Source organism: Acidomonas methanolica, from assembly GCF_004346035.1.
GTDB lineage: Bacteria > Pseudomonadota > Alphaproteobacteria > Acetobacterales > Acetobacteraceae > Acidomonas > Acidomonas methanolica.
The window spans coordinates 1-42818 of sequence record NZ_SLZN01000023.1 but is presented as its reverse complement, the minus strand read 5'-3'; the positions used below and the strand labels follow the sequence as shown (position 1 = coordinate 42818).

The window sequence follows — 42818 nt, the reverse complement described above, 5'->3', positions numbered from 1 at the left end:
TCACCTCCCAAACGACGTCAATAACAACGTCGTTAACGACAGGAGATTACCAATCATCCAATCCAATCATAAGGCGGCCCTGAGCGGCCGGTTACGCCACACCTGCTTTCCAGGCGGAATGAAATGGAATCGGTCTGACCTTCGTGAGGGGGAAGAGCGGCGGCGCTTCGCCGGTCAGGAAGCGCGCCATCTCCCGCCCCGTCACGGTCGCCATCGCCACGCCGCGCCCGTTATAGCCCAGCGTCGCATACAACCCTGGCTGGGGCGCGTGCCAGTGCGGATAATGATCGGCGGTCATCGCGATCTGGCCGTTCCATCCATGCGTCCAGCGGATCGGCTCCCATTCCGCGGCAAGATCCGGCCAGAGTTTCAGGGCATGCGCGACCAGCGCGGGAAACGCCTCGCTCCCCGCCGCGTCGGCGGATCGCGAGCGCCCGCCCATCAGCAGCCGCCCGTCCGCGTCCACCCGGTAATAGGTGGTGATCCGCCCCAGGTCATAGACCACCTCCCGCCCCGCGAGCAGCCGCGCGCGCAAGGCGTCCGGCAACGGCGCGCTCGCCACGATGGCGCTGTAGACCGGGACGACCGAACGGCGGAGATCGTTCCAGAGGCGGCCGGAATACCCGTTGGTGGCGAGGAGCACCGCCGGGGCCGTCACGCTCCCCCGATCCGTCTCGACGCGCCAGCTTCCGCCCCGGCGGCGCACCGCCCGCGCCCGCGAGCGCCCGAAGAGCCGCGCCCCTTGCGCCGCCGCCGCCCGCGCCAGCCCGCGCGTATAGGCCAGCGGATCGATCTGCCCGCCCCGCGCGTCGAACAGCCCGCCGCAATAGGATGAGGCGCCGGTGCGCGCCGTCATGTCGTCCGGGTCGAGCCACGTCACCGGCCAGCCCCGCGCCCGGCTCTGCGCGTAAAGCGCGCGCAGGGCGGGAAGCTGCCCTTTCGCCGTCGCCGCCCGGATCGTCCCGCCCCGTGCGGCGTCGCAGACGATCCCGTGCCGTGCGATCAGGTCGAACACGGCGTCCGGCGCGCTCCACGCCGTCTCGACGAGGCGCGGCCCGTATTCCGGGCCGAAATCCTCCAGCACCGTGTCCGGATCGGTTTTCAGCCCCGGATTGACCTGTCCGCCATTGCGCCCCGACGCCCCCCAACCCGGCTCTTCCGCGTCCAGCACGATGACGGCGCGGCCCGCTTCCGCCAGATGCAGCGCCGTGGACAGGCCGGTGAGTCCGCCGCCGATCACCACGACATCCGCCGTCACGTTCCGCGTCAGCAGGGGGAGGGGTTCCTCCGGTCCACGCGCCGCATAAAGGCTCGGCGGCAGGCTCACGGCGCGGCCGAACAGCGCGGGCACCGTCCATTCGGCGGCAGGATGGAGCCTCGCAGGACAGCACCGAAAATCACACCCGGATACGACCTCGCCGGGCTCCGGGGCTTTTGATCACGGTAGCGGATGCGCCGCATCGAGCGCCTTTCGCTCCGCCGCGATCTCGCTCGACTTCTTCGGGGTCGCGCGCTCCGCCTTGATCTCGGCGGCGGTGATGACCGGCGCGGGCTTCGTCGTGCCGAGACCCGAGAGATAGGTCAGGATCGCCGCCAGATCGTCATCGCTCGTCGCCCCGAAGGACGGCATGAAGCCCATATAGACGCTGCCCTGCACGGAAATCTTGCCGGAAAATCCGTTCAGCACGACATCGGCGAGATAGGTCTTGCCGGCCGCGCTCTCCGCGATTTTGTCGATACGTCCCTTGAGCGGCGGGAACTGTCCGGCAGAGCCGATCCCTTCCGCCTGATGGCACACGCTGCAATTCGCGGCGAAAAGCGCGGCGCCGTCCGATGCTGCCAGCGCGGGGCTGGATGCGGCCAGAAGGGTGAAAAGGGCGAGACTCTTCAGCGTCATGAAATATTCCATGGGTTGGGGTGGGCCATATGACGGCGGAGGCGCGGGAAGGATTTCACGTCAACGCGTTCCCTTCGGTGCGCGCAGGGCGAGGAGCCGCCCGGCAGCCAGCACGACGACGATCGCCCCGGCGCTCAAGGCCAGTTCCGACCGTGTATCGGCGCGGGACAGCATGGCCAGCAGCACGCCGCAGAGCAGGGCGAGAGTCAGCCAGGGCTGCCACGGCGCGCGATGGCAGAGCCGCATCCGCGCCAGCACGATCAGGACGTAATCGAACAGGATGAACGCGCCGATCACGCTGACGAGGAAGGCGAAGACCACGCCCGGCGAAACCACGGCGGTCGCGGCGATCAGCGCCGTCGCGCCGCTGCACGCCAGCACCGCCCGGCGCGGCAGGCGATGCTTCGCCGTGACCGGGAGGAAGAACCGGGGCGCGTCGCCATGGACCGCCATGTCGTGCAGGACGCGGGATGCGGTGTAGAGGCCGGAATTCAGCGTCGAGAGGACGGCGCAGATGATCACCGCTGTCATGAAGACGGAGGCGAACGGAATGTGCAGCCGGTTCAGCACCAGCAGGAAAGGCGCCTGGCCCGGCACCATGTCCCGCCAGGACAGGAGGCTGAGCACCACCAGAACGGCGAGAAGGTAGAAGCCGCCCACGCGCAGCGCCACGGAGCGCGCGACACGCGCGATATTGCCGTCCGGGTCGCTCGATTCCAGGGCGGCGACGGTCGCCACCTCCGTCCCCGCCATCGAGAACACGACCGTCGGCACCGCGCCGAGCAGCGCCAGCGCGCCATGCGGAAAGAACCCGTCCGCCAGCAGGGGATGATGCGTGATGGTGATTCCCATCAAGAGCGCGTAGCTCCCGATGGCGATGAACAGCACGATGGCGACGATCTTGAGCAGGGAGAGCCAGTACTCCACCTCGCCATAGCCGCGTACCGAAAGCAGGTTGATCCCCGTCATCCCGGCGAGCACCAACGCCTCCAGCGCCGGATAGGGCAGGGGGATATAGGGAGCGAGCAGGCTCGCGCCGGCCATGTCCTCGATGGCCATGGTGGTCGCCCAGATCACCCAGTAGGTCCATCCCGCGATGAAGCCGGGCTGACGGCCGAGCGTATGGCGGATCTGGCTGATGAAGGAGCCGTGGCCGGGCGAACTCAGGGCGATGTCGCGCAGCATGTAGTTGATGAGCACGACCATCAGCCCCGCGAGCAGATAGGTCACGATCACGCCCGGCCCCGCCAGCGCGATGGCGCCGCCCGAGCCGATGAAGAAGCCCGCCCCGATGACGCCGCCCAGCGAAATCATCGCCACGTGGCGCGCGTGCAGCGTGCGCGCCAGATCCGATGCCCGGGTCGGCGCTGGGGCCGGCATGCCGGTGCTCATGCTCCATGACTCCCGTTTCGGGGACTCCCGCCCTGGGCGGAAAATGGCGATTTCGCCAAGCTGGAACTCCGTCAAATCGTTTCGGAAGTGAGAATATCCGAAACGGTCGCGCTCCGGAAGACCATGACCGCTTCCTTCGTTCGAGGTGTCTTCCGTCATCCCGCCACGGGACGGCGATTCGGATTCGACATGCCGTGCAAGAGATTTTTTGTCCCGTCGGGCTGCGGGCGCGACGCGTCGATTATTACAACAAAATATGTCTAACCTATATGGTTTCTTAATCTTTGAGCGCGCGCCCGTGGCTGATCTGTAAATACATAACAATAAAATGAGATGATCATAACGAAATTATACATGACGAAGCCGCCGACGTCTCGAGACGTATTCTTGGTAAAAACAAAGTATACAAAAACTCATGTAAGAAATACGCCACAGAGATAACGTATATAATTGGAAATTCTTCCTGATATTTAAGATGTGGATAAGTTTAATGGTGGATGTATAAAGTCAAACACGGCGACGTGTTTGAGTAAACGTATCCGTGATGTGACGTGGGGGGGAGTATCCGTTATTCAGACTTGGCACCATCTATTAGACCCGAGAAGGGAGAACCCAAATGGTTTGCGCGAATGGCGAGACCCGCACAACAAAGCGGCGCTCGTTGATGAACAGGGCCTGTATTTTGCTGGCAGGCGTGGCGATGGTTTCCGTTGGGGTTGCGCGCGCCAACGAAAAACTCGTCGAATTGTCCAAGGATAACGGCAACTGGGTTATGAACGGGCGGACTTACGAAGCCCAGAATTATAGCCCGCTCACCCAGATCAGCACCAGCAACGTGAAGAACCTGCGCGTCGCATGGTCATTCTCAGACGGCGTGCTGAACGGTCATGAAGGTGCGCCGCTGGTCGTCAACGGCATGATGTATATTCAGAGCCCGTTCCCGAACCGGACCTTCGCTCTGAACCTCGATAATCCGGGCAGGATTGTCTGGGAAAACAACCCGAAGCAGTCTTCCGCCGCGCGGTCGGTCGCGTGTTGCGACGTGGTGAACCGTGGTCTGGCCTACTGGCCCGGCGACGACACGACCGCGCCGCTGCTCTTCAAGAACCTCCTCGACGGCCATCTGGTGGCGATGGACGCCAAGACGGGCAAGACCGTCTGGAAGATCGAGAACAACGACATCAGGGTCGGCTCGACCCTTACCGGCGCGCCCTATGTGGTCAAGGACGAAGTGCTGACGGGCTCTTCCGGCGCCGAGTTGGGTGTGCGCGGTTACATCACCGCCTATGACGTCCATACCGGTGCGCAGAAATGGCGTGCCTATGCCACCGGCTCGGACGAGAGCATGCTGATCGGCAAGAACTTCAACATCACCAATCCGCAGTACGGCACGTCTGATCTGGGGCTTGAGACCTGGCAGGACAATGGCTGGAAGATCGGCGGCGGCACCAACTGGGGCTGGTACGCCTATGACCCGCAGGAAAATCTGATCTACTACGGATCGGGCAACCCGTCTCCGTGGAACGCGACGATGCGTCCGGGCGACAACAAATGGACCATGACGATCTTCGGCCGTGACGCCGATACCGGCATGGCGAAGTTCGGCTACCAGAAGACGCCGCACGATGAATGGGATTATGCCGGCGTCGACGTCATGATGCTCTCCGAGCAGAGGGACAAGAACGGCAAGCTGCGCAAGCTGCTGACCCATCCCGACCGCAACGGCATCGTCTACACTCTCGACCGCACGAACGGCGATCTCGTTTCCGCGAACAAGATCGACGATACGGTCAACTGGGTGAGGCATGTCGACATGAAGACGGGTATTCCGGTCCGTGATCCGGAATACGCGACCTACATGGACCATAAGGCGCGTGGCGTCTGTCCGGCGGCCATGGGGTACCACAACCAGGGCTTCGACAGCTACGATCCGCAGAAGCAGCGCTTCATGCTGGGCGCGAACCATCTCTGCATGGACTGGGAACCGTTCATGCTGCCGTATCGCGCCGGGCAGTTCTTCGTCGGCGCCACGCTCTCGATCTATCCCGGCCCGAAGGGCAACCGTCAGACGGGCGAGGGCAGCGGCCAGATCAAGTCGTATGACGCGATCACCGGCAAGATGAGCTGGTCGAAGATGGAGCGTTTCGCGGTCTGGGGCGGCACGATGTCCACCGCCGGCAATCTGGTCTTCTACGGAACGCTGGACGGCTTCATCAAGGCGCGTGATTCCCGGACGGGCGAACTGCTCTGGAAGTTCAAGCTTCCCTCCGGCGTGGTCGGCAATCCGATCACCTTCGAGCACAAGGGCGTCCAGTACGTCGCCATCTATTACGGCGTGGGCGGCTGGCCGGGCGTGGGTCTGGTCTTCGACCTGACCGATCCGAGCGCGGGTCTGGGTGCTGTCGGCGCGTTCAAGGAGATGGCGCATTACACCCAGCAGGGTGGCGGCGTCATGGTGTTCTCGCTGAACGGCAAGGGCCCTTACGACGACGTCAATCTCGGCGAATACGAGAACTGAGCAGGAGGCGGGGAGCGGGACCGTCCCGCTCCCCTTGCAGGCGTGCCTGCCCTCCGGTCCCGGTTCGTCCGTCCACGTGCCGAAGTCTTTTCTTTGAAGGTCACAGGATCATGTTTTCTTTTCGTTCGACCCTTTCCACGCGCTTCATTCTTGCTGCGGCCTGCCTTGGTATGGCTGTCGCGCCGGGTGTCGGGCATGCGGTTGGAGATCCTGCGGCCAAGTCGGACGGGGACAAAGTATTGCGGATCTGCGCCTCGACGCAGAACGCGCCGTTTTCCCGGTCCGACGCGTCCGGCTTCGAGGATAAGATCATGACGGTCGTGGCGGACGCCATGGGTCTGAAGCCGGTTTTTGTCTGGAGCAACCGGCCGCAGATCTACGCGGTGCAGGAGCAACTGGACAAGAACCAGTGCGATGTGGTGATGGGTGTGGATTCCGGAGATACGCGCGTCCTGACCACGGTGCCGGTCTATCGCGCGGGCTATGTGTTCATCACCCGAGCCGATCACGACGCGATCACGGGATTTGACGACCCGAAGCTAAAGACGGCCGGGCATATCGCCATGAGCCTGCATTCTCCCGCCCAGCCCGTGATGGTGAAGGAGAAGATCTATTACAACAATGTGCCCTACCTCTACTCCCTGATCGGCTTCCACAGCCCGCGCAACCAGTATGCCGACGTGTCTCCGGACAAGATCGTCAGCGAAGTGGCCAGCGGGAATGCGGGAGTCGGCATCGCGTTCGAGCCCGAGGTCGCGCGGTACGTCCATGAGTCCAACGTGAAACTGCGCGTGACGCCGATCGAGGACAACCAGACCGGCTCCGACGGCCGCGCCATTCCCCAGCGCTTCGACGAGGCGATGGGCGTGCGCAAGGACGACGCGCCGCTGCGCGATGCGCTCAACAAGGCCATCGATGCGTCGCGTTCCAAGATCGACGCCATTCTGCATGAGGAAGGGTTCGTGTCCTATCCGTTGAATTCCTGAAACAAGAAGAACAAGGAGACTTAGCCTTGCGTAAGAGTTTTGCCTTCGCCGGTGTGCTGGCCGGCTCGCTTTTCCTGATGGCGGCGGATGTTCCGCCCACGACGCAGAGCTTCATCAACACCGTCACCGGGGACAAGCTTGATCTCGACACCTCCTTGCCTGACGGGCGCCAGACTCCCGCCGTGAAGGAATTTCTCCAGACAGGACGCGATCCCTACGAGGAAGTGCCGAGCTGCTTTCCCAACGGCAAGAGCCTCTTCCTGACGGCCTGCTCCGGCTGTCACGGCGGCGAGATGGAAGGCAAGGTCGGACCGAGTTTGAGTGACGACTACTGGACCTATCCTGTCAATACGACCGACGTGGGTCTGTTCTCCACGATCTTCGGCGGCGCGAACGGCATGATGGGGCCACATAACCAGGATCTGACACTGGATCAGATCCTGCGCGTGATGGCCTGGATTCGCCATCATTTCAGTGGACCGGCCAGTCATGCCACCTGGCTGACGGCCGAGCAGCAGAAACAGTTCAAGCCCTTCACGGCGGCCGACGAGGCGGCGATCAAGCAATCGACCGATCCGGCCGCGTGCAAGCTCCCCGCGACGGCGTCGCATTAATCACCCGCGACAGCGTCGCATTAATCAGGAGATGGACCATGACGATCCGTATGATCTTTTCAGCCACCGCGACGGCCACCCTGGCGCTGGCATTCGCCTCGCCGGCCTTCGCGGCCTATGACGGCACCCATTGCAAGAAGCCCGGCGTCTGCTGGGAGCCGCAACCCGGCTATCCCGAGCAGCTCGTGGGGTCAAAATACGACCCGCATTTCGACCCCGCCGAACTGGCCAAGCAGCAGGAGTCCGAGGACGCTATGGTCGCGCGCAACAAGGCGCGCACGGCCTACTTCATCAAGACGGGAACCTGGGTTGAAGACGTGAACCAGATTCCGAAATAACAATGACCGATCCCGCCGCCATTCCTGTGGTTGAGCCACAGGATCTCTTTCTCTGGCGCGAGCGCGCCCTGCGTCTGGAAACGGAGGTGGGGCGCGTGGTCATCGGGCAGGAACGGGTGATCCGCTTCCTGCTCATCGCGCTCCTGGCCCATGGTCACGTCCTGCTCGAAGGGGACGTGGGTGTCGGCAAGACCACATTGCTGCGGGCCATGGCGCGCGGGGTCGGAGGGCCCTATCAGCGGGTCGAGGGCACGGTGGACCTCATGCCCACCGACCTCATCTACCACGCCTCCATCGGCGATGACGGCCGTCCGCGGCTCGAACCCGGCGCCCTGCTGCGACACGGCGAGACTCTGGCGGTCTTCTTCTTCAACGAAATCAACCGCGCGCGTCCGCAGGTCCATGCGCTGCTCCTGCGCCTGATGGCGGAGCGGAGCCTCACGGCCTTCAACCGCGAGTTCAGCCTGCCGTATGTGGTGATCTTCGCCGATCGCAACAGCCTCGAACGGGACGAGACCTTCGATCTTCCCGCCGCCGCGCGAGATCGTTTCTTTTTCGAAGTGAACGTGTCCATGCCGACCGATCCGGACGCGCGGCGGCAGCTCATTTTCGACCGCCGCTTCCACGATACGGACACGCTGGTCGCGGAAATCGGCGAAGGACTGCTCGATTATCGCGCCCTGCCCGCGCTCGCCCGGCTGATTCAGGCCGAGGTCACGACCTCTCCGGCGCTGGAGGAGTACGTTCTCTCGCTCTGGACGGCCCTGCGCGATCCCGTGGCGGCCGGCATCGCCCTGCCGGACATTGACATGAGCCGCCTCGTCAAGGGCGGCGCGAGCCCGCGCGGCATGGCGTATCTCGTGCGCGCCGCTCATGTGCGGGCGTGGCTCGAAGGGCGGAAGACGGTCATGCCCGAGGATGTCCGCGCCGTGTTCATCGAGAGCGTGGCGCATCGCATCTTCGTCGATCCGATCTATCTGCTGCGGCGCGAGGCGATCGTGCGCGATCTCTGCACGGCCATTCTCGAAAAGGTGCGCGCGCCGTGAGCATGGCCTCGCGCATGGCGGAGGAGGATCTCCGTTACGCCGTGAGGTTCCGGGCGCGTTCGCCCCGGTCGGGGGTTCACGTCAATCGCGTGCTGGACGGAGAGGGCGCCTTCCGCGACTATGCGAGCTTCTGGCAGGCGCCTGACGGGCGCGGCATCGACATCAAGCGTTCGATCCTCGATCCGTCGGGGAATATTCTCGTCCGGCGCTTTTACCATGCCGCCAGCATCGGCGTGGCCGTGCTCGCGGATCTGTCCTGCTCGATGCGCCCGTCCGAGACGGATGACAAGTTGCAGGCCATGGCGCGTGTCGTCGCCGCGCTCGGGCGCACGGCGGAACGCTGCGGCGATTCCTTCACTTTCATCGGATGCGGGGAGGGGGTGCTGGACGACTGGCTGGTTCTGCGCACGCGCCGTGCGGGGCAGGCGGAGGAGCTGGCGGAACGCCTGCGCGCCTTCAGGCCGACCGCCCGCAGCGCGCGCGGACTCGTGGCCGGAGCGGAACTGATCGGCTCCGTGCCGCATCTCGTGCTGCTGATTTCCGACTTCCATTTGCCCGGCGAGGAGATCGAGGCCGTTCTCGGCGCGCTGGCGGTTCATGACATGGTGCCGGTGGTGCTCTGGAGTGCGTCCGAGGCGCAGGCGCCACAAGGAGGCGGAATGCTGCGGCTGCGCGATTCGGAAACGGGGCGCAGGCGGCTGGTTGTGCTGCGTCGAGCCCTGCGGGAGCGTTGGGAACGCGCCATCGCCGACCGCCGCGAGACGCTCAGGCACAATTTCGCGCGGCATGGGCGGCGTCCCTTCTTCATCTCTGGTGCGCCGGATTTCGCGGCGCTGGCGGACCATCTGGTGGCGCTATGAAACGCATCGTCGCCGTGCTGTCGCTTTGGGCCGTCGGCGCGACGGCGGCGCAGGCGCAGCTTCTCGACCTGAAGACCGTCCCGCCCGACCGGCTCTTCGGCTATTTCCTCGGCGATGTGCTGGTGAGCCGGGTGGAGATCGTCACCGCGCCTGGCTGGCGCGTCGTCCCCGCCTCGTTTCCCCGTCCCCACGAACTCGACTACTGGCTCGATCTGCGTGATGTGCGGGAAAAAACGGAAAAGACGCGGGCGGGCGGCGAACGTGTCACGATCATCCTGACCTATCAGAGTTTCTACGCGCCGCTCGAACCCAGGCGCATGACGATTCCCGCCTTTGCGCTCGAATTGACCGACGGGACGCGCCGCGTCGAAACCCATTCCGCCGCATGGCAGTTTCTCTCGTCACCCCTGCGCGAGATTTCCCAGGAAAAAGGAATGGATTTCAGCCGGATCCAGCCCGATCATCTCCCCGGCCGCCGGACGACGCTGCCGGAGAAAGCCGGTTTCGCCGGTTCCTTCCTTGCGGCCCTGTTCGCACTCGTCGTACTGATGCGCCGCGCCGCCCTTCCGCCGTTCGGGGGGCGGCCGGACCGTCCCTTCGCCACGGCCCTGCGGGGGCTGCGCCGCCTGCGCGACACGGCGGAAGGACGGATCGAAGGGATGCGCCTCGTCCATGGCGCGTTTGATGCGACGGCGGGATATGTGGTGATGACCGAGGATGTGCCGGGCGTCCTGCGGTCCCGGCCTGACCTGGCGCGCGAGGCGGCGGAGATCGACGCTTTCTTCGCCGCCTCGCGGGAGGCGTTCTTCGGGGGCGGCGCGGTGTCCTGGTCCGTCGGGCGGTTGCGCGCCCTGTGTCGCCGCCTGCGCGCGACGGGGCTGCCATCATGACGTCGCTCGGCTTCGATTATCCCTGGGTTCTGCTTTTGCTCGGGTTGTGCGTCATGCCGCTCCTGGGGCTGGGACCGCGCTGGTGGCCGAGCCCGAGCCTCATCGGCATCCCGCGCGACCGTGTGTCCGAAGGCGCGGAAATCGGCTTGCGTCTGCTCGCGGCGCTGTCCATGGCCCTGCTCGTTCTGGCGCTGGGCGGGCTGCACCGGCGCGACGGTATCGTGACGCGAACCGGCAAGGGCGCGCATGTCGTCCTGCTGATCGACCGCAGCGTGAGCATGGACCAGACCTTCGACGATCGCGAACCCACGGCGAAGCAGGAGAGCAAGACGGCGGCGGCGGTCCGGCTCATCCAGAAATTCTTCGCGGGACGTCCGCATGACCAGTTCGCCGTCGTCGCCTTTTCCACCTCGCCGATTCTGGCGCTTCCCCTGACGGAGCATCGGGCGGCGGTGGCCGCGGCTCTGGGGGCGATGAAGCGTCCGGCGCTCGGCAAGACCGATATCGGACGCGGTCTCGGCCTCGCCCTTGCGCAGTTCGGCACGGACACGACGCAGGCGCAGAACGTGGTGCTGTTCGTTTCCGACGGCGCGGGCGTCATCGACCGCGAGGTGAAAGACAAGATCCGGGCGGATGCGCTGCGGACCCATGTGCATCTCTATTACCTCTATCTTCGCACGAAGGGAGATCCCGGCCTGTTCGAGAAAATGGACACGGCCGACGCCAGCGCGCCCGCCTCGTTGAACCAGTATTTTTCGGAGCTTGGCGTTCCCTATCGCGCCTTCGAGGCGGAGGACCCGTCCGCCGTGGCGCGGGCGGTCGAGCAGATCGACCGGCTGGAAGTCCATCCGATCCGTTATCACGAACACGTGCCGCGCCGCGACTATGCGCCGCTGCTCTATGCGCTGGCGCTGGGATGCGGCGTGCTGGTGGCGCTCGCCCTGCTGGCGGAGCGCGGTCTTGCGGAGGGCAGGCCATGAGGGCGGCGTTGCGGGCGCGGCTGACGCGGGGCATGGCCGTCTTCTGGCCATGGGCGCTGCTGGGCGCGGCGCTGTGCGGTGCGGGTGTTGCGGGCTATGACTGGGTTCGACTCACACATGAGAACCATCTGGTGCGCGCGCTGGGGCGCTCCGACGACGTGGCGGTTTCGCCCGACGCCTCGGCGCGGCTCCTGCTGGCGCGGGCGCTGTTCCTGCTGCGCATGGGCAAGCCGGCCGGGGCGGAGGCGCTGGCGAGCCGGGTGGCGGCGCGCGGAACGCCGCGGGAGGCGGCGAGTCTGCACTACGATCTCGGCAATTTCTATCTTCGCGAAGCCTTCGCCCGTATCGGCGACGCGCGTTTCGAGGAAGCGACGCCGCTCGTCATACAGGCCAAGCGGCATTATCGCGCCGCCCTGGCGCTCGAACCGGATGACTGGGACGGCAAGTTCAATCTCGACGTCGCCATGCGCCTCGTGCGGGATTTCCCCATTTCGCCACAGGGTAAAGGCGATACGCTGCCGGCATCGAAAAAACTCTGGCCGGATCTGCCCGGACAGCCGGAGGGGCTGCCATGACGCGCGCCATGTCGCGTGTCATGGCATGTCCGGCGCTGCGTGATCCCGGGAGCTGGTTGCAGGTCGCCGCCTGTCTCTTTCTCGGCGCGGCGCTGCTCTTTCCCACCCTGCCGCACCGGCGCGCGACCTATTCCCTGCTGGCGGTGGTGGACATCACCGGCAGCATGAACGTGCGCGACTATACGCTGGACGGTCGTCCGGCCAGCCGTCTGGAGGAGGCCAAGGCGGCGCTGCTTCGCATGATGAGCGACCTGCCCTGCGGCTCGCGTCTCGGACTCGCGCTCTTCACGGAACGGCGCGATTTTCTGCTCCTGGAGCCGGTGGAGATCTGCGAAAACTTTTCCGCGCTCGAAGACGCGATCCGGCATATCGACTGGCGCATGGGCTGGGAAGGCGAAAGCCATATCAGCGAGGGGCTGGCGCGGGGCGTCACGCTGGCGCACAGCGTCGGCAGCGATCTGCTTTTTTTTTCCGACGGGCAGGAAGAGCCGCCCTTGCCCTGGACGGGCCAGCCCGCCAGCCTGAAGCGTGATCCGCGGGTGAGGGGGCTCATTCTGGGCATGGGCGGCACGCAGCCCGTACCGATTCCGAAATTCGACGATAACGGCCGGGAAATCGGGTTCTGGGCGGATTCCGACATGCCGACCGAAAATTACGCGGCGCCCCCGCCGCCCGGCGCTGCGCAGCGGGAGGGATATAATCCGCGGAACGCGCCTTTCGGCGCCAGCCGTCATACCGGCATGGAAAATCTCTCTTCCGTCCAGACGGCCTATCTCGAGCAACTCGCCGCCGGCGTCGGCCTGGACTACCGCGAGTTGGACTCGCCCGGCCAACTCGCGGGATGGGTCGAACGCGTCGCTCATGTGGTGCGGCTCGCGGCGCGTGCGAATATTGCGTGGATATTTGGAATGCTGGCGCTGATCTGCATGACGGCGCGTATGGCATGGGCGATCGGTTCGACAAGAAAATAGATATTTCCCATATCACAAAATTATTATTTGTGCTTGAGTGCAAGTGTGCAGTGCCGCTCACACAATATTGAGCGGCTTTCCCGCATTTGTTTATTGCCGGTTGTTTTCGGCCAAAGAGCGATCATTTGTCGCCATCCGGGCGTTTGGGCGTTTTTTATTTCAACCGCAGTGACTACTGTCGCCTGACGTCGAAACGGACGAGGCGTAAAGAAATGTCTTCAATCTCACTTGCTACGCCGACTGCGTCCTGTGTCGAGGATGCGATCGGTGTCATCTCCAACGAACTGACCGAGACCGTGCGGGCGCTCGATCCGCAGGAGGTGGCCAAGGCCGCCGGCGTCGTCCTCGGCGCGCGCCGGATCTATGTCGCGGGCGCCGGGCGCAGCGGTCTGTCCCTGCGTTTCACCGCCATGCGGCTGATGCATCTCGGACTGTCCGTATGCGTCGTCGGCGACACCACGACGCCGGCGATCGAAAGCGGGGATGTTCTCATCATCGCCTCGGGTTCGGGCACGACGCGCGGCATGGTCGCCATCGGCGAGACCGCGAAGAAAGTGGGCGCGCATCTCGTCGTGCTCACGACCGACGCATCCAGCCCGCTCGCGAAGCTGGCGGACGAGGCGATCATCGTGCGCGCCGCCGGCAAGCAGCAGGTCGAGCGGGCGGCGTCGAAACAATATGCAGGCTCCCTTTTCGAACAGGCCGTCCTGTTCGTGGGAGACGTGATGTTCCACGCGATCTGGCAGCAGAACCAGATCCCGACGGACGTGCTTTGGAGGCGTCATGCCAATCTGGAGTAGGTTTTTTTCCCGGAACGACCATCAAATCAAAGAGGCAAAAACAATGAAACTTCAAACTGCACTCGACCTTCTCTCGACCGCTGACGCCCTCAAGCTTCTCATCGGCGTCGCGCCGTATGTGGACATCATCGAGATCGGCACGCCGCTCATCAAGATCGACGGGCTTTCCGCGGTGCGCAACGTGAAGGCGGCTCATCCGGACAAGGAACTCTTCGCCGATCTCAAGACCATGGACGCGGGCGAACTGGAAGCGAAGCTGGCGTTCGAGGCCGGTGCGGATTCCGTCGGCATCCTCGGCGTCGCCAATGACGCGACGATCGCCGGCGCGGTGAAAGCCGCCCGCGCGTTCGGCCGTCAGGTCGTCGTGGATCTGATCGGCGTTCCGGCTCCGCACCGTCTGGCCCGCATCCGCGAAATGGCCGCTCTCGGCGTCAATCGCGTCGAGGTCCATGCGGGTCTCGATGAGCAGGCGATCCCCGGCTATAACGTCGTCGATCTGCTGAAGACCGTCGAGGGCGCCGAGCTGCCGCTCGCCGTCGCCGGCGGTGTCAACCTCAGCAGCATCGGCAATGTCAAAAATGCCGGCGCGTCGGTTGCGGTGGTGGGCTCCGGCATCTATGGTGCCCCGGACCCCGCAGCCGCGGCCCGCGCTCTCAAGGAGGCGATCGGCTAAGGCTGCCCCTCATGTCAGAGGCCTGATGCCACAAGCCGAACTGCCAAGACTGACCGATGGGGGGGCGATTTCGCCCCCTCATTGCGTTTTGATCCTCATCTATCCGGGCTTCAAGCCGCTTGAGGCGGTCGGCCCGCTGAGCGTGTTCTCCTACGCCAACACGCTGCTCGGCCGCATGGCCTATGATGTCAGAATGGTTTCCCTCGCCGCGGGCGAGACGGGCGGGGACATCCCGGCTGACGGGCCGATGAGCCTGCGGGCCGAAGCCTTTCCGCCCGACGCGCCGCTGGACGACGCCACCGTCATCGTGACCGGCGCGGCGCATATCGAGGCCGCACTGGATGAAAATCCAGATCTCGTCGCATGGCTCCGCGCACGCGGGCGCGACGCGGGGCGTCTGGCGGCCTTGTGTTCGGGCAGTTTCTTCCTGGCCGAGGCCGGGCTGCTGGACGGGCTGCGCGTGACGACGCACTGGCGCGTGGCGGACCGGCTCGCCCGGCGCTATGCCGCGCTGACGGTCGATCAGGATGCGATCTTCATCCATGAGGACCGCATCTGGACCTCCGCCGGCGTGACGGCGGCCATCGATATTTCTCTGGCCTTCATCGAGGCCGATTACGGGCGCGAACTGGCCGTCTCCATCGCCCGGGACATGGTGGTCTATCTCAAACGCCCCGGCGGTCAGGCGCAATTCAGCCACGCGCTCCAGCATCAGAGCGTGGAGCATGGCGTCATCGCGGAAATCCGGCGCTTCATTCTCGACCATCTCGATCAGGATTTCACTCTGGCCGGTCTGGCGGAGCGCGCCCGGATGAGCGAGCGGAATTTCTCCCGCCTCTTTCATCGCGAGACGGGACGGACGCCGTTCGTCTTCCTGAACGCCGCCCGGCTGGAGCGGGCGCGGACCCTGCTCGAAGAGACGCGCCATTCGGTGAAACAGATCGCGCTCTCCTGCGGCTACGGCACGGATCAGGAGTTGCGCCGCATGTTCCGCCAGCATTTCGGCATCAGCCCGGTCGCCTATCGCGCGCGCTTCGCCACGTCGCGCCGGGCGCTTCCCCAGACGGAATCCGGCGGAACGGGCAGGAAAGCCCCCTGAAACTGCAGGATCAGCTTCAGGATCTTCTGCGCGGCGGGAGACAGGTCGATCTCCGGGTCATGCACGAGATACCATTGGCGCACCATCGGCAGATCCGGCGCGTCCAGCGTGACGAGGCGCTTGCTGTGCAATTCCTCCGTCACCGTATGAAGTGAGAGAAAGGCGAGGCCGAGACCGGCCATGACCGCCTGTTTGATGGTCTCGTTCGATCCCATGATCGTCAGGTCGAACATGCGCCCTTCCGCATGGCTTTCGAGATAGCTCGTCATCAGGATGCGCGTGCCCGACCCCTCCTCGCGCGAGAGCATCGGGTGGTCCAGCAGTTCCTCGACCGTCACCTTGCGGCCCGCCAGAGGGTGGTCGGGCGGCGCGATGAGACCGTGCGGATGCGGGCCGATCGGCGTGGCCGCGACGCTCGGCTGGCGCGGCGGGCGGCCCATCACGGCGAAATCCACCGCGCGGCGCTCCATGTCGAGCAGGATGCTCGCGCGATTGCCTTCACGTAATACGATCTCGATATCCGGGCACAGTTCCTTGATGCGTCTCACGAGAAACGGCGCAAAATATTTCGCCGTCGAGACCATGCCGATGGTCACGCGCCCGGCATGTCCGGCCTTGATGGCAGCAATCTGCTGTACGCAACGCTCCAGCGTGATGTCCACCCGGCGGGCCGCTTCCAGGACGGTTTCCGCGTCGCGCGTCGGCTGTGACCCGCCTGTCGCGCTGTTGCGCTGAAGCAGGGTAAGCCCGAGCACGCCTTCGAGATTGCGGATTTGCGCATGAACGGCGGGCACGGTGAGGCCGAGCTGTTCCGCCGCTGCGGTCAGTGAGCCCGTCCGCGCGACGGCGGTCAGGGCGCGAAGCTGACGGAGAGTGATCGCATCCAGAGAGGCCATTTTAGAAAAAACCTAAAGCAAATTATCTATTTTAAAATTTCCATAAATCTTGCCGTGCTGCAAGCTCTCATTCCATCACCAACCCCGACCGGGAGACACCGATGAGCGAGAGCATGCTCGACGATGCCGACGAGATCGTCCCGCCCGAAATGCGGGATTGTGTCGAGCGTCTCGCGCGCGCGGTCGCCACCCTGTCCCGGCACATCGCCCGTGGCGGCGATGCCGAGGCGCTGGACGCCGAGACCGGCGGGCTCAATCCGACGGGCGAGTCGAGCAGGGCGCTCGATCTGGTCGCCGACGCAACGTTCCGCCATGCGCTGGACGGCGGATCGGTGCGTTATCTCGTGTCGGAAGAAGCCGAGGGCGCGGACGAGATCAACCCCGCCGGGAAGCTGGCAGTGGCCATGGACCCGCTGGACGGGTCGAGCAATATCGGCGTCAACGGGCCGATCGGCGCGATTTTTTCGATCTTCCCGGCGGAGGCCACGGCGGAAGCCAGCTTCCTGCGGCCCGGCCGCGAGATGACGGGTGCGGGGTACGCGCTGTTCGGCGCGCAATGCCTGCTGGTGCTGAGCTTCGGCAGGGGCGTGCGGAAATTCGCGCTCGATCCGGACAGCGGGCGCTTCCGCCCCGCCGCGCGGCCCCTGGTCATCGCGCAGGAAGCCTATGAATATGCGATCAACGCGGCGAATGACCGTCACTGGGACCGTTCCGTGCGGAGCTGGGTGAAGGACTGTCTCGCGGGCAGGGACGGGCCGCGCGGACGCGATTTCAACACCCGCTGGGTTGGGGCCATCGTTGCGGATACGCATCGGATTCTCACGCGCGGCGGAATTTATCTCTACCCCGCCGACACGCGCCAGTCCTGCCGGAACGGGCGGCTGCGCTACCTCTATGAATGCGCGCCCGTCGCCTTTCTGGTCGAGCAGGCCGGTGGCGTGGCGACGGACGGGAAGGAGCGCCTGCTGGATCGCACGCCCCGGACATTGCATGAGCGCGCGCCGCTGATTTTCGGCTCGGCGCGCACCGTCGAGCGGGTGCGGTCCTATTACCGTTTTCCCGATTCCGAGCATGTGGCCCTTTTCGGCACGCGCGGCCTGTTCAGGAGCGTGCCATGAGCGCCCGTCACCCGATCATTTCCGTGACCGGCTCTTCCGGATCGGGGACGACCACGGTCAAGGCCACCTTCGACCAGATCTTCCGCCGCAAGGGCATTAAAGCGGCGTCGATCGAGGGCGATGCGTTCCATCGCTATGACCGCGAGGCCATGAAGGCGGAACTTGCCCGGCGCACCGCCGCGGGTGATCATACGTTCTCGCATTTCTCTTTCGAGGCCAACGAACTCGGCCTGCTGGAGGAGGTCTTCCGCGATTACGGCGAGACGGGCCGGGGCCGCACGCGTCATTACGTGCATGACGAGAAGGACATGGCGCGTCATGGCGGCGTGCCGGGCCGGTTCTCGCCCTGGGAGCCGCTGCCCGAGGATTCGGACCTGCTGTTCTATGAAGGGCTGCATGGCGCGGTCTCGACGGAGGAGCACGCCATCGCGTGTCACGCCGATCTGAAGATCGGCGTGGTGCCGGTCATCAATCTCGAATGGATTCAGAAAATCCACCGGGACCGGTCGGCGCGCGGCTATTCGACCGAGGCGGTGACGGATGTGATCCTGCGGCGGATGCACGCCTATGTGCATTATATCTGTCCGCAATTCACCCAGACGGACATCAATTTCCAGCGCGTGCCGGTTGTGGACACATCCAACCCCTTTATCGCGCGCTGGATTCCGAAGGCCGATGAAAGCCTCGTGGTCATCCGGTTCCGGGAGCCGGCGGGGATCGATTTTCCCTATCTGCTGTCGATGATTCGCGAGTCCTGGATGAGCCGCGCGAACACGATCGTGGTTCCGGGCGGGAAGATGGAGATCGCCATGCAGATCATCCTCACACCCATGATCATGCGCCTGATCGACAAGAAGAAGCGCGCCTGAAGGAGAGTGGCAGAAATGAACGTGATCCTCAATCCGATGGTGACGGAAGAAGTCATGATGGCGAACGCCATCCGTGCCTTGACGATGGACGCCGTCCAGAAAGCCAATTCCGGCCATCCCGGCATGCCGATGGGCATGGCGGACGTGGCGGCGGTGTTGTTCAGCCGTTTCATCACGGTCGATCCCACCCAGCATGACTGGCCGGACCGGGACCGGCTGGTGCTTTCCGCCGGTCATGGCTCGATGCTGCTCTACGCGCTCAACCATCTGATCGGCTATCCCGACATGGACATGGCGGAGATCCGCCGCTTCCGCCAATGGGGGGCGCGGACCGCCGGGCATCCGGAATATGGCCACGCCCAGGGAATCGAAGTCACCACCGGCCCGCTCGGCCAGGGCATCGCCACGGCCGTCGGCATGGCGCTGGCCGAGCGGATGATGGCCGCGCGCTTTCCGGACCTCACCAATCACTACACTTACGTGATCGCGGGGGATGGCTGCCTGATGGAAGGTGTCGGCCAGGAGGCGATCGACCTCGCGGGGCATCTGCGCCTCGGCAAGCTGATCGTGCTCTGGGACGATAACGGCATCACGATCGACGGGGACACGAAGCTCTCCACCACCACGGACCAGATCGCCCGCTTTCGCGCCTCCGGCTGGAACACGGCGGTCTGCGACGGCCACAAGCCGGTGGAAATCTCCCGCGCGATCTTCGACGCCCGCGCCTCGAAGCGTCCGACGCTGATCGCCTGCCGCACGGTCATCGGCTTCGGCGCGCCCGCCAAGCAGGGCACGCATGAGGTTCACGGCGCGCTGCTGGGCGTGGAGGAGGTGCGGTCCGCGCGCGCGCATCTGGGCTGGGACAGCGCGCCGTTCGAGGTGCCGGACGCCGTCTATGCCGCGTTCGGCCGCCCGGCCCGGCGCGGGCGCGACGCGCGGGCGATGTGGGAGAAGCGTTTCGCCGCCTCGCCCAATCGCGAGGCGTTCGTCGCCATGATGAAAGCCGATTCCGCCCCCGTGCGCCGGCCGATGGCGGCGTTCAAGGCGAAGCTGATCGAGAAGAGCCCGAGCGTTGCGACCCGCAAGGCGAGCGAGATGGCGCTGGAAGTCGTCAACGGCGTGCTGCCCTTCACCATCGGCGGTTCGGCGGATCTGACCGGCTCGAACCTGACGCGCACCACCGGCATGGAGTCCATCGCGGCCAACAGCTTCGCGGGGCGCTACATTCATTACGGCATCCGCGAGCACGGCATGGCGGCGGCGATGAACGGCCTCGCGCTGCATGGCGGCTTCCGCCCCTATGGAGGCACCTTCCTCGCCTTCGCGGATTATTGCCGCCCGGCCATTCGCCTCGCCGCGCTCATGGGCATCCCGACGATCTTCGTCATGACGCATGATTCGATCGGCCTGGGCGAGGACGGGCCGACCCATCAGCCGGTGGAGACGCTGGCCAGCCTGCGCGCCATTCCGAATCTCGTCGTGCTGCGTCCCTGCGACGCGGTGGAGACGGCGGAGGCGTGGGAAATCGCGCTGGAAACGCGCGACCGTCCCGTGCTGATGGCGCTGTCCCGCCAGAGCCTGCCGACCTTGCGCAGCGAGGCGCGGACGAATCTGACGGCTTCGGGCGGCTATGTGCTGCGCGCGGCGGAGCGGCGCGACGTGACGCTGATCGCCACCGGATCGGAGGTCGAGATCGCCTGGGAGGCCGCCGACCGGCTGGCGAAAGCGGGGATCGACGCCGCCATCGTCTCGCTGCCGTCCTTCGAGCTTTTCGCAGCCCAGCCGAAAGCCTATCGCGACGAGGTTCTGGGCGAGGCGCCGCGCATCGGCGTGGAGGCGGCGATCCGCATGGGCTGGGGCGAGGTGCTGCGCCCGGATGACGCGTTCATCGGGATGACGGGGTTCGGCGCCTCGGCCCCGGCGCCCGAGCTTTATCGCCAGTTCGGCATTACGGCGGATGCGGTGGCCGAGACCGCGCATCGCCTCACCGGGAAATAGGACATGAACGAAATCACGGAAATCCGGGGCCGGGACCGCTACCGCGCGGGCGTCCTCAAATACGCCCAGATGGGCTATTGGGACAGCGACTATACGCCGTCGGACACCGATCTCCTGGCGCTGTTCCGCATTACGCCGCAGGACGGGGTGGACCCTGTCGAGGCCGCCGCCGCCGTCGCGGGGGAGAGTTCGACCGCGACGTGGACCGTGGTGTGGACGGACCGGCTGACCGCCGCCGACCAGTATCGCGCCAAGGCGTATCGCGTCGACCCGGTGCCGGGGCGTCCGGGCGAGTATTTCTGCTATGTCGCCTATGATCTGATCCTGTTCGAGGACGGTTCGATCGCCAATCTCACGGCGTCGATCATCGGCAATGTCTTTTCCTTCAAACCGCTGAAGGCGGCGCGGCTGGAGGACATGCGGCTGCCGGTCGCCTATGTGAAGACGTTCAAGGGGCCGCCGACGGGAATCGTCGCCGAGCGCGAGCGGCTGGACAAGTTCGGCCGTCCGCTCCTGGGCGCCACGACCAAGCCGAAGCTGGGTCTTTCGGGCAAGAATTACGGGCGTGTCGTCTATGAAGGGCTCAGGGGCGGGCTCGACTTCATGAAGGATGACGAGAACATCAACTCGCAGGCCTTCATGCACTGGCGCGACCGCTTCCTCTACTGCATGGAGGCCGTCAACCGCGCCAGCGCCGAGACGGGCGAGGTGAAGGGGCATTACCTCAACGTCACCGCCGGGACGATGGAGGAGATGTACCGCCGCGCGGAATTCGCCAGGCAGCTCGGCTCCGTCATCGTGATGGTCGATCTGATCGTCGGCTACACGGCGATCCAGTCCATGAGCGAATGGTGCCGGCGGAACGACATGATCCTGCACATGCATCGCGCGGGCCATGGCACCTATACGCGACAGAAGACGCATGGCGTGAGCTTCCGCGTCATCGCCAAATGGCTGCGTCTCGCCGGTGTGGATCACCTGCATGCCGGCACCGCCGTTGGCAAGCTGGAAGGCGATCCGCTGACCGTGCAGGGCTATTACAATGTCTGCCGCGGCTTGCGGAACGAGGTCGATCTCCCGCGCGGGCTCTTCTTCGAGCAGGACTGGGCCGATCTGCGCAAGGTCATGCCCGTGGCCTCCGGCGGCATTCATGCCGGGCAGATGCATACGCTGCTGGACCTTTTCGGCGACGACGTGGTGCTCCAGTTCGGCGGCGGGACCATCGGCCATCCGATGGGCATCCAGGCGGGGGCGACGGCCAACCGCGTGGCGCTGGAAGCCATGGTGCTGGCCCGCAACGAGGGGCGCGACATCAGGAACGAGGGGCCGGACATCCTCCGCGCCGCCGCGAAATGGTGCAAGCCGCTGGAAGCCGCGCTCGATGTCTGGGGCGATATCAGCTTCAACTACACGTCCACGGATACGTCGGACTTCGTGCCGACCGCTTCCGTGAGCTAGCGGATCACTGGGCATCGTTCTTTATCGGAAGTCCTTTTGCCGCCTCTTCTTCGGAAAAAGAAGAAATGCCCGCCAAGGACGCCCGCTACGGCGAGCCTGTTCAACACCATGGAGACGACCATGCGCATCACCCAGGGGTGCTTCTCCTTCCTGCCCGACCTGACCGACGAGCAGATCTCGGCCCAGCTCGATTATTGCCTGGGTCGCGACTGGGCGCTCGGCATCGAATATACCTACGACCCGCATCCCCGGAACACCTACTGGGAGATGTGGGGGCCGCCGATGTTCGATCTGCGCGACGCCAAGGGCGTGATGATCGAGCTTGCCGCGTGCCGCGCGGCGCATCCGGAAGCGTATATCCGCATCAACGCCTTCGAGTCCGCCCGTGGCTTCGAGACGGTCATGATGAGCTTCATCGTCAACCGGCCCGCGGCCGAACCGAGGATCGACATGACCCGCACGGAGGTCGATGGGCGCAGCCTCCGCTATACGCACACGGTGGCGGCCTGAGGTCATGAACGACGCGCCCCCCGCCGGCACGATCGACCTGCGCGCGGAATATGAGCGCTCCGGCATCCGGGAGATGTTGGACGAGCTCGATCGCGAGCTGGTCGGGCTCGTCCCGGTCAAGCGACGTGTGCGCGAGACGGCGGCGCTGCTGCTGGTCGACCGCGCGCGCCATGCGCTCGGCCTCGTCAACGAAACGCCGACGCTGCATATGTCCTTCACCGGCAATCCGGGCACGGGCAAGACCACGGTGGCGCGGAAGATGGCGGGGCTCCTGCATCGGCTCGGCTATGTCCGCAAGGGACATCTCGTCAGCGTGACGCGGGACGATCTCGTCGGCCAGTATATCGGCCATACCGCCCCCAGGACGAAGGAGGTGCTCAAGCGTGCCATGGGCGGCGTGCTGTTCATCGACGAGGCCTATTACCTCCATCGCCCGGACAACGAGCGCGATTACGGGCAGGAAGCCATTGAAATTCTCCTCCAGGTCATGGAAAACAACCGTGACGATCTGGTCGTCATCCTCGCGGGATACGCCGATCGCATGGAGCGTTTCTTCCAGTCCAATCCCGGTTTCCGCTCCCGCATCGCGCATCACATCGCATTTCCCGACTACACTGAAGAAGAGTTGAACCGCATCGCCGTCCTCGCGCTTCAGAAACTCGGCTATCGTCTCTCTCCCGCAGCGGAGGACGTCATGGAGCGATATATCGCCTTGCGGCGCAACCAGCCGCATTTCGCCAATGCGCGTTCGGTCCGCAACGCGCTGGACCGGGCGCGCCTGCGTCAGGCCGACCGGCTTTTCACCCGCTCTGCCGGGCCGGTGAACGCCGCCGCTCTTTCCACCATCGAGGCCGAGGACCTGGCCGCCAGTCGCGTGTTCGAGGGCGGGCTGGGGATCGGTCCCGCGTCGCCCGCCGTATCGAGACACTCCGAGGAGCTTTCGCCATGAATTTTGACCGTTCCCTGAAAATCGCTCCGTCGATCCTGTCCGCGGATTTCGCCGCCATGGGCGCGGAATGCGAGGCCATCGAGGCGCAGGGCGCCGACTGGGTGCATGTGGACGTGATGGACGGGCATTTCGTCCCGAACCTCACCTTCGGGCCGGCCATGTGCGCCGCACTGCGTCCGCATATCCATACCGTGATGGACGTCCATCTCATGATCGCGCCGGTCGATCCGTTCATCGAGGCTTTCGCGAAGGCGGGCGCGGACATCATCTCCGTCCATCCCGAGGCGGGGCCGCATACGCATCGCACGCTCCAGACCATTCGCGGGCTGGGCAAGAAGGCGGGGCTCGCCCTCAATCCGGGCACGCCGCTTGATGTGATCGAATATCTGCTCGACCTCACGGATCTCGTCTGCATCATGACGGTCAACCCGGGTTTTGGCGGTCAGAAATTCATTCACTCCCAGATCGAGAAGGTGCGCCGCCTGAAGCGGATGATCGGCGACCGGCCGATTCACATCGAGATCGACGGCGGCGTGACGCCGGAGACGGCTCCGCTGGTGGTCGATGCCGGGGCGAACGTGCTCGTCGCGGGATCGGCGGTCTTCGGGGGTGGCTCGGTCGGCCAGCCGGAGGTTTACGGGCGCAACATCCGCGCCATCCGCGAGGCCTGTATGGCCGCCGTCTGACGCGTCGCCGCCTTGCCGACGTCCCGGCCTTCCCGCTATGTCCGCGTGGGGAGGACGGTGCATGTCGAGCGAGAGTGAGGGCGAAATGTGGGCGGTGGGTGAAGAGATCCTTCACGACGGGCCGCCGACCCCGCGCTCCGGAAGCGATCCGGCCGCGCGGCTGGACGAATCATGCCTCGTCATCGACCCACAGGCGCAGGCGTTCTTCGCGCGGGAAGGGGCCGACACGGTCGGCAAATGCGTCGGGATCGCGACCATCCTGCAGGCGCACGGACATGTCCGGGAGGCGTCCGAATTCTATCGCCGGGCCTGTGACCTCCATGACAGGAGCCCGGGCCTGACCCCTGCCGCCCACTGGCTGCTTCAGGCCCGGCTGCTCTGTCTGCTGAAAGCGGGCATGACGCCGCCTGAGGCGGAGCTTTCCGAATTGCGGGCGCTCTGCATTCCCTATGCGGATTATATCGAGGGCGTGCGGGAGGCCTGGCAGGGAGGCGACGTCTTCAATGCGGTCAGGACGATCGGCAATGCGTATGAGGAATTCCACACCGGGGAAGAAATCGAGTCCATTCTGCTCGGTCTGGTCCATCGCGGCATGCCCGGCATCTTCAACGGCAAGCCTGGTGGCCGGAATGTTTCAATTCCCAGAAAACTGTTCTTCTACCGGGAGAAGCAGGACCTGTCCCCGCAGGTGGCCGAAAATCTCAGTCGGTACAAGGATATCAGGGATCTCGACGTTCAAATCTTCAACCGCGACGCCGCCGCGGAATGGCTCTACGCCTATTACGGCGTCGAGGCGCGGTCGCTCTTTCTCGAAGCCCGGCATCCGGGCGAGGCGGCGGATTTTCTGGGCGTGCATGTCATCAACCTGCTGGGCGGCTGGTGGCTGGACGCGGACATACCCCTCAGGACGGCGGCGTTCCGCACTCTCATGGACACGCCCGACAGGAATGGCGTCTATTTCCTGACGGATCATGATGTCATTCGCAATGATTTCTTCGGTTCGACGCCGAATAGCGAGATCCTTGTGGACTGTATCTTGTCTCTGTATCGCAACAGTTATCTGCATAAGGGTCTTCCCGTCGCCGGCAGGACGGGGCCGGGTATTTTCGGGCGTGCGATGAACCGTCTGATCAACAGGCGGCTTAACGGGATCGTCAGTCATGAAATGATCGCCGTGCTGGATCACTCACAGTTCCGGAACGTGATCGAGGCAGTCGATCCGCTGCATACTGTCTGATCGGCAGGCCTGAAGGGTGGGTGCTCTCCTGGTTCTTTTTTGAAAAAAAGAACCAAAAAACTTTTTCGACTTGGTGTGGGAGTTTCCGGGTGTCGGTTTGTTGCTAAGCGGTTTGGTCGCTGTCGATATGGGATTCTGCGCCTTGGTGCCGGGCCGGAGAGCATGATCGGATGATGCTGTAGGGCAGCATGTCCATCACCTTGCGGGCTTTCTGCAGCGGCGAGTGTGCTCGGTCTGACCAAGCCTGTCGTGCGTCATCGGATCGGGGCGCTGGAATGGACGGTCCATGTCCGGCGCGCATGGCGTTCGCCTCGGAGGCGTTATCCGGGGCTCGAACGCGAACTGGTCCTGAGCAATGTGAGCGCGGACCTTCTGGGGCAGGAGGCGGATATGGTGAAATCCGGCCTGAGGCCGGCGTCATCCGGTCCGGCATTAATTCCGGACCGGATGACCAGCGGCAACACCTTCAGAGTGGCCGCATGACATGCAGCAGGGGACGGGACTAAAACCCTGTGGACAGCGACACGAGGGCCGCGAAATTGCCGCCGACGAGATAGACCGGAGAACCGCCGGAAATCGTGCTGCCATAGATTCCCTTGCGGGTCTGCGCCGTCGCAGCGAAGCTGCCGGGCGCCGAGCGATAGAGATTATTGCCGACATTGACGAGATTGAGCTGGATTTTCGGCCCTTTCAGATAGCGGACATGCGGGAAGCGATAGCCGAGCGTGATGTCCGACACCACGTATCCCGGCATGCGCTGGTCATTCATGAAGGTGGAATATTGCGAGCCGATATAGCGCAGGCTGAAATTACCGAAGAATGCCTTGTTGTCGTCATAGGCCAGCGCCGCTGAGAAAGTGAAGTGCGGCGCGCCGACGGAATTTTTCCCCGCCGTGGGTAGATAGTCGATGACCGATTGGCCTGCCGCGTTTATGCCCGAGGCAGGAATATTGTTGTCCATCGTCGAATGCAGATATTGGGCGGAGATATAGGGGCTGAAATGATGCCAGGGCTTGAGGCCGAGTTCGCCCTGAACGCCGCGCGACGTCATGCCGCCGACATTGATGGGCTCGGAAATGAGCATGTTGGTGTTGGGGATGTAGCCGCTCGACGTCACCTGATGATTGGTCAGATTGATGTTGAAGAGCGACATCTGGAAATTGAACAGTTTGTCCGTGTGCCGGTAGCCGAGTTCCTCGGCGATGGTGTATTCCGATTTCAGGCTCCCCGGCTGCTCGACGGCGTGGGAGGAGTTCGGGTCGAAAATCTGGCTGTAGGCCTCCACCGATTCCGGCGCGCGGAAGGATGTCGTGCCGTTCATGTAAACCTGATCTTGCGGCGTGATCTGATAACTGACGGCGAATTGCGGCAGCGGCTCGAAATAATTGCCGGTCTTCTTGTAGGGATCGGAGCCGGGAACGTCATTCGTCCCCTGCCGATAAACCATGGCGGCGCGGAATCCGGCGCTCACGACCAGTTTGTCGTTAAGAAGCCTCAATGAATCCGCCAGGTAAAGGGCGTTGACCTGCTGCATGAAGTTGAGATTGTAACCGCTGAGAATTCCGACGCCGTTCACGACGATGGGATAGCGCCCGTAGGAATTGGCCGCCTTGCCGGAGGGATCGACGACGGAAAAGGTCGAAAGCTCCTCATGCGTCGTGTAGGAATACCAGTAGCCGAAGGACAGCGTATTTTTCCCTGCCGTCCAGTCAACGGAGGTATTCACCGCGCCGGTCTTCTGGTTCCAGGGATCGACGCTCGCTGTGGTCAGCATCTGCTTGCCGGAGGAGTTGGTATAGGCGTAGGGCTGGCCGAGATTGCCGTATTGATACGTGCCGTAATAGCCGCCGGATGCCGGAATGTTCTCCCCGCCGACTGACGGCCCGTTCTGGTGGACGAAATACGGCGTCACGTTCAGTGTCAGGTTATGCGCCAACGTGAAATGCATGGGCGCGATCACGTCGAGCGAATTGAGATTGCCGAAATTGAGCTTGTAGTAGGTCGAATTGCCAGGATAATAATTCGGCGTGTAATTGAAGCTGGTTCCGTATTCCTTCCACTGCGCCGCCGTCGGCTCGCGCCAGCTTGTCTGCTCCTGCCGGTTGAATCCAAAAATCGCGGTGATGGAGTTGCCCTGTCCCCATTCCTTCACGAATTTCGAATCGACATGGTAACGTGTCAGCCCGCCCGGCCCTCGCCAGTTGTTGTTCGAAAGATAGGAGAACGATGCGAAGCCGCGGATTCCCGTGTTGCCAATCTCGCCCGTGTCCAGCCGCAGGAATTCCTTCTGGGCGCTATGCGTGCCGCCCAGAAGGTTGAGATAGCCTCCGGCGTGATGGCTCGGGTTCAACTCCGTCGCCGAAATCTGGCCGCCGACGGCGTTGAAGAGAGGAGCGTTGAGATCGGGCGCGCCCTGGGACACCGTGACCGAGCCCAGATTCTCGGTATCAACGAGCATCGAGGTATACGGCTCGTAGTTAATGGGGTCGGCCAGCGGCGCGCCTTCGAAGAGATAACCGATCTGACTTTCGTTCATGCCGCGCATGGTGATGTGGTCGCCCGCCGTCGCAAGAGGGCTCTGGTTCGCGTAGACCACACCCGGCAGGTTGGCGATCATGGATGAGATATTGCCCGAGGGTGCCTGTTTGGCGATCCAGTCCCGTGTGACGCCGCTCTGCGAGCGCGGCGCCGTCTGAACTGGCATGAGTCCGCCGCCCGGCGTGGTGTTGGTCGTGCCGTCCGCGTGGCGGCCGGCGCCGGACACGGATATTTCCTCCGTTTGCGGAACGGACGGTCCGAGGATGGTGCCGGCGCGGCCGTTGACCGGCGATGCGGTTCTGGGAGTCGGGGCGGGGCTACGGGAGGGGCTGTGCCGGTGCGTGGTGCGGGACTTGCCGGCCGGGGTCTGGCTTTGTGCAAAACTTGTCCGGCAGAATCCGGCGTCGAGTGCCACCAGCGCAGCAAAACAAAGAAGGATTCTACGTTCCAACATGCCGAAATGCCTCCCGCCACAAGCCCACGCGTGCGGGCATGATACTGATTCAACTGGATTATTTTTTCAGGACTGCCGCCCATTTTTTTCTGGATATCCGGCAGCACCCTCTCCGACATCAGAGCCTAGAGAGGACGTTTCCATACCGCAATAGTTAAATTAAAAAACTAAGTATTTTTTGTGACTCACGCCGTGAATGGCCGACGATTCGCATGCACGGGGAGGATGGAAGGTGACAAAAGGGCCGATTTTCCGGGATTTTCGTTATTTTGGGTCGATGAATTAAGTGGAGGCGCTTATGGGGGTCATCATCCCGCTATTGCCTCCCGCCGAGTCGCCTGTCTTGAAAGGTTCCGCGCATGACATCGTCCTCCCCTTCTTCCCGTTTCGGCCGGTTGCTGATCCTGCCCGATCCCAACGCGGCGACGGCCGCCGCCGCGCGGTTGATCGCGCAGACGATTCGCAACGACGCCCGGGCCGTGCTCGGCCTCGCCACGGGCCGCACGATGGAGGGTGTCTATGCGCGGCTTGCCGCGATGCACCGGGACGAGGCCCTGTCCTTTTCCGGCGTGACGACCTTCAATCTGGACGAATATGTCGGCCTGTCCGCCTCTGATCCGAACAGCTACCACCATTACATGCGCACCCATCTGTTCGACCCCGTGGATGCCGATCCCGCCCGGGTGCACCTGCCGGACGGCGCGGCGGCCGATCCGGGCGCCGAATGCGCGGCCTATGAGCGCGCGATCCGCGCGGCGGGGGGAATCGCCCTGCAACTTCTGGGAATCGGCGATACGGGCCATATCGGCTTCAACGAGCCGCCCTCCGCCTTCGACACGCGCACGCGCGTCGTGGAGCTGGACGAGGCGACGCGGCGGCAGAACGCGCCGATGTTCGGCGGTGATCCGGAGGCGGTGCCGCGCGAGGCCATCACCATGGGCGTCGGAACGATCCTCGAATCGAAGCGGCTGCTGCTTCTGGCGACCGGCCCCGCCAAGGCGGCGATTCTGGCGGCGGCGCTCGAAGGTCCGGTGACGCCGGAGGTCAGCGCCTCGGCGATCCGCCTGCATCCGGACGTGACGGTCGTGCTCGATACGGACGCCGCCGCCGCGCTGTCGCCCGCTTTCACGGCGCGGGCGACAGTCGCGGACTGATCATCGCGCCGCCGTCACCAGCGCGCGCACGCCCGGCAGGAAGCCGATCAGCAACCCGCTCGGCGGGAGGGTCCCCGTCGTGGACATGCGGCGGGAACACGAATCATAGGCGGATTGTGCCGCGGCGATCTGGCGTTCCGCCTCGCTCTGCCATGCCGCGTCGTGGCCGCCGGGCTGAAGCGCGGCGAGGCCCGTGCGGGCCAGCGCCGAAAGGAGATGCGAGACGGGCAGCGCCTCCTTCAGCAGGGGCGTCGTCGCCACGGCGCGATAGGCGGCGTCATTGGCGGCCCATGGCGTCAGCAGGGCGCGCAGATCCGCCGCCACGCCGCGATCGCCCGCCGCATAGCGCGCGGCGAGACGGTTGAAGCGGATCGCCAGCAGGCTGTCGGGCGCGGCGATGGCCGCCGGGCCGGTCAGCATCGCGTCGCCGTTGCGCGTGACCAGCCGGTTCAGCGCATAGTTCATGACCGGGCGCGTCGCCGCCGTCAGCACGCGCAGGGGCGTCACGTTCCCCGGAGTCAGCCGGTCGATCATCTCCGAATCGTGCTGCGTGGCCAGCAGCCCCGTGGCTTCCAGCTCAGCCAGCACGTCCGGCAGGCGGCGCTCCATGTCGTCCACGTCCCGCACGGTCTCCGGCGACCAGAACCGTTCCGCGATGGCGGCGGAACGCGGCCAGAGCCGGGCATCCTCCATCTCGTCGGTCACCACCTCGCTCCAGAGCGGCGCTTCCCCGCCGAGCACGAGGGATTTCTGCGCGTCGGTCAGCGGAGACTGCGCCGGATCGAGGGTGAAGGCGTCGACCATCGCGCCCATTTTCACCCGGGCGGCGGCGCCTTCCGCGGGCGAGAAGCCGTCCGATTGCAGGTCGAACGGATCGACGGCGTAATGCGTGCGCGACGGGCGCAGCAGGTCGAGATAATATCCGGCGGAGACGACGACCGGATGCCCGCCCGCCGTGGCGAGCCCCGTCCATTTCGACGAGCGCCAGACCTCGACGACGACATCCTTGGGAATCGGTGCCTCGGACACCTCGTCCCAGCCCATCATGATCTTGCCCTGCCGCGCCAGAACCTGCTCGACCCGCGCGGTGAAGGCCGCCTGTATGGCCGGCGCGTCCGCGTAGCCATGCGCCTTCATATAGGCCGCGATGGCCGGATTGCCGGTCCATTGATCCGGGCTGACCTCGTCGCCGCCGGAATGGAAATAGCGGTCGGGGAAGAGACGCCCCATCTCCGCGTAGAGCCCCTCGGCGAAGCGCAGGACGTCGGGGCTGGTCGGGTCCAGGGCGGCGTTGTTGAGATTGAGATGCTTGGGGCAGGAGGTGGTGGAGCTGGATTTGGAAAAATCCGTCTGACAGGTCTTGAGCCAGGCCGGCGTCAGGGGCACGGGCTGCTGCGCGGCCAGCCCGGGATAGGCCTGGAGGATCGCCAGCGTATGACCCGGAATGTCGAATTCGGGGACGATGCGGATGCCACGGTCGGCGGCGTAGGCGATGATCTCGCGCACCTGCGCCTGAGTGTAATACTGATCGTGCCCGCCGATCTGCTGAAGTTTCGGATAGCGCAGGCTCTCGACGCGGAAGCCCGTGCCGTCGCTCAGATGCCAGTGCAGGACATTGAGCTTGACCAGTTCCATCGCGTCGAGCTGGCGTTTCATGGTCTCGACGGAAAGGAAATGCCGCGCCACGTCGATCATCAGGCCGCGCCAGAGGAAGCGCGGCGCGTCGTCGATCGACGCGTCCGTGAGAACTGGCCCTTCGGGCGTGCGCCGGACGAGTTGCAGGAGCGTGGCCAGCCCGCGCAACACGCCCGCTGGACCGTCCGCCCGCAGTTCCACGCCGCCCGGCGTGACCGCAAGCGTGTAGTGCTCCTTCTCATGCAGAGTCAGATAGTCCGGATCGACGCCGTAGCGGATATGCAGGGCCACCGGAGCGCCGCCGCCGCCCGGCCCCGCAAGGGTGGCGAGACGCTGGAGGAAACGCGCGGCCGCGCGTTTCAGCAGGGGCGTGGGCGCTCGCCCGTCCCAGAGGACAGTCATGCCGCCGATCGGCTGGGCGGCTCCGGTGTAGGCCACCGATTTCGGGATCGGCATGAGAGCGGGAGGCGTGAGAAGCGGAGCCGCTCGGGCGGATGCGCCCGTCAGCGCGGCCGCCGCCAGCAGGGCAACGCGGCCGGCGCGGAAGAGGCTGTATCGTCCAGTCGTCATGTCAATGTCCCGTGCTGTGGAGAGAGGTGTCGAAAGAGGACAGAGCGTCCCGCATCGCGTGGATCGTGCCGGGCGACGTCGACGCGCGCGTGGCGCCAAAACCGAAGGCGGCGACGCGCTCCGGCTCGGGCGCGGCCGGCGCGCGGCAGGAGGCATGCACCGCCCCGACGCCGGTGGCCCGGAGGAGCGGGACAACATTGCCGGGCGTGACGCCGGCCCCCGCCATGATTTCGATGCGTCCCGCCGCCCGCGTCACGAGCGCGCGCAGCAGCGGCGCGCCCTCCGGCGCGGCGGCCGCGCCGCCCGAGGTGAGAATCCGCTCGAACCCCAATGCGATGGCCGCCTCCAGCGCCTCGAAGGGATCGGGCGCGAGGTCGAACGCCCGGTGCAGCGTGCGTCCGAGCGGCCCGGCGGCGGCGGAAAGTCGCGCGAGCAGAGGCACGTCGAGCCGGTGGTCGGGCAGGGACGCGCCCAGCACCACCCCCGCGAGCCCGGCTGCGCGTATCGCGGCGATTTCCGCCAGCATCGCGCGCTCCTCCATCGTGTCGAACACGAAGGCGCCGGAGCGGGGCCGGATCATGGCATAGACCGGCACGGCGCTCCCGCGTGCGAGATGCACGAGCCCTGCCGATGGCGTCAGGCCGCCGAGGGCGAGGGCGGCGCAGAGTTCGATGCGCGTCACCCCCGCCTGCTGCGCCGTCCGCACGCCCTCCGCATCGTCCACGCAGATTTCAAGTTCGGTCATGCAGACGCCTCGCAGGGTGATGCGCCGCGAGCAGGGCGCGGGTGTAGTCGTGCGACGGCGCGGCGAAGAGCGCCGCCGTTTCGCCCGCCTCGACCACCGCGCCGTGGTGCAGCACCAGCGCGCGGTCGCAGAGAATCCGCACGACGGCGAGATCGTGGGTGATGAACAGGATCGCCAGTCCGAGATCGTCGCGCAGATCCATGAGCAGGTTGAGAACGAGCGCCTGAACCGAGACGTCCAGCGCCGCCGTCGCCTCGTCGGCGATCAGGAGGCGCGGCTCGGCGGCCAGGGCGCGCGCGATGCCGACACGCGCGCGCTGGCCGCCCGACAGCGCAGCGGGCAGACGCCCGTGCAGATCGGCGGAGAGTCCCACCCGCTCCAGAAGTTCCACGGCGCGGGCGCGCCGTCCGCCGCGCGGCGCGAGCCGATGGATGGCCAGCACCTCCTCGATCTGCGCGCCGACGCGCATCATCGGGTCGAGGCTCGAGAGGGGGTCCTGGAAGATCATCTGCACGCGGCCCGTCAGCGCGATCCGCCCCGCCGTCACCGGGGCGAGCCCGGCGACGGCCCGCGCGATGGTGCTCTTGCCGGAGCCCGATTCGCCGATCAGCCCGACGATCTCGCCCTCCCGGACGTCGAAGGACACGCCCCGCACGACGGGCCGCGCGCGCCGCGCCCAGAACGGCCCGGCGGGATAGGCGACGTGCAGATCCTCCACCGTGAGCAGCGTGGGCGTCGCGTCCGTCATGGAGCCGTCTCCAGGGCGAGGCAGGCCGCGCGCCGCCCGCCGGGCAGCGGACGCAGCGCGCCGCTCCCCGGCTGCATCGGCGCGGCGCAGGCGGGGCGGGCGATCGGGCAGCGCGGCTGGAACACGCAGCCCTCGGGACGGCGTCCCGGCGTCGGCACCGTGCCCGGCATGCCGTGCAGTCTCCGCCGTCCGCGTTCGTCCGGATGCAGCGCCGCGGGGTCGGGCAGGGAGGCGATGAGGCCTTGCGTATAGGGATGGGCCGGAGAGTCGAGCACGGCGGCGATCGGCCCGTCTTCCAGCAGGCGTCCGGCATAGAGCACGGCGGCGCGGTCGGCGACTGCCGCGGCCGCGCCGAAATCATGGGTGATGAAGAGCGTCGCCGTGCCGTGCGAGGCGGCCATGGCGCGGATGAGCGCGAGGATGCGGCCGCGTGTCGCCGCGTCAAGCGCCGTGGTCGGCTCGTCGGCGATCAGCAGCGCGGGAGAGGCGCAGAACGCCATGGCGATCATCACCCGCTGCCGCATTCCGCCGGACAATTCATGCGGAAAGGCGCGAAGGGCGCGCGGCGGATCGGCGATGCCGGTCTGCGCCAGCAGCGCCGCCGCTTCCTCCCGCCTGCGGGACGGGGTGCGGAGATCGGGGCGGTGCAGCGTCAGGGATTCGAGAATCTGCGCCCCGATCCGCATGAGCGGGTTGAGCGCGCTCATCGGCTCCTGGAAGATCATCGCGATCTCGCCGCCCCGCAGGCGGCGCATCTCGCGCTCCGGAAGCCGGGCGAGGTCGCGTTGGCCGCCGCGTCCGGTCAGCATGATCCGCCCGCCGCTGACCGTTCCGCCGCGCAGCAGGCCCATCACCGCCAGCGCCGTGACGCTCTTGCCCGAGCCCGATTCCCCGATCAGCGCCAGTGTCTCGCCGCGCGCGATGTGCAGTGAGACGCCGTCGAGCACCGTCGCCGCGCCGAAGCGGACGCTGAGATCATCGAGGACGAGAACCGGGGCGGATGTCATGAGGCCGCGCGCGGACGGCTCTGGCCGCGTGGACGCGGCGTCCAGTCGAAATCGGCGTCGAACGGGAAGCAGGGCCTCTGGGTCCGGTCGCGGCGGAGATGGGCGACGTCCTGATTCACGCTCCCCTCGGACAGCGCCATCAGGGGCGGATTCGCCAGCGGGGCGAGGTCCGGCGACAGATAGCCCGATTTGACGGCGAGGATGCGTAGCGCCGTCGGGTCGAGCCCGACCCGGTGGAAATCCGCCAATGTGTGATAGGGCCGCCGCCGCGCCGCGAGGACGATCGTGACGCCGCCGTGGCGGAGCACCGCCTCCCGCTCCGAGGGGTCGGCGTGGTCCACGAGGCGCAGCACCTCGCAGTCCAGCTCGACCCGCGCGCCGGACGGATCGAGACTCGCCCCGATGGCGAAGATCCGCCGCGCGCCCGCTCCGGCCTCGAACGCCGACGCGCAGGCCGGCGCGTCGGTGATCGCCACGACGGCCGCCTCCCGCGCGTCCCGCGCCACGAGGGCCGCCAGCATGTCGGCCCGGTCGCCGACGCCACCGCCGGTCGGGTTGTCGCCCGAATCGGCGAGGATGACGGGGCGGGTCTCGCAGGCCAGCGCGCGCGCCACGCACGCTTCCACGCTCCCGGTCTCCACCCCGAAGGCGAAATCATGCCGCGCCGCCCACCAGGAGCGCGCGATGGCGGCGGCGGTGTCCGTCAGCGCCGCCTCGTCCGTGCCCGTCACGACGGCGGAGGCCGTCGCCCTCGGCTCGTCGGCCCAGACATAGCCCACCATCAGCGCGGCATCCCACACGCCGGGCCGCGAATCGTAGTCGGGCAGTACTGCGTAGAGCGATCGCGCGGGCTCGTCCTCCGTGCTGGTGCGCTCGCCGGGGAGCAGCAGCGGGACCGGCGCCCAGACGATCCGCGGGCGGACTCCAGTCCGCAGCGCCTCGGTCAGCATCTCCACCGCCCGGCGCATCGTCCGCTCCACGTCGATATGCGGCGCGGTACGGTAGGCGGAGAAGATGTCGAGCGCATCGACGATCGGCTGGCTGACATTGCCGTGCAGGTCGTAGCTCGCCGCGATGAGGCAGTCCGGCCCCACCACCTCGCGGGCGGCGACGATCCAGTCCGCCTCCGCATCGTCGAGCCCCTCGACGGACATCGCGCCGTGCATGGCGAGATAGAGGCCGTCCAGCGGCAGGGCGGCGCGCAGCTTGGACAGGAATTCCGTCTTGAACGCCTCATAGGCCGCCCGCTCCACCCGTCCGCCCGGCACGGCGCGGGCATGGACGAGCGGCAGGAAGCTCGCGTCGAACGCGCCGAGGAAGGCGAAATAGGGCGCATCCAGCATGGCCGGGCCGCGCAGCACGCGGAAATCCTCCAGATGGATGGGCACCGGGTTGTAGGTGCTGCATTCCGTATGGATGCCGCCGAACGCGATACGCGGCGGATGGGCGGAAGACGGCTCCGTCATGTACAGTTACTCCCGAAAAGATAATGTTGCGCCGCGAGGCTGGCCGCGCCCGTCGCGAAGGTCTCGTGCTCGGAGCCGCGCAGGATGAGGGCGGTCTTCACCCCGGAGCGGCGCAGCACGTGATTGTCCATCTCCTGCCGCAGAACGATGCCGAACACGCTCTCCTTCAGCGCCGGATCGAGCATGAGGACGACCTGGCTCGGGTCGAACATCTGCACGAGCTGCGCCAGCGCGATGCCGAGCGCCGAACCGGCGCGATGCAGGATGGCCAGCGCCTCGGGGTTGCCGTCCGCGGCGAGTGTCGCGAGCGTCGCGATGTCGGCGGGCAGTCCCGCGCGCCGCGCCGCGCCGCGGATCGCCTGAAGGGACGAGACGGTTTCGAGGCAGCCGCGATTGCCGCAGCGGCAGGGCAGGGCGTTCTGGCTGTCGAACGCGATGGGCGAGTGGGACAGTTCGCCCGCCCCGCCATGATGGCCGCGATGGAGGCGGCCATTGACGATATGCGCGCTGCCGATGCCGTCCCCCACGAAGACGAGGCTGAAATCGGGGCAGTCGCCCGAGGGGCCGAACAACTGCTCGCCGAGGATCAGCGCGTTGGCGTCGTTCTCGATGAAGACGGGCAGGCCGGTCAGCGCGGACAGGCGGCCCGCCACGTCCACGTCCACCCAGCCCAGCGCCGCCGAGGCCAGGCAGATGCGACGGTCGCGCGAGACGAAGCCCGGCTGCGCCACGCCGATCCCGGCTGTTTCTCCGGCTTCGACCCCCGCCTCCTGCCGCACCGCCGCGACCGCCGCCGCCAGCGCCTCGAAGCAGCGCTCGGGATCGGCCTCGCGCGGAAGGACGCGGCGGGCGAGCACGCGTCCGTGCGGATCGGCGAGCACCACCGTTGCCGGGTCGGCATGCAGGGAGATGCCCACGAAGCTCGCCGCGTCGCTGCACAGGCCGAGCATGACGGAGGGCCGCCCTTGCCCGAAGACGAGTTCCAGTTCGCGCAGCACGCCGCGCCCGATGAGATCGCGCACGAAGGTCGAGACGCTGGCCTTGCTGAGATCGAGATGGCGCGCGAGATCCGTCCGGCTCATCGGGCCGAGACGGGTCAAAGCGCTGAGTATCCGATGATGACCCGCAGAAAACATGGGACTGATCCGTCGGAGGTGGAAAGGTGTCTTATTTCGATTGATAAACCAATTCCCTGTCAATAGAATTGTTTGTCTAACTAAGTTTGTCGCCAGATTTCCGCCTTTCCGGCACGGAAAATGGCCATCCGGGAGAAGCCGTGCCGCGTCCAATCCTTGCCTCCGTTGCGCTGCTCGTCCCTCTGGTCGCGGGATTTTTCCCGGTGCGCGGCGATCTCCTTCACGCGGCCGAGTCCCGCGTTACGGAACTCACCGTCATGCTGGCGGAGCCGCCGCGCAGCATGGACCCCGCAGACCAGAGCGCGACCGCGACCCGGAGCGTGCTCGCCCCGTTCTACGAGACTCTCGTGCGGCAGGACGAAACCGGCGCGCTTCATCCGGCGCTGGCGACGGCATGGACCTCCTCGGCGGACGGGTTGCGCTGGCGCTTCGCCATCCGTCCCGGACTCCGGTTTCATGACGGGACGAACTGCGACGCCGCAGCCGTCGCCGCGTCGTTGCGTCGTCTGATCGATCCGAAAGCCGCTCTTGCCGGGTCTGGAATATTCCGTGAAATTATCAGTTCAGTCGAACAGGAGGCCGGAGATGTCGTCGTCACCCTGCGCCACCCTTACGCGGAAATCCTGCCGCTCCTTTCCGTCACACAGGCCGCCATCGTCTCCCCGCGCGCGGCGGCGCGGGGCGATCTCGGACGTCATGCCGACGGCACCGGGCCGTTCGTCTTCGTGGCGTGGCGTCAGGGCAAGGATGTGCGGGCCGCGCGCAATCCGGCCTATTGGGGTCCCGCGCCCGCGCTGGACCGGCTGCGCTGGGTCTGGTCGCCGGAGCCGTCCGTCCTGAACATGGCGCTTCAGACGGGAGACGCCGACATCGTCGATCCGCTCGCGCCGGTCTTCGCCCGCCTCTACGCGCCCGGAGAGCGCGGCGCGACGGTCGCGCAGGTGCGGAGGGCGCCGGGCGCCGCGCTGTTCTGGGCCGCGCTGAATACGAAGCTCCCGCCGCTGGACGATTCGCGGGTGCGCCGCGCGCTCGGCCTCGCCATCGACCGCGACGCGCTGGTCGCCGGGTTGCTGCATGGATTCGGCCGTCCCGCCTGTCATGCGCTCACGCCCGATATCGCGGGCGCGCGATCCTGCGCGCCGGGCGAGGCGCGGGCGCATCTGGCGCAGGCCCGCGCCCTGCTGGCGGAAGCGGGGCACGGGAGCGGCTTCACGATCGCCGTCGCCGTGCAGGAGCCGGAAGAGCCGATCGCCGAAGCGTTGCAGGCCATGTGGCGGGGCATCGGCGTGACGCTGGAGATCCGCAGGCAGGAGGCGGGCGTCTGGGTGCAGTCGGCCTTCGCCCCGCCCGAGGCGAAGCGACGGGCGGGAACAGGGATGATCATCACCTCCTGGTCGGCCCCGTTCATTGCCGATCTCCAGCTTCGTCCGCTCTATGCCTCCGTCAGCGCCGCGCCGGCGGGGGCCAATCTCGGCTTCTTCTCGGACGATGCCGTCGATGCCGCGATCAACGCCGTCGCGGAGGAGCGCGATCCAGCGATCCGCCGCCAGACGCTGGACGATCTTCAGGCGCGGCTCGACGCGCAGGCGCCGATCCTGCCGCTCTATAACGCCGATACGGTCTATGGCGTGCGGCGCGGCGTCGAGGGCGTGACCGCCTTGCGGGACGGGGAAATCATCGTCGCGGGAGCCAGCCTGGCCGAAGCCGCCCTCCCGGCGGGGGGCGCGCCATGATGGGCTTCCTGCGGCGCGCGGCGGCGCTTCCCCTCATCATGCTCGGTGTTTCCGTCGCCGTTTTCGTGGCGATCCACGCGCTGCCGGGCGATCCGGCGCGCCTGCTGGCCGGTCAGCAGGCGCCCGAGGCGGTGGTCGCAGCCCTGCGGCACAGGCTCGGGCTCGACCTGCCGCTGCCCGCGCAGTATGGGCGCTTCCTGCTGCACGCGCTTCACGGCGATTTCGGCCTGTCGCTTCGCAACGGCGTGCCGGTTGCGACGCTCGTCCTCGGTCGGCTGCCCTATTCGCTCGCGCTGGGCGGCCTCGCCTATATGCTCGCCCTGCTCGTGGGCATTCCCGGCGGGATCGTCGCTGCGGCGCGGGCGGGGAGCTGGGCCGATCATCTGTTGACGGGGCTCACGCTGATCGGCGCGTCACTTGCCGGATTCTGGGTGGCGTTGCTCGGCATGGAGGTCTTCGCCGTGCGGCTGCACTGGCTGCCGCTGATGGGCGCGGGCGGCTGGCGGCATTATGTCATGCCCGCCTGCGTGCTGGCGCTGCTCCCCGCCGCGCTGATCCTGCGCATGACCCGCGCCGGGCTGGTGACGGTGCTCCGGCAGGATTACATCCGCACGGCGCGCGCGAAGGGCCTTTCGCCCCGGCGCGTCATGCTGCGCCATGCCTTGCCCAATGCGCTCGCGCCCATCATCGCCGTCTCCGCGCTCAATATCGGCAGCCTCATCAGCGGCGCGGTAGTGACGGAGACGGTGTTCGACTGGCCCGGCGTCGCGCGGCTGCTCGTCGATTCCGTGCGGTATCGGGACTATCCGGTGATTCAGGGGATCACCCTGCTCTCGGTGCTCGGTGTCCTGCTCGCCACCCTTGCCGCCGATGCGGCGATCGCGCTGCTCGATCCGCGCCAGAGAAGGATGTCATGAGGTGGAAATCATGAGGTGGAGATTGTGGCGGCGGGCGGGCGCGTCCTCCCTGCCGTTCCGGCTCGGCGCGGCGCTCTGCGGGGGCGCGCTGGTTCTGGCGCTTGTCGGCCCCGCCCTGCTCGGCGGCGATCCCTCGGCGCAGGACCTCTATCATGTGCTGCAACCGCCCTCCTGGCGTCATCCCTGCGGCACCGATGCGTTCGGCCGCGATATTCTGGTCCGGCTGGTGTACGGGTTGCGGCTGACCCTCATGGAAATCGCCGTCAGCCTGACGGTGGCGGCGGGGATCGGCGTGCCGATCGGTCTGTTCGCCGGCTTCGCGCCGCGCTGGGTGGACGGAGCGGTCATGACGATCTCGGACGTGCTGTTCGCCTTTCCGGGGCTGGTGCTGGCGCTGCTGGTCGTCAGCCTGCTCGGCCCCGGCCTGTTTCATGCGCTGCTGGCCATCGCGGCGTTTTCCGTGCCCGTCTATATCCGTCTCGGGCGGACGCTGGCCGCCGGGATGCGCCATCTGCTCTGGGTCGAGGCCTTGACGGTCCTCGGCGCGGGGCGGACGCGCGTGCTGCTGCGGCATGTCCTGCCCAACGCGGCGACCCCGCTGCTGGTGCAAGCGACGCTGAGCGGCGGGACGGTGGTTCTGGCGGCGGCGAGCCTCTCCTTCCTCGGGCTCGGCGCGCAGCCTCCGCTGCCGGAATGGGGCACGATGATGAGCGACGGGCGCAACGCGCTGGGCGCCGCCTTCTGGCCGTGTCTCTTTCCCGGCCTTTCGATCGCCGTGACGGTCATCGGCCTCAACTGCCTCGGCGACGGCCTGCGCGAACGGTTCGGCGCGCCGGGAGAAGATCGCAGGGCAGGATCAGGGGGAGAGGTGTAAGCCGCCATGCCGAAACTTCATCCCGTTCTTTGCGCCGATATCGGCGGCTCTTTCATCGACTGCGCCGTGGTGACATCCGATGGCGCCGTGCGCGACCGGCGCAAGGTGCCGACGCCGTGCCACGATCTCGACGCCTTTCTCGCCAGCCTCGTGGCCTTCGCCGCGCCGCATGCGGGCGCGCCTCTGCATATCGCCCTCGCCGGGTTGCAGGATCCGGAGAGCGGAGCCTGCACGGCGGCCAACATACCCTGCATCAACGGCGTGAAGCTGGCGCCGCGGCTTGCCGCCCTGCTGGATCGTCCGGTGCGGATCGGCAATGACGCGGATTGCTTCACCCTCGCGGAAACCCGGCTCGGCGCGGGGCTCGGGCATCGCAACGTGTTCGGACTCATCCTCGGTACCGGCGTCGGCGGGGGGGTGGTCATGGAGGGCAGGCTGGTCGTGGGCGGCGGCGGCGTGACCGGCGAATGGGGGCACGGGCCGGTCATTCCGCATGTGCCCGGCGCGGAGCGTCTCGTGCCCTGCTTTCCCTGCGGTTGCGGCCAACGCGGCTGCATCGACACGATCGGCGGCGCGCGGGGGTTGGAACGGCTCTATCGCTGGGCGGGCGGTGAGGCGGCGCGGGACAGCCGGGAAATCCTCGCGGCATGGCAGGACGGGGAGCCGGTGGCGGCCCGCACCATGACGCTGTATCTCGACTATCTCTCCTCTGCTCTCGCCCTCGCCGTCAATCTGATCGGCGCGAGCGTCGTCCCGGCGGGGGGCGGCCTGTCGGACGCGCCCGCCCTGCTGGAAGCGCTCGACCGTGCCACGCGCGCGAAGTTGCTGCGGCGGCCGGATGGGCGGTTAATCGTGCAGTCCCGGCTCGGCGGCAATGCCGGGCTCCTTGGCGCCGCGTTTCTCTGAAAGATCATGCCGATGGCAAGTGTTCCCTCTCCGTCCGAATCCGCAACGAACCGTGTGAGGCTGGTCGGCCCCTATGGCTGGGAGCCGCTGCTGGTCTCCGCCGCGATCTTCTTCGCCATGGGGTTCGTGACCTGGCTCAACGGCCCGCTGATCTCCTTCGTGCGCGTCGCGTTTTCACTTGACGACGTCAGCGCCTTTTTCATTCCCCTGGTCTTCTACGTCTCCTATCTGGTCTTCTCGATTCCGGCCTCGCTCGTCGCCCGCAGGCTCGGGCTGAAGACCGGCCTCGCCGCGTCGATCCTGCTTTCGGCGCTGGGCGTTGCGACGTTCGGGCAGTTCATCACCTGGCGCATCTATGGCGGCGCGCTGGCGGGATTGCTGCTGCTCGGCGCGGGGCTGTCGCTGATGCAGGTGGTCATCAACCCGCTGGTCAGTCTGCTCGGGCCGCCGACCCATGCCGCCAAGCGCATCGCGATCATGGGGATCAGCAATAAATTCGCCGGAATGCTTGCTCCCGTCGCGCTGGCCATGTTGGTGATGCGCGATATCGGCACGGTGGCCCAGCGCGCGCAGGCTGCCGATCCGGCGACGCGGGAGGCGATCCTGAACGGTTTCGTGCAGGCGATCTACTGGCCCTATCTCGGCATGGCGGCGCTGCTGGTCGGGCTGGCCGCGCTCGTCTGGATGTCGCCATTGCCACAGATCGAGGCGCCGCCGCTTCCGTCGCTCTCCGGGCAGATGCGCGAGAGGTTGCTCAAGCCGCATCTCGTCTTCGGCGTCTTCGTGCTGTTCCTGTATGTCGGGGTGGAGGTGATGGCGGCGGATGCGATCGGCACGTATGGGCGCGGTTTCGGCCTGCCGCTCGACCAGACGAAATTCTTCACCTCACTCACGCTGGCGGCGATGCTGGCGGGCTATGTCGCAGGCTTCGTCATCGTGCCGCGCTTCGTCTCGCAGGAACGCTACATGGCGTTCTCCTGTCTTGCAGGTATGCTCCTGACCGTGCTTGCCTTTCTTGCGCACGGCTATGTGTCGGTGCTGTTCGTGGCGTTGCTGGGTTTCGCGAATGCGATGATCATGCCGACGATCTTTCCCATCGCCATCCGCGGCGCGGGCCGCGCGACCTCGCTGGCTTCGGCGCTGCTGATCATGGCCTATAGCGGCGGCGCGATCATCCCGCAATTCTACGTCCTGCTGAAGCCCTATGTTGGATTTCAGGCCATGTTCGCTCTGCTCGTGTTGCCCTCCTATGCCGCGATTTTCCTTTACGCCCGGATCTATGGGCGGATCGGTCTGGATAAGAAATGATCCGTCTCGTCCGCTCGTAGCGATAGGTAACGAGTTGGAGCCGATGCGTGTGCCGTCGGTCCAGCGTCTGGAAACCCGGTGCGTCGATGATGATGAGCGATGCCCCAAGATAGAGCGGTCTTCGTAGGCCGGTGGCGACGGGTTGCTTGTATTTGCGCGCCGCCTCGCCTAGCACTACAGTTGCATTTTGTGTTGAGTTCTGAATCTATGGGTAACCATGATTCAGGATATGATAAGTGGCAGTACGTCTGTTGAAGAGACGCTGGA

General features: G+C 66.0%; 39 protein-coding genes. 28 read left to right on the top strand and 11 right to left on the bottom strand.

Annotated features, from left to right (window positions below):
- Positions 1-91: 91 nt before the first annotated feature.
- The 3 genes from EDC31_RS13535 to EDC31_RS13525 form a co-directional block, all read right to left on the bottom strand.
- Positions 92-1351, bottom strand: coding sequence for an NAD(P)/FAD-dependent oxidoreductase (locus EDC31_RS13535; RefSeq protein ID WP_042058877.1), 1260 nt, complete (start codon positions 1349-1351; stop codon positions 92-94).
- Positions 1352-1438: 87 nt separating this feature from the next.
- Complete coding sequence (locus tag EDC31_RS13530; protein WP_042058919.1) at positions 1439-1897, bottom strand: c-type cytochrome; 459 nt, start codon at positions 1895-1897, stop codon at positions 1439-1441.
- A gap of 60 nt (positions 1898-1957) precedes the next feature.
- Positions 1958-3289: an amino acid permease gene (locus EDC31_RS13525; protein ID WP_239641663.1), complete on the bottom strand. Its 1332-nt coding sequence runs from the start codon at positions 3287-3289 to the stop codon at positions 1958-1960.
- A 664-nt stretch (positions 3290-3953) separates the two neighbouring features.
- Between EDC31_RS13525 and EDC31_RS13520 the strand changes: the two genes are divergently transcribed.
- The 13 genes from EDC31_RS13520 (at position 3954) to EDC31_RS13460 (ending at position 15639) form a co-directional block, all read left to right on the top strand.
- Complete coding sequence (locus EDC31_RS13520) at positions 3954-5807, top strand: methanol/ethanol family PQQ-dependent dehydrogenase (RefSeq protein ID WP_132127099.1); 1854 nt, start codon at positions 3954-3956, stop codon at positions 5805-5807.
- Between the two features lie 110 nt (positions 5808-5917).
- The gene (gene moxJ, locus EDC31_RS13515) at positions 5918-6793 is read left to right on the top strand and encodes a methanol oxidation system protein MoxJ (protein WP_042058880.1); all 876 of its coding nucleotides are present in this window, start codon (positions 5918-5920) and stop codon (positions 6791-6793) included.
- Positions 6794-6819: 26 nt separating this feature from the next.
- A complete protein-coding gene (moxG, locus tag EDC31_RS13510; protein ID WP_239641664.1) occupies positions 6820-7407 on the top strand; it encodes a cytochrome c(L), periplasmic in 588 nt (195 codons plus the stop codon).
- A gap of 38 nt (positions 7408-7445) precedes the next feature.
- Positions 7446-7745: a methanol dehydrogenase gene (locus EDC31_RS13505; RefSeq protein ID WP_042058882.1), complete on the top strand. Its 300-nt coding sequence runs from the start codon at positions 7446-7448 to the stop codon at positions 7743-7745.
- Between the two features lie 2 nt (positions 7746-7747).
- Positions 7748-8791: an AAA family ATPase gene (locus EDC31_RS13500; protein WP_081797599.1), complete on the top strand. Its 1044-nt coding sequence runs from the start codon at positions 7748-7750 to the stop codon at positions 8789-8791.
- A 2-nt stretch (positions 8792-8793) separates the two neighbouring features.
- Positions 8794-9651 carry a DUF58 domain-containing protein gene (locus tag EDC31_RS13495; RefSeq protein WP_052511914.1) on the top strand — a complete coding sequence of 286 codons (858 nt, stop codon included), beginning with the start codon at positions 8794-8796 and terminating at the stop codon, positions 9649-9651.
- Positions 9648-10541 (top strand): hypothetical protein, encoded by an 894-nt coding sequence (locus EDC31_RS13490; RefSeq protein ID WP_052511916.1) that lies wholly within the window; start codon positions 9648-9650, stop codon positions 10539-10541. The genes EDC31_RS13495 and EDC31_RS13490 overlap by 4 nt, the downstream gene beginning before the upstream one ends.
- Positions 10538-11521, top strand: coding sequence for a vWA domain-containing protein (locus tag EDC31_RS13485; protein ID WP_042058884.1), 984 nt, complete (start codon positions 10538-10540; stop codon positions 11519-11521). Before EDC31_RS13490 ends, EDC31_RS13485 begins: the two co-directional genes overlap by 4 nt.
- The gene (locus EDC31_RS13480; protein ID WP_042058885.1) at positions 11518-12096 is read left to right on the top strand and encodes a hypothetical protein; all 579 of its coding nucleotides are present in this window, start codon (positions 11518-11520) and stop codon (positions 12094-12096) included. Before EDC31_RS13485 ends, EDC31_RS13480 begins: the two co-directional genes overlap by 4 nt.
- Positions 12093-13067 carry a vWA domain-containing protein gene (locus tag EDC31_RS13475; protein ID WP_052511918.1) on the top strand — a complete coding sequence of 325 codons (975 nt, stop codon included), beginning with the start codon at positions 12093-12095 and terminating at the stop codon, positions 13065-13067. The genes EDC31_RS13480 and EDC31_RS13475 overlap by 4 nt, the downstream gene beginning before the upstream one ends.
- A gap of 212 nt (positions 13068-13279) precedes the next feature.
- Complete coding sequence (hxlB, locus tag EDC31_RS13470; protein WP_042058887.1) at positions 13280-13867, top strand: 6-phospho-3-hexuloisomerase; 588 nt, start codon at positions 13280-13282, stop codon at positions 13865-13867.
- A gap of 43 nt (positions 13868-13910) precedes the next feature.
- Positions 13911-14540, top strand: a complete 630-nt coding sequence (gene hxlA / locus EDC31_RS13465) for a 3-hexulose-6-phosphate synthase (RefSeq protein ID WP_042058890.1) — start codon at positions 13911-13913, stop codon at positions 14538-14540.
- A 25-nt stretch (positions 14541-14565) separates the two neighbouring features.
- Entirely contained in the window at positions 14566-15639 is a 1074-nt protein-coding gene (locus EDC31_RS13460) for a GlxA family transcriptional regulator (RefSeq protein WP_042058893.1), read from the top strand.
- Here the strand turns inward: EDC31_RS13460 and cbbR are convergent.
- The gene (gene cbbR, locus EDC31_RS13455) at positions 15561-16535 is read right to left on the bottom strand and encodes a LysR family regulator CbbR (RefSeq protein WP_042058896.1); all 975 of its coding nucleotides are present in this window, start codon (positions 16533-16535) and stop codon (positions 15561-15563) included. The genes EDC31_RS13460 and cbbR overlap by 79 nt on opposite strands.
- A 101-nt stretch (positions 16536-16636) precedes the next feature.
- On the opposite strand from cbbR, the gene EDC31_RS13450 reads away from it, so the two are divergent.
- From EDC31_RS13450 to EDC31_RS13410, 9 genes are all read left to right on the top strand, one after another.
- Entirely contained in the window at positions 16637-17653 is a 1017-nt protein-coding gene (locus EDC31_RS13450) for a class 1 fructose-bisphosphatase (RefSeq protein ID WP_042058898.1), read from the top strand.
- Positions 17650-18522 (top strand): phosphoribulokinase, encoded by an 873-nt coding sequence (locus tag EDC31_RS13445; RefSeq protein ID WP_042058901.1) that lies wholly within the window; start codon positions 17650-17652, stop codon positions 18520-18522. Before EDC31_RS13450 ends, EDC31_RS13445 begins: the two co-directional genes overlap by 4 nt.
- A 15-nt stretch (positions 18523-18537) precedes the next feature.
- Positions 18538-20520 (top strand): transketolase, encoded by a 1983-nt coding sequence (gene tkt / locus EDC31_RS13440; RefSeq protein WP_042058903.1) that lies wholly within the window; start codon positions 18538-18540, stop codon positions 20518-20520.
- 3 nt (positions 20521-20523) lie between these two features.
- Positions 20524-21978, top strand: coding sequence for a form I ribulose bisphosphate carboxylase large subunit (locus EDC31_RS13435; protein WP_042058906.1), 1455 nt, complete (start codon positions 20524-20526; stop codon positions 21976-21978).
- A 120-nt stretch (positions 21979-22098) separates the two neighbouring features.
- Positions 22099-22488, top strand: coding sequence for a ribulose bisphosphate carboxylase small subunit (locus EDC31_RS13430; RefSeq protein WP_042058936.1), 390 nt, complete (start codon positions 22099-22101; stop codon positions 22486-22488).
- Positions 22489-22492: 4 nt separating this feature from the next.
- Entirely contained in the window at positions 22493-23437 is a 945-nt protein-coding gene (gene cbbX, locus EDC31_RS13425; protein ID WP_042058909.1) for a CbbX protein, read from the top strand.
- Positions 23434-24123 (top strand): ribulose-phosphate 3-epimerase, encoded by a 690-nt coding sequence (rpe, locus tag EDC31_RS13420; RefSeq protein ID WP_042058912.1) that lies wholly within the window; start codon positions 23434-23436, stop codon positions 24121-24123. Before cbbX ends, rpe begins: the two co-directional genes overlap by 4 nt.
- Before the next feature lie 61 nt (positions 24124-24184).
- Entirely contained in the window at positions 24185-25360 is a 1176-nt protein-coding gene (locus EDC31_RS13415) for a glycosyltransferase family 32 protein (protein WP_052511920.1), read from the top strand.
- Positions 25361-25585: 225 nt separating this feature from the next.
- Complete coding sequence (locus EDC31_RS13410) at positions 25586-25843, top strand: hypothetical protein (RefSeq protein ID WP_042058913.1); 258 nt, start codon at positions 25586-25588, stop codon at positions 25841-25843.
- A gap of 19 nt (positions 25844-25862) precedes the next feature.
- Here the strand turns inward: EDC31_RS13410 and EDC31_RS13405 are convergent, their stop codons facing one another.
- Positions 25863-28352 carry a TonB-dependent receptor gene (locus EDC31_RS13405; RefSeq protein WP_081797601.1) on the bottom strand — a complete coding sequence of 830 codons (2490 nt, stop codon included), beginning with the start codon at positions 28350-28352 and terminating at the stop codon, positions 25863-25865.
- A 359-nt stretch (positions 28353-28711) separates the two neighbouring features.
- Between EDC31_RS13405 and nagB the strand changes: the two genes are divergently transcribed.
- Positions 28712-29506, top strand: a complete 795-nt coding sequence (gene nagB / locus EDC31_RS13400) for a glucosamine-6-phosphate deaminase (RefSeq protein WP_042058915.1) — start codon at positions 28712-28714, stop codon at positions 29504-29506.
- Here nagB and EDC31_RS13395 read toward each other — a convergent pair whose 3' ends face one another.
- The 6 genes from EDC31_RS13395 to EDC31_RS13370 are packed head-to-tail and all read right to left on the bottom strand — an operon-like array spanning position 29507 to position 36813.
- The gene (locus EDC31_RS13395; RefSeq protein WP_306310135.1) at positions 29507-31711 is read right to left on the bottom strand and encodes a beta-N-acetylhexosaminidase; all 2205 of its coding nucleotides are present in this window, start codon (positions 31709-31711) and stop codon (positions 29507-29509) included.
- A 1-nt stretch (position 31712) separates the two neighbouring features.
- The gene (locus tag EDC31_RS13390) at positions 31713-32456 is read right to left on the bottom strand and encodes a copper homeostasis protein CutC (protein WP_042058917.1); all 744 of its coding nucleotides are present in this window, start codon (positions 32454-32456) and stop codon (positions 31713-31715) included.
- Positions 32443-33204 carry an ABC transporter ATP-binding protein gene (locus EDC31_RS13385; protein ID WP_052511922.1) on the bottom strand — a complete coding sequence of 254 codons (762 nt, stop codon included), beginning with the start codon at positions 33202-33204 and terminating at the stop codon, positions 32443-32445. The genes EDC31_RS13390 and EDC31_RS13385 overlap by 14 nt, the downstream gene beginning before the upstream one ends.
- Positions 33201-34211 carry an ABC transporter ATP-binding protein gene (locus EDC31_RS13380; RefSeq protein ID WP_132127097.1) on the bottom strand — a complete coding sequence of 337 codons (1011 nt, stop codon included), beginning with the start codon at positions 34209-34211 and terminating at the stop codon, positions 33201-33203. The genes EDC31_RS13385 and EDC31_RS13380 overlap by 4 nt, the downstream gene beginning before the upstream one ends.
- On the bottom strand, positions 34208-35677 hold the full coding sequence (locus EDC31_RS13375) for a M81 family metallopeptidase (RefSeq protein WP_132127096.1): 1470 nt from the start codon (positions 35675-35677) through the stop codon (positions 34208-34210). Before EDC31_RS13375 ends, EDC31_RS13380 begins: the two co-directional genes overlap by 4 nt.
- Entirely contained in the window at positions 35674-36813 is a 1140-nt protein-coding gene (locus EDC31_RS13370) for an ROK family transcriptional regulator (protein WP_042061924.1), read from the bottom strand. Before EDC31_RS13370 ends, EDC31_RS13375 begins: the two co-directional genes overlap by 4 nt.
- Before the next feature lie 140 nt (positions 36814-36953).
- On the opposite strand from EDC31_RS13370, the gene EDC31_RS13365 reads away from it, so the two are divergent.
- Genes EDC31_RS13365 through gluP form a run of 5 tightly spaced genes read left to right on the top strand, consistent with a single transcriptional unit; the run spans position 36954 to position 42551 of the window.
- On the top strand, positions 36954-38546 hold the full coding sequence (locus tag EDC31_RS13365; protein WP_052512221.1) for an ABC transporter substrate-binding protein: 1593 nt from the start codon (positions 36954-36956) through the stop codon (positions 38544-38546).
- Positions 38543-39463: an ABC transporter permease gene (locus tag EDC31_RS13360; protein ID WP_042061922.1), complete on the top strand. Its 921-nt coding sequence runs from the start codon at positions 38543-38545 to the stop codon at positions 39461-39463. The genes EDC31_RS13365 and EDC31_RS13360 overlap by 4 nt, the downstream gene beginning before the upstream one ends.
- A 10-nt stretch (positions 39464-39473) precedes the next feature.
- The gene (locus EDC31_RS13355) at positions 39474-40337 is read left to right on the top strand and encodes an ABC transporter permease (protein ID WP_052512227.1); all 864 of its coding nucleotides are present in this window, start codon (positions 39474-39476) and stop codon (positions 40335-40337) included.
- A 6-nt stretch (positions 40338-40343) separates the two neighbouring features.
- Positions 40344-41243 carry an ROK family protein gene (locus EDC31_RS13350; RefSeq protein ID WP_042061917.1) on the top strand — a complete coding sequence of 300 codons (900 nt, stop codon included), beginning with the start codon at positions 40344-40346 and terminating at the stop codon, positions 41241-41243.
- Between the two features lie 12 nt (positions 41244-41255).
- Positions 41256-42551, top strand: a complete 1296-nt coding sequence (gluP, locus tag EDC31_RS13345) for a glucose/galactose MFS transporter (protein ID WP_042061926.1) — start codon at positions 41256-41258, stop codon at positions 42549-42551.
- Positions 42552-42818 lie beyond the last annotated feature (267 nt).

Bases quoted from the DNA above. Each gene is read 5' to 3' on its own strand.
- rpe (WP_042058912.1), top strand. From the start codon at position 23,434: ATGAATTTTGACCGTTCCCTGAAAATCGCTCCGTCGATCCTGTCCGCG.
- EDC31_RS13370 (WP_042061924.1), bottom strand. From the start codon at position 36,813: ATGTTTTCTGCGGGTCATCATCGGATACTCAGCGCTTTGACCCGTCTC.
- cbbR (WP_042058896.1), bottom strand. From the start codon at position 16,535: ATGGCCTCTCTGGATGCGATCACTCTCCGTCAGCTTCGCGCCCTGACC.
- EDC31_RS13430 (WP_042058936.1), top strand. From the start codon at position 22,099: ATGCGCATCACCCAGGGGTGCTTCTCCTTCCTGCCCGACCTGACCGAC.
- EDC31_RS13375 (WP_132127096.1), bottom strand. From the start codon at position 35,677: ATGACGGAGCCGTCTTCCGCCCATCCGCCGCGTATCGCGTTCGGCGGC.
- EDC31_RS13450 (WP_042058898.1), top strand. From the start codon at position 16,637: ATGAGCGAGAGCATGCTCGACGATGCCGACGAGATCGTCCCGCCCGAA.
- EDC31_RS13360 (WP_042061922.1), top strand. From the start codon at position 38,543: ATGATGGGCTTCCTGCGGCGCGCGGCGGCGCTTCCCCTCATCATGCTC.
- EDC31_RS13500 (WP_081797599.1), top strand. From the start codon at position 7,748: ATGACCGATCCCGCCGCCATTCCTGTGGTTGAGCCACAGGATCTCTTT.
- EDC31_RS13495 (WP_052511914.1), top strand. From the start codon at position 8,794: ATGGCCTCGCGCATGGCGGAGGAGGATCTCCGTTACGCCGTGAGGTTC.
- nagB (WP_042058915.1), top strand. From the start codon at position 28,712: ATGACATCGTCCTCCCCTTCTTCCCGTTTCGGCCGGTTGCTGATCCTG.
- EDC31_RS13445 (WP_042058901.1), top strand. From the start codon at position 17,650: ATGAGCGCCCGTCACCCGATCATTTCCGTGACCGGCTCTTCCGGATCG.
- EDC31_RS13530 (WP_042058919.1), bottom strand. From the start codon at position 1,897: ATGACGCTGAAGAGTCTCGCCCTTTTCACCCTTCTGGCCGCATCCAGC.
- EDC31_RS13385 (WP_052511922.1), bottom strand. From the start codon at position 33,204: ATGACGGACGCGACGCCCACGCTGCTCACGGTGGAGGATCTGCACGTC.
- cbbX (WP_042058909.1), top strand. From the start codon at position 22,493: ATGAACGACGCGCCCCCCGCCGGCACGATCGACCTGCGCGCGGAATAT.
- moxJ (WP_042058880.1), top strand. From the start codon at position 5,918: ATGTTTTCTTTTCGTTCGACCCTTTCCACGCGCTTCATTCTTGCTGCG.
- hxlB (WP_042058887.1), top strand. From the start codon at position 13,280: ATGTCTTCAATCTCACTTGCTACGCCGACTGCGTCCTGTGTCGAGGAT.
- hxlA (WP_042058890.1), top strand. From the start codon at position 13,911: ATGAAACTTCAAACTGCACTCGACCTTCTCTCGACCGCTGACGCCCTC.
- EDC31_RS13480 (WP_042058885.1), top strand. From the start codon at position 11,518: ATGAGGGCGGCGTTGCGGGCGCGGCTGACGCGGGGCATGGCCGTCTTC.
- EDC31_RS13485 (WP_042058884.1), top strand. From the start codon at position 10,538: ATGACGTCGCTCGGCTTCGATTATCCCTGGGTTCTGCTTTTGCTCGGG.
- EDC31_RS13475 (WP_052511918.1), top strand. From the start codon at position 12,093: ATGACGCGCGCCATGTCGCGTGTCATGGCATGTCCGGCGCTGCGTGAT.
- EDC31_RS13390 (WP_042058917.1), bottom strand. From the start codon at position 32,456: ATGACCGAACTTGAAATCTGCGTGGACGATGCGGAGGGCGTGCGGACG.
- EDC31_RS13525 (WP_239641663.1), bottom strand. From the start codon at position 3,289: ATGAGCACCGGCATGCCGGCCCCAGCGCCGACCCGGGCATCGGATCTG.
- EDC31_RS13490 (WP_052511916.1), top strand. From the start codon at position 9,648: ATGAAACGCATCGTCGCCGTGCTGTCGCTTTGGGCCGTCGGCGCGACG.
- EDC31_RS13415 (WP_052511920.1), top strand. From the start codon at position 24,185: ATGTCGAGCGAGAGTGAGGGCGAAATGTGGGCGGTGGGTGAAGAGATC.
- EDC31_RS13350 (WP_042061917.1), top strand. From the start codon at position 40,344: ATGCCGAAACTTCATCCCGTTCTTTGCGCCGATATCGGCGGCTCTTTC.
- EDC31_RS13380 (WP_132127097.1), bottom strand. From the start codon at position 34,211: ATGACATCCGCCCCGGTTCTCGTCCTCGATGATCTCAGCGTCCGCTTC.
- EDC31_RS13435 (WP_042058906.1), top strand. From the start codon at position 20,524: ATGAACGAAATCACGGAAATCCGGGGCCGGGACCGCTACCGCGCGGGC.
- EDC31_RS13355 (WP_052512227.1), top strand. From the start codon at position 39,474: ATGAGGTGGAGATTGTGGCGGCGGGCGGGCGCGTCCTCCCTGCCGTTC.
- gluP (WP_042061926.1), top strand. From the start codon at position 41,256: ATGGCAAGTGTTCCCTCTCCGTCCGAATCCGCAACGAACCGTGTGAGG.
- EDC31_RS13505 (WP_042058882.1), top strand. From the start codon at position 7,446: ATGACGATCCGTATGATCTTTTCAGCCACCGCGACGGCCACCCTGGCG.
- EDC31_RS13405 (WP_081797601.1), bottom strand. From the start codon at position 28,352: ATGTTGGAACGTAGAATCCTTCTTTGTTTTGCTGCGCTGGTGGCACTC.
- EDC31_RS13395 (WP_306310135.1), bottom strand. From the start codon at position 31,711: ATGACGACTGGACGATACAGCCTCTTCCGCGCCGGCCGCGTTGCCCTG.
- EDC31_RS13520 (WP_132127099.1), top strand. From the start codon at position 3,954: ATGAACAGGGCCTGTATTTTGCTGGCAGGCGTGGCGATGGTTTCCGTT.
- EDC31_RS13460 (WP_042058893.1), top strand. From the start codon at position 14,566: ATGCCACAAGCCGAACTGCCAAGACTGACCGATGGGGGGGCGATTTCG.
- tkt (WP_042058903.1), top strand. From the start codon at position 18,538: ATGAACGTGATCCTCAATCCGATGGTGACGGAAGAAGTCATGATGGCG.